The sequence below is a fragment of the Stutzerimonas stutzeri genome (assembly GCF_002890915.1).
GTDB lineage: Bacteria > Pseudomonadota > Gammaproteobacteria > Pseudomonadales > Pseudomonadaceae > Stutzerimonas > Stutzerimonas stutzeri_AF.
The window spans coordinates 449,834-507,148 of sequence record NZ_POUT01000002.1 but is presented as its reverse complement, the minus strand read 5'-3'; the positions used below and the strand labels follow the sequence as shown (position 1 = coordinate 507,148).

Here is a 57,315-nt window from a genome sequence, read left to right as displayed (position 1 = left end):
GAAACGCGGATCATCGATCCGCTGACGGGCGAAGACTGCCCACCAGGCGTACCGGGCGAGCTGGTGCACCGCTCGCCGCAGTTGATGACCGGCTACTGGGGCAAGCCGGACGAGACCGCCGAGGCCTTCGCCGGCGGCTGGTTCCACTCCGGCGACCTGGGCTATCGCGACGAACAGGGCTACATCTGGATCGTCGATCGCATCAAGGACATCGTCAATACCGGCGGCGTGCTGGTCGCCAGCCGCGACGTGGAAGAAGCGCTCTACAGTCATCCGCACGTCGCCGAAGTGGCGGTGATCGGCGTCCCCGACGAGAGATGGATCGAGGCGATCGCCGCGGTGGTGGTCCTGAAACAGGACGCCGCCGCGGACGCGGAGGCACTGCTTCGCCACGCCCGCGCCAGCCTGGCCCCCTTCAAGGTGCCGAAACAGGTGCACTTCGTGCAGCAGCTGCCAAAGAACTCCTCGGGCAAACTGCTCAAGCGAACCCTGCGCCAGCAGTTCGCCACGCCCATCTGAGCGGCAAACAGGAGGCGGCATGCAGCCGGACGCCAGCATTCGCATCGAGGATGAAGGACGGGTACGGATCCTGAGCCTGGATAATCCGGGGCGAAAGAATTCGTTGAACTGCAGGCTATACGAGGCCCTGGCAGCGGCGCTGGACGCGGCCGCGGCGGAGGATTCCGTGCGGGTGCTGGTCATCACCGGCGGCGCGCGGATGTTCTGCAGCGGCAACGACCTGGAGGACTTCGTCGAGCACCCGATCCGCGATGCCGGGCACCCGGCCTACCGCTTCATGCACCGCTTGAGCGCCTACGACAAACCCGTGGTGGCAGCAGTGGAAGGGCATGCGATAGGCATCGGCTGTACCCTGCTGCTGCACTGCGACCTGGTGTATACCGGACAGGGCGCGTTCTTCCAGTTGCCCTTCGTGGCGCTGGGAATCTGCCCGGAGTTCGGCTCGACCTTCGTGCTGCCAGCCCTGCTGGGACGCCAGCGCGCCGCTGAACTGCTGCTTCTGGGGGAGCGCTTCGACGCCGCGACGGCGGAATCCCTGGGCCTGCTCAACGAGCGAGTCGCCGATGGCAAGGCCTTGGAGCGGGCCCTGCAGGCCGCACGGAAACTGGCCGCGGCGCCACCGCAAGCGCTGCAGGCCACCAGGCGATTGCTGGGCAACGGCCGGTTCGCCGGCATGGAAATCGCCATGAAAGAGGAGCTCGAGGCGCTGATCGCCGCCCTGCGGGGCGACGAGCCTGCCCGCGCGCTCACTGCGTTCAAGCGGCAGCGGGCTGGTAGACCCTAGGGTTTGTTGCCGTTTCGTTCGCGGCCGTGCCGAGCCCATTTTTGCGCGGAGCAAGGCATGAGGAGAGAAGTTTGGTCATTCCAAATGAACGACGAATAACGCAGCGTCGCGCAAAAACGGGCCCGGCCCTTCGGGTTGCGCGGCAAATGGCGCCATGCGGCGTTGCGGGACTTGGCAAGGGAGCGACCATTGCCTGCGTCCCGCGCCTTGCCTGGCGCCATTTGACGCAGCAACGCGGCTCGCGACGAAACGGCAACAGACTCTAGACAGCCTCGTCTTCGGGCGAGGGGATATCGCCGTGGGCGATGCAGGAAGCCGCCGTGAACAGCACATCGGTGGACGAGTTCAGCGCCGTTTCCGCGGAATCCTGCACCACGCCGATGATGAAGCCCACCGCCACCACCTGCATCGCCAGGTCATTGGAGATACCGAACAGGCTGCACGCCAGCGGAATCAGCAGCAGCGACCCGCCGGCCACACCCGAGGCGCCACAGGCGCAGAGCGCGGCCAGCAGGCTGAGCAGGATCGCGGTCGGAACATCCACCTGGATGCCGAGCGTATGCACCGCCGCCAGCGTCAGCACGGTGATGGTGATCGCAGCGCCGCCCATGTTGATCGTCGCGCCCAGCGGGATCGAGACCGAGTAGGTGTCCTTGTGCAAACCCAGGCGCTGGCACAACTGCATGTTCACCGGAATGTTGGCCGCCGAACTGCGCGTGAAGAAGGCGGTGATACCGCTTTCGCGCAGGCAGGTGAACACCAGCGGGTACGGATTGCGCCGGATCTGCCAGTAGACGATCAACGGGTTCATCACCAGCGCCATGAACAGCATGCTGCCGACCAGCACCAGCAGCAGTTGCAGATAGCCCAGCAACACCTCGAACCCGGACTCGGCAAGCGTGCCCGCCACCAGGCCGAACACACCCAGCGGGGCGAAGCGGATCACCACCTTGACGATCAGCGTCACGCCCTCGGACAGATCGGCGATCAGGTGGCGGGTGGTCTCGTTGGCGTGACGAAACGCGAAGCCGAGGCCGATCGCCCAGGCCAGGATGCCGATGAAATTACCGTTGATCAGGGCGCGGACCGGATTGTCCACGATGCTGAAGAGCAGCGTCTGCAATACTGCCCCCACTCCCGAAGGCGGGGTGATATCGGCCGCCTCGCTGGCCAGCGTAAGACTGGTGGGAAACAGGAAACTGGCCACCACCGCCACCGCTGCGGCACTCAGCGTACCCAGCGCGTACAGCAGGATGATCGGCCGAATATGGGTCGGCTGGCCGCGCTTGTGATTGGCCAGCGAAGCGGTAACCAGCACGAAGACCAGTACCGGCGCGACGGCCTTCAGCGCCTGGACGAACAGATCGCCGAGCAGGCTCAGCGATTTCGCCGCCGGCGGGAAGGCCAGCGCGACGAGGCAGCCGGCAATGAGGCCGACGACAATCTGGAGGACCAGGCTGGTGCGGTTGAGAAATCGGAAAAGTCGGGTTGGCAGATCAGACATGGGCGCATCTCGGTGCGTTGAATAGGCCGGACGGCATCTTTCAGGCATGGCTATCCATTGCTGCCGCCCGTCCGCTAAAAAACGCCGGATGGTACGCCCCTCGGCGAAAGATGCCCAGCATTGCCGCCACCCTGCGACAGCGCAACGCGTCTCGAAGGCGCCGAGAACCCGGATCGGGCCCGGCAGATGGCGATACGCTGCCGGGCCCGTCGCGTCAGACGCGGAAGCGTGCCACCAGCGCGTTCAGGTCGACGGCCAGGCGGGCCAGTTCCTGACTCGCCGCGCTGGTCTGATTCGCCCCGGCGGAGGATTGCAGCGAAAGATCGCGGATATTGACCAGGTTGCGATCGACTTCGCGGGCAACCTGGGCCTGCTCCTCGGATGCGCTGGCAATGACCAGGTTGCGTTCGCTGATCCGGTTGATGGCGACGGCGATACCGTCCAGCGCCTCTCCGGCAGCGCGGGCGAGCTCCAGGGTGGTACGCGCGCGCTCATTGCTGACCTGCATGGCTTGCACCGCCTTGTCCGTCCCCAGATGGACACCGTCGATCATCTGTTCGATTTCCCGGGTGGACTGTTGGGTACGGTGCGCCAGCGCCCGCACCTCGTCGGCCACCACGGCGAAGCCGCGGCCGGCGTCCCCTGCCCTGGCCGCCTCGATGGCCGCATTGAGCGCCAGCAGGTTGGTCTGTTCGGCAATCGAGCGAATCACATCGAGCACTTTACTGATGTCGCGCACCTGTACGGCCAGTTGTTCGACCTCTGCTGCGGTGCTCGTCACGTCATCGGCCAGCGTACCGATCGAATCAACGGTGCGAATCACTTGCTGGCGACCGTGCTGGGCGGTGGCATCGGATTCACGCGAGGCCTCGGAAGTCGCCACGGCATTGCGCGCCACCTCGTCCACCGCCGCGGTCATCTCGTTGACTGCCGTTGCAGCCTGCTCGATCTCGTGGTTCTGCTGGTGCAGCCCACGGGTGGAGTCCTCGGTCACCGCGTTCAGTTCTTCGGCGGCGGAGGCCAGCTGGTTGGACGAGTCGGAAATCCCCTGGATGGTGCTGCGCAGGCTTTCCTGCATGGACTTGAGCGCCGCCAGCAGGCGCGTCGGCTCGTCCTTGCCGTCAACGACGAAATCGCCGGTCAGGTCGCCGCCGGCGATGCGCTCGGCCACGGTGACTGCCGTCCCCAGCGGGCCGACGATGCTGCGGGTGAACACCCAGGCAAGAATGACGGTAATGCCAGCCACCAGCGCCAGCGTCGCCACGACACCTTCAAATGCGGTGTCGTACTGCGCCGACGCGCGATCGGCAGCCCGGCCGGCCTCGTCATTGTTGATGCCCTGAAGTTCGCTCAGCGAGGCGGTCACGTTATCGGCATGCTGGTTGATCGCGCCGTTGATGATTGCCACGGCCTGTTCATGCTCACCGCGAAGCATGTGATCGGTGGTGCGCTGCTGCAGCGGCAGGTATTGCTCGAAGGCCTGCTTGAAGCGCTGATATGCCGCCTTCTCCTCCACAGTCGTCAGCAGCCTGGCGTACTGGGCATCGTGCTCGACCACCTCGGTTCGCAACTGCGTCAGGCGCTGTGCCATGCCCTGCAGCACTTGCGGGTCTCTGGCATGCGTCATGCGCAAGGTGAGCACGCGTATGCGCAGCACCGTGAGATTGAGGTCGCTGAGCGCCATGATGCTGGGCAACCAGTTCTCGTCGACCTCCCTGCTCTCCTTGCGCATGTTGCTCATCTGGTTCAGCGCGAACAGGCTGAGGAGCAGGACGAGCAGGCCGATCAGGCCGAAGCCCAGCGCGGAACGCTTACCGATGGTGAATGTGCGAATGAACATGGGACTACCTTCTCCATGAAAATGAAACAGCGTCACCGACCGTGACTTGCTTCGTTTATCGGGAGCTAGACCCGCCTGCTTGAATCCCGCTGTCAATTTACTGCGCTACTTGCCGCACTCTCCGACCAACGGTCGGCTGATCATCGCCCGGCGAAATGCCATTACGGGGCGTGCACCTGAAAGGTCTGCTCGAGCAGCTTGCGGTCCCCCTGGAAAACCATGAAATGCCACTCGCCGGGTACCATCTCGTGACGCTCGGTGAACTCGAACGCCATGACATCCTGCGGCGCGCCCGGTACCAGCTTCTGCAGCACCTCGAACTTGTCGTGGCGCTGACCATCCGGCGTCACCACGCCCGGCGTCAGGTAAAGCAGGGTCAGCGGCGTATCGCCTTCGCGCTTGCCGCTCAGGCTGTAACGCATGCCGAATTTGGTGCCGAGCCGGGCCGGAATGCGGCTGGTGGGCTCGATGCGCTGGTTGCTGCGGCTGAGAATCCGCTCGCCGGGTTGCAGCTCCTGCTGGGGGCTGACGAACAGGCCATGCTCCACGGGCCCTTCGACCGTCACATCCGCCGTCGCCATGCCAGCCAGCGCCATCAGGCCAGCCAGGGAAATCACACGAAACCGCTGCATGTCACGCTCCTGCATTGTGGGAACCGAAAGCCTATGACGCGGCGGTGACCGTCTGATGACAGCTCAGCGAACCTCGGCCTGGCGCTTGCGCGGCAGGATGGCGAGAAAGTTGTCCCGGGCCACCTGCCGGGCGACCTCTTCCGGCAGTGCGTCGAGGAACGGGGCGAAGGCCTGCATGCCTTCGGCCAGGCTGCCGAATCGCCCGACCACATCCGAGCCGAGCACGAAGCGCGTGGGGTGGCGCTCGACCAGCTTCAGCCAGTCGGCATCGGGCTCACCCTCCTTGTTCAGCAGATACGGCCGCAACATGGTCCAGGAGAGATCGATATACAGGTTCGGATAGTCATCCAGCAGGCGGCTCACCGTCGGCAGCAGGAAATCCAGCTTCTGCTGATGCCGATGCAGCTCCATGCTGGTCCCGGCATGCGCCCAGATGAAGCGGGTATGTGGGTGATTGCGCAGCGGCTCTTCGAGCTCGACCAGATACAGCGGATTGCGCTCGCGCTTGGAGGTGATGTTGGAGTGCAGCATGACCGGCAGGTCGAATTCCGCGGCCAGGTGATAGACGCGGGCCAACGCCTCGTTATTGGCTCGCGGCGTGTCGCCTTCGGTCAGCGCGGTGACGTCGTCATGCCGGGTGAAGATCTCGCCCAGCCCCTGCCAGAGGCCGGGATGCAGCTCCAGCATGCGCCGGATATGGGCATCGGCATTCTTGTCGTTGGGGTTGAAACCGGAGAGAAACGGATGGAAGCGCGTGCGCTGCTGCTCGTCGAGCTCCTCCAGGGCCGCCGCGACCAGCACGTCGGTGGCGCTGTACCAGTACACCGGCGCATCGTCACCCGCGTAGTAGCGTGGACGCTTGGGTTCGTTCTCGTGCCATTTTTTCGCCACGGGGATTCCGCTGATCATCACGTGCTCGATATTCCCGGCGTCCATCGCTTCGAGCAGCTCGTGCATGCCGTCGGTTTCCTGGAAAAAATCCACGTAGTGCAGATGCGCATCGCTGTAGCGGTAATCGCGGGCCTCGGCTACCGCGAGGGGGGCCAGCAGAACAAACGCGGTGACCCAGAATCGAGAAATGAACAACTGACGGTCCTCCTGACAAGCCAAGCGAGTAGACCCCCGCCGGAACCGACCGTTCAGCTTCGTTGGCCGGACAGGCACGCACGCTGGTCTTCGCTACGCGCACCCATATACCCCATACCGTATTTGACAAAGGTCAAGGCTCGTCCGGCGGCATGACACTAGTATCGCCACAACGCTGCCGCGCATCGGCGGCCCTTCAGCATCGGAAAGGACGAAACGCATGGCAATGAAAACCATCAGCGCGCGTGGCCAGATGAATGCGGGCATGGCCATCGAGGTGGAGTGTGGCAGCCATCGCCTGATCATGGATCAGCCGAAGAATGCAGCCGGCCAGGACCTTGGCCCGACCCCGTTGGAAGCCATCATGGCCGCCGTGGCCGGCTGCTTCGGCACCATCGGCCGCATCATCGCCCACCAGCAGAAGATCGAACTGCGCGGCATGCACTTCGAGATCGAAGCCGACTACGATCCGGCCGGCCTGCTCGGCCGCGACCCCGAGGCACGTCCCGGCTTCCACGAGCTGCGGGTGAAGGTGGAGATCGACGCCGACCTGGACCAGGCCGGCAAGCAGGCCCTGCTCAAGCAGATCGAACAGCGCTGCCCGGTGGCCGACAACCTCACCCACGGCACCCGCTTCGTCAGCCAACTGCTTTGAGGGGAATCCGAAAGCTTGAAGCCTTAAAGCATCGCCCCGGGGGCGGGCCTCCCACGAAAGCAGGCGGTGCACCCCGGAGCTTGTAGGCGCGCCCTCGCGGCGAGGCAGGCCGCAGGCCTGCCAGAAAGCCAAAGGCCCGTCCGGGTCGTCATTCACTCACATGAACGACTTTCCGGGACGGGCCTTCTCGTTTACCGCTATCGAATCAGGCGGAGAGCTCGACCAGCAGTTTGTTCAGCCGCTGCACATAGGCGGCCGGGTCCTTGAGGCTGTCGCCGGCGGCCAGGGCCGCCTGGTCGAAGAGGATGTGCGACAGATCGGCGAAACGGTCCTCGTCCGGCTCGGCATCCAGCTTCTCGATCAACGGGTGCTGCGGGTTGATCTCGAAGATAGGCTTGGACTCCGGCACCTTCTGCCCGCTGGCCTCGAGGATCTGGCGCATCTGCAGGCCAAGGTCCTGCTCGCCGATGGCGAGGATCGCCGGCGAGTCGGTCAGACGGTGGGAAACCCGAACCTCGGCGACTTCCTCGCCCAGCGCACCCTTGAGGCGCTCGATCAGCCCTTCCTTGGCCTTGGCGATTTCCTCCTGGGCCTTCTTGTCCTCTTCCGAGTCCAGCTTGCCCAGGTCCAGGTCGCCGCGAGCGACGTCGACGAACTGCTTGCCGTCGAACTCGGTGAGATAGCTCATCAGCCACTCGTCGATGCGATCGGTGAGCAGCAGCACCTCGATGCCCTTCTTGCGGAACACCTCCAGGTGCGGACTGTTCTTGACCTGCGCATGGCTTTCGCCGGTGAGGTAGTAGATCTTGTCCTGCCCTTCCTTCACCCGGCCCAGGTAATCGGCCAGGGACACCGACTGCTCGCCCGAAGCGTCGCTGGTGGAGGCGAAGCGCAGCAGGCCGGCGATCTTCTCCTTGTTGGCAAAATCTTCCGCCGGGCCTTCCTTGAGCACCTGACCGAACTGCGCCCAGAAGTTCTTGTAGTCTTCCGGCTTGTCCTTGGCCAGCTTCTCCAGCATGTCCAGCACACGCTTGGTCAGCGCCGACTTCATCGAGTCGATGACCGGGTCTTTCTGCAGGATCTCGCGGGAAACGTTGAGCGACAGGTCGTTGGAGTCCACCACGCCCTTGATGAAGCGCAGGTACAACGGCAGGAACTCGTCGGCCTGGTCCATGATGAACACGCGCTGCACGTAGAGCTTCAGGCCCTTGGGCGCCTCGCGGTGGTAGAGATCGAACGGCGCGCGGCCGGGCACGTAGAGCAGCGAGGTGTACTCCAGCTTGCCCTCGACCTTGTTGTGGCTCCAGGACAGCGGATTCTCGAAGTCATGCGCGACGTGCTTGTAGAACTCCTGGTATTCCTCGTCCTTGATCTCGCTGCGCGGACGGGTCCATAGCGCGCTGGCGCGGTTGACGGTTTCCCACTCCGGCTCGGCGGGCTTGTCCTTCTCCTCACCATGGAATTCCTTCGGCAGTTCAATCGGCAGCGCGATGTGGTCGGAGTACTTCTTGACGATGTTGCGCAAGCGCCAACCATCGGCGAATTCCTCTTCGCCCTTCTTCAGGTGCAGGACGATGCGCGTGCCGCGCTCGGGCTTGTCGGCGGTGGCGACTTCGAACTCGCCCTCGCCCTTCGACGACCAGTGCACGCCTTCGCTGGCCGGCGTACCGGCACGGCGGCTGTACACGTCGACCTTGTCGGCGACGATGAAGGCGGAGTAGAAGCCGACACCGAACTGGCCGATCAGGTGCGAATCCTTCTTCTGGTCGCCGGAGAGGTTCTTCAGGAAGTCGGCGGTGCCGGACTTGGCGATGGTGCCCAGATGCGCGATCACGTCGTCGCGGTTCATGCCGATGCCGTTATCTTCGAGGGTGACGGTCTTGGCGTCCTTGTCGAAGCTGAGGCGAATCTTCAGCTCGGCGCCGCCCTCGAGCAGCTCCGGCTTGGCCAGGGCTTCGAAGCGCAGCTTGTCGGCGGCATCGGAGGCGTTGGAAATCAGCTCGCGAAGAAAGATTTCCTTGTTCGAGTACAGCGAATGGATCATCAGGTGAAGCAGCTGCTTCACTTCGGTCTGGAAGCCCAGGGTTTCTTTTTGAGTCTCCACACTCATCGTCTACGAACTCCACATCATCTCAATGGCAAGGACCGCGGCTGCGGCGATGTCTGGCAGATGGGGGCTCGAGGGGGGATTTCAAGGGGGCCGACGCGAAACGGCGCCGGCCGGAACGGTCAGGGCTCCATCAGCTCGAGCAGGACGATCTCCGCCGGCGTCAGGTTGTAGGTCGCCTCCCCCGGGCCCTGGATGACCCGCCTGATGATCAGGTGGCCCTCACTGTCGATACCGGCGAAACGCCCTTCGGCGACGCCGCCGCGCTCGGTATGCGCGCGTACCCGCAGGTGTTCGTAGCGCGCGGGATTGCGCAACAGCCGCGCCATGGAAAAGCGCAGCCGGCGGTCGACGCCGCTCGCTGGAGCCGCGGCGACCTGCGGAGGCTCGGCGACGCTATCGGTCTTTCTCGGCTCGCTCTGCGCTGCCGGCAATGCAGGATAGTCGTCACCCCTGACGTACCAGCCCTGCTCGTTCTTGCCCAGCTGCAGCGCAAAGGCCTGCGCCTGGCCCTTGACCGTCGCCTGCACCTCGAGCGCGAGCTCGTTGGCCGGCAGAACCACGGCCGGCAGCGACTGCAACTCCACATCGGGGCTGGCATGGCGGCGCTGCAGATAGTTCGTGACCACGTAGGCGATGGTGTCGCGCGAGTCATGCCGGCGGTCGACCTGGCCGTTCCGGTAGCGCAGCCGGTCGCTGAACAGCTCGACATCACCGTTGAGGCTGGTCCGGTACTGGGGAGGCAGCACCAGATGAAAATCCCCCTTCAGCCTGTTCGGCGGCTCTGGCAGCAAGTCGAGATGAAGGGTGTAGCCGCGATCCAGCCGGCGCGTTTCGGGCAGTTCCTGTTCGGGCCCCAACCAGGCGATCTCGACCTCGGGCAGCGCCCCGACATCATCGGGCAGCACATCCAGGCGCAAGGCGCCTTCGACCGGCTCGGGCAAGCGGATGGTGACCTCCTGGCGGGCGAAGAAGCCCTGGCCCTCACGCAGCGTCAGCACGCCGTTGATGAACTCGCCCTGTTGCGGCTTGAAGGTGCGACCGTTGAGCTGTCCGCGCAGGCCGATGCTCAGCTCCGGCTGCACCTGGGCAGGCAGCCAGCGCAGGCTGAATATCGCCGCCAGGCGATCCGCATCGCGGTTGGCCAGTAGCGACAACCCGACCACCAGGGGAATGAAGCCCAGGCCGGAAAGAACCATCGCCTTGCGCGCCACGCGCCAGTGGCGGAACACGAAAGCCAGGGTGATCGGCGGTAGCAGGCTGCCCAGCCCCCACAGCAGGCTCGTGGCAAACGCCTGGCTGATCAACCAGATGACGCCGGCGAGAAGCAGCAGCAAGCCGCCGAGTATCAACAGTGCTTCCATTCGGGTTCCTTGACGCGATTCGCACGAGGGTGACCGCCGTGCCGCGGCGCACCTTTCGGGACGAATGCCTCAGGGCTCGTCGATCTTGAAGTGGCAGCGGGCGGTGGCGATGGGTTCTGCCTGACGGGTCTGCCAGGCGGTGATCGCCACATTGGCGACACGACGACCCTGGCGCCAGACCTGGCAGGCAGCGAAGGTGTCACGATAGTGACCGGCACGCAGATAATCTATCGAGAAGTCGATGATTTTGGGCAAATGTGGCGCGCCCATGAACATCAGCAGATGCAGCATCGCCGCATGCTCCATGAAGCCGGCGATGACGCCGCCATGAATGGCCGGCAGCGGGTTGCCGATGTTGTCCTCGTTCTGCGGCAGGCGGAACACCATCTCGTCGCCGAGACGCAGGCACTCGATGCCGATCAGCCGGGCGTACGGCACCAGCCTGATCAGCGGATCGTAGTCGTTGCTGGCATGCGCCTGCTGCACCAGGGCGCTGAGGTCGAGGCCGTTCATACCGCGCCCTCCTTGCCCAGCCCGCCCTGGGCGGCCTTGCCCATGCGCATGAAGGTGCCGACCACATGGGCGATGGGCTCGTTGATGTCGTGCTGGTAGGCCACGCCACGGGTGAAGATCACGGTAGGCGTAACCCGGTAGCACTCGGCAAAACCGAAGATGTCATGGCCAGGCTCGGCCGGGTGCATGTAGTCGATGCGCAGATCCAGCGTCGGGCACACTTCCAGCTCCGGCAGGGCGCACGCGGTGGAGATGCCGCACGTGGTGTCCATCAGCGTGGTGATCGCGCCACCATGAATGCCTCCGGTCTCGGGGTTGCCGACGATCTTCTCGCCGTAGGGCAGACGCAGGGTGAGCCCACGGCTATCGGCGTGTTCGACGCGCAGCCCGAGCACCTGGCAATGCCGCAGGAAGGATAGGAAGCGCTGGGTGCGCTCGAGTATCTGGCTATCGCTCATTCGAGCCCTCGGAAGTTGGATCGAGCCGGGCATGATACCGCCTTGCCATGCCCCGCCCTATTCCTTGGGCGCCTCGGCAGGTGAAGTTGGCGTGAATACCATCACCTCGAGCACGTCCGAATGGAATTCGCGGCGGTAGAGGATCAAAACCACGCCGGCGGTGACGACCATGAAGAACCACGGATGGATGAACCAGGCCAGTGTCGCCATGCCGAAATAATAAGCACGCAGGCCGAAGTTGAACTGGTTGGCTGCCATGGAAACCACCCGTGCCGCGCGCTCGCCGAAAGCCTTGCGCTCCTGATCGCTGACATTTCGCTCCCCCACCATCGGCGCCGAGGCCACCAGTACGGCGGCGAAGTTGTACTGGCGCATGCACCAGCTGAAAGTGAAGAAGGCATAGACGAAGACGACGGCCAGGCAGAGCAGCTTGATCTCCGACAGCCCACGGCTGGCCGGCTGTACGAAGGGCAGATCGGCCAGCAGGGAAACCGCACGGTCGGACGCCCCCAGCACGGTCAGGATGCCGGCAAGGATGATCAACGTGCTGGAGGCGAAGAACGAGGCGTTGCGCTCCAGGTTGCCGATCACATTGGCGTCGGCGATACGGTTGTCGCGCAGCAGCAGGCGTTGCATCCAGTCCTGCCGGTACAGGTGCAGCACGCTGGCCAGGCAGGCGGTATCGCGCCCGCGCCAGCTCGCATAGCGTGTATAGCCCGCCCAGCAGGCAATGAACCAGACGACGGCGATCAGATGCGGCAGGGTTTGACTGGAAAACGTCATGGGGCGTCCTCGAAAACTGCACGGAATTATAGCCAGCACCGCTCTCGCACAGTGAAACATACTGCCTGGCAGTACCACCGCCTCGAAAAGCGGAGGGCTCCGCGCACGCTCCATAGGGTGCAAGCGCATGGGCAAGAGCCGCATAGCGCTTTGCGTAGGAGCCAGCTTGCTGGCGATCGGCGCCATGCGCCGCCGCTGTTCGCCCGCAGCAGGCTCCTACAACGGTGCGAACAGGGTAAGCCGCGTCATGCCCAGCAGACGCGTGGGGAAGCCCACCCCATGAAAGGCTGCTCTGCTTCTAGCGCTCCAGGGCGGGGCGACCGAGCATGCGATCAGCGGCGATAGCCAGCAGCAACATCACCAGCACCGGCAGCAGCCAACCCATGCTTTGATCCGCGAACGGCAGTTGGGTGAACAGTTCCGGCACCCAGCCGCTGAGTCCCGCGGCGGCCAGCCCATCGGCGACGCCGAAGATCAAGGTGATCGCCATGACCGGCACGAACACGCGCGACGACGACAGCCAGAAGCGGTCGAGCAGGCTCAGCGCCACCAGCACGATCGCCAGCGGATACAAGCCCACCAGTACCGGCACCGATACGCTGATCAGCTGCGTCAGCCCCTGGTTCGCCACCAGCAGGCTGAACAAGGCGAAAACGATCACCACCGTGCGATAGGAAACCGGCAGCAACCCGCTGAAGAACTCCCCGCACGCCGTGGTCAGACCCACGGCGGTGGTCAGGCAGGCCAGCGTGATCACCACGGCCAGCAACAGACTGCCGGGCGTGCCGAAGGTGTGTTGCACATACGTCGTCAGGATCTGGACGCCATTCTCGGCGCCAGCCGCAATGCCCTGGCTGGTGGCACCGAGATAGAACAAGGCCAGGTAGACCAGCGACAGGCCAATCGCCGCGATCACTCCAGCGACCATCGAATAGCGGGTCACCAGCGCCGGCTCGTCCACGCCCCGATCACGGATGGCGGTCGCGATGACGATCCCGAAAACCAGCGCACCAAGGGTATCCATGGTCAGGTAGCCTTCGAGAAACCCCTTGATCAGGGGCGCATTGCGATACCCGTCGGCGGTGGCACCTACCTCGCCAGCCGGCGCGAAGATCGCGGCACCACCGAGCACCAGTAGCGCGGCCAGCAGCACCGGGGTGATGAACTTGCCGATGCGGTTGACCAGTTGCCCGGGATTCAGGACCAGGAACAGCATGGCCGCGAAGAACACCAGCGTGTAGACGAACAGCGGCATATCGGCATTGCCGCTGAAGGGCGCGATGCCCATCTCGAAGGAGACGACGGCGGTTCGCGGCGTGGCGAACAGGGGCCCGATGGCCAGGTAGACCGCAACCGCGAGCAAGGTGCCGGCAATCTTGCCGAGCGGCGCCGTGAGCCGGTCCATGCCGCCGCCGACCCGGGCCAGTGCCACCACCGTCAGCAAGGGCAGGCCGACGCCGGTGAGCAGGAAGCCGAATGCCGCGCGCCAGATGAACTCGCCCGCGGCCATGCCGGCGCTAGGCGGGAAGATGATATTGCCGGCGCCGAGAAACAGCGCAAACGTCATGAAGCCAAGGGCCAGCAGGTCAAAACCTTTCAAACGATTCATGCAGAAAAAACTACCAGAGCAAATGACGGCGTCGCCAACGCGATGCGCACCGCAACCGCGGTGCGTCAGCATTTCATGACGGCCTGAGGATGGAGATACGGGTTTCCTTCGGGATAAGGGGAAACGTCATTCAGCCGGTTGGGCCGAATCCTCTTGCACGCCGCCGCTCTTGTGGAGCGAACAAACGTATGAATGAAGCATGGCAATGATGCCATGGTGCGGTCATCGATGCCGCTCAGATCGTCGGCATCGCCCGCGAAAAGCATCGTTCCGCAGAATGATTGCAGACTGAAGCCTGAAGCCTGAAGCCCAAAAGCATCGCCCCGAGGTCGGGCCTCCCACAAAAGCAGCAGGCGCCGTGCAGAACCTCTATGGGAGGCGCGCCCTCGCGGCGATGCAGGCCGAAGGCCTGCCTGAAGCCTGAAGCCCAAAAGCATCGCCCCGAGGTCGGGCCTCCCACAAAATCAGCAGGCGCCGTGAAGAACCTCAGTGGGAGGCGCGCCCTCGCGGCGATGCAGGCCGAAGGCCTGCCTGAAGCCTGAAGCCCAAAAGCATCGCCCCGAGGTCGGGCCTCCCACAAAATCAGCAGGCGCCGTGCAGAACCTCAGTGGGAGGCGCGCCCTCGCGGCGATGCAGGCCGAAGGCCTGCCTGAAGCCTGAAGCCTGAAGCCCAAAAGCATCGCCCCGAGGTCGGGCCTCCCACAAAAGCAGCAGGCGCCGTGAAGAACCTCTGTGGGAGGCGCGCCCTCGCGGCGATGCAGGCCGAAGGCCTGCTCGAAAAGCCCGGGAACATCCCCGGGCCTTTGCCGAAAGCCGATCAGGCCTTCTTCATGTCCCAGCCCGTCAGTTCCGCAAGCGCCTTGCCGATATCGGCAAGCGAGCGCACGGTCTTCACCCCGGCATCCTGCAGGGCGGCGAACTTCTCTTCGGCCGTGCCCTTGCCGCCGGAAATGATGGCGCCAGCATGGCCCATCCGCTTGCCCGCCGGCGCGGTGACGCCGGCGATGTAGGAAACCACCGGCTTGGTGACGTTGGCCTTGATGAAGGCAGCGGCCTCCTCTTCGGCCGAGCCGCCGATCTCGCCGATCATGACGATCGCCTCGGTCTGCGGATCATCCTGGAACAGCTGGAGGATATCGATGAAGGTCGAGCCGGGAATCGGATCGCCACCGATACCGACACAGGTCGACTGGCCGAAACCGGCATCGGTGGTCTGCTTCACGGCCTCGTAGGTCAGCGTGCCGGAACGCGAGACGATACCGACCTTGCCCGGCTGGTGGATGTGCCCGGGCTGGATGCCGATCTTGCATTCGCCGGGCGTGATCACGCCCGGGCAGTTCGGCCCGATCAGGCGCACGCCCAGCTCGTCGCACTTGATCTTCACCTCCAGCATGTCCAGCGTCGGGATACCTTCGGTAATGCAGACGATCAGCTTGATGCCGCCGAAGGCCGCTTCGAGGATGGAGTCCTTGCAGAACGGCGCCGGCACGTAGATGACCGAGGCGTCGGCTCCGGTGGCTTCCACGGCTTCCTTGACGGTGTTGAACACCGGCAGGCCGAGGTGCAGGGTACCGCCCTTGCCCGGCGTCACGCCGCCGACCATCTGGGTGCCGTAGGCGATCGCCTGTTCGGAGTGGAAAGTGCCCTGCGAGCCAGTGAAGCCCTGGCAGATGACCTTGGTGTCCTTGTTGATCAATACGCTCATTACTTGCCCTCCGCGGCTTTGACAACCTGAATGGCCGCATCGGTCAGGCTGTTCGCACCGATGATGTTCAGACCGCTCTCACTCAGCATCTTGGCGCCCAGGTCGGCATTGTTGCCTTCCAGCCGCACCACCACCGGCACCTTGACGCCTACTTCGCGCACGGCGCCGATGATGCCCTCGGCGATCATGTCGCAACGCACGATGCCACCGAAGATATTCACCAGCACCGCCGCGACGTTGCTGTCCGAGAGGATGATCTTGAAGGCTTCGGTGACCCGCTCCTCGGTCGCGCCACCGCCGACGTCGAGGAAGTTGGCCGGCTTGCCGCCGTGCAGGTTGACGATGTCCATGGTGCCCATGGCCAGGCCGGCGCCATTGACCATGCAGCCGATGTTGCCGTCGAGCGCCACGTAGTTGAGCTCCCACTTGGCCGCATGGGCCTCGCGCGGGTCGTCCTGGGACGGGTCGGCCATGTCGCGCAGCTTGGGCTGGCGGTAGATGGCGTTGCTGTCGATGTTGATCTTGGCATCCAGGCAATGCAGGTTGCCGTCCTTCTTGATCACCAGCGGGTTCACCTCGAGCAGCGCCAGGTCGTAGTCCTGGAACAGCTGGGCCAGGCCGACGAAGATGTGCACGAACTGCTTGATCTGATCGCCCTTGAGGCCGAGCTGGAATGCCAGCTCACGCGCCTGGAACGGCTGTGCGCCGACCAGCGGGTCGATAGTGGCCTTGAGGATCTTTTCCGGGGTGTCGTGGGCGACCTTCTCGATGTCCACGCCACCTTCGGTGGAGGCCATGAACACGATACGGCGGCTGGCGCGATCGACCACGGCGCCCAGATAGAACTCCTTGTCGATATCCGTGCAGGCCTCGACGAGAATCTTGCTGACCGGCTGACCGTTGGCATCGGTCTGATAGGTCACCAGACGCTTGTCCAGCCACTGCTGGGCGAATGCCCGCGCCTCATCCTTGCTGCGAACCAGCTTGACACCGCCGGCCTTGCCGCGCCCGCCGGCATGCACCTGGGCCTTGACCACCCATTCGGTGCCGCCAATCTTGTCGCAGGCTTCCGCCGCCTCCTTCGGACTGTCCACGGCGTAGCCCTTGGAGACGGGCAGGCCGTATTCAGCGAACAGTTGTTTACCTTGGTACTCGTGAAGATTCATGCTTTCTACCGTCTGGTTTGGTATTGGCGCATTACGGTACGACGAGGCGTCGTACCTCCCTCACAAGTCGCTGAAAACTATCCACGATAATCACGATACCTCTCAGCGACCTGCAATCCTTTTCGAATCTGCAGTTTGCAAAAGGCCCGGCGTATCCGCGGATACGTCGGGCCTGGGTGCAGCATGAAAAACCGTCAGCGCTTCTTGCGGTTGGCGATGTGGATGGCGTGGCCATTCACCGCCAGAGCGGCTTCATGCAGCGCTTCGGACATGGTCGGATGCGAGAACACCATCATGCCCAGGTCCTCGGCACTGGTGCCGAATTCCATGCCGATGGCGCCCTGCTGAACCAGCTCGGCTGCGCTCGGGCCCATTACATGCACACCCAGCACGCGATCGGTCTTGGCATCGGCGATGACCTTGACCAGACCGGCGGTGTCGTTGGCTGCCATGGCCCGGCCGCTGGCGGCGAACGGGAAGGTACCGACATTGACTTCGACACCTTCGGCCTTCAACGCCTGCTCGGACTTGCCGACCCATGCGATTTCCGGGTGAGTGTAGATGACCGACGGAATCAGGTCATAGTTCATTTGGGTCTTGTGGCCGGCGATACGCTCGGCAACCATCACGCCCTCTTCCGAGGCCTTGTGAGCCAGCATCGCACCACGCACCACGTCGCCGATGGCGTAGACGCCCGGAACGCTGGTGGCACAGTAGTCGTCGACGAAGATGAAGCCACGCTCGTCCATGTCGACGCCGGCGTCGGCTGCCAGCAGATCGGTGGTCACCGGGCGGCGGCCAACGGCCACGATCAGCTTGTCGAAAGTCATCTGCTGCTCGCCGTCGGCACTGGTGAAGCTGACGGTGACCTGGTCACCCTTCACTTCCGAACCGGTCAGGCGGGCACCCAGGAGGATCTTCAGGCCCTGCTTGGAGAGAACCTTGAAGGCTTCCTTGGCGATCTGCTCGTCAGCGGCCGGCAGGAACTTGTCCATGGCCTCGATGACGGTGACTTCGGCACCCAGGCGTGCCCAGACCGAGCCCAGCTCGAGACCGATGACGCCAGCGCCGATGACGCCGAGCTTGCCCGGAACGCTCTGGAAGTCCAGTGCGCCGGTGGAATCGACGATGACCTTCTGATCCACCGGAGCCGGCGGAATGTTCACCGGGGTGGAACCGGAAGCCAGGATGACGTTCTCGGTAGCCAGGGTCTGGACATTGCCGTCCAGGCCGGTGACTTCGACCTGCTTGCCGGCCAGCAGCTTGCCGTGACCTTCGAAGACGGTCACGCCATTGGCCTTCATCAGCGCGGCGACGCCGCCGGTGAGGTTCCTGACGATCTGGTCCTTGCGAGCGACCATGGTCGGAACGTCCATGGCGACTTCGCCAGTGCTGATGCCGTGGACCTTGAAGCTCTCGTGGGCTTCGTGGAACTTGTAGGAGCTGTCCAGCAGCGCCTTGGACGGAATGCAACCGACGTTCAGGCAGGTACCGCCCAGTGCGGTCTTGCCGTCCTTGCCCTGATACTTCTCGATGCAGGCGGTTTTCAGACCCAGCTGGGCAGCACGGATGGCGGCCACATAGCCGCCAGGGCCGGCACCGATGACGATGACGTCGAATTTCTGGCTCATTACGAATCCTCTTTAAGCAAAGCCACAAGCTACAAGCCGCAAGCTACAAGCCTTGGAGCTGCGATCACTTGCAGCTCGAGACTTGCAGCGTGCAGCTGCTTTCTTAGATGTCCAGCAGCAGACGAGCCGGGTCTTCCAGCAGGTCCTTCATGGTAACCAGGAAGGTCACAGCTTCCTTGCCGTCGATCAAGCGATGGTCATAGGACAGCGCCAGGTACATCATCGGCAGGATGACCACTTGACCATTAACGGCCATCGGGCGTTCCTGAATCTTGTGCATGCCGAGAATGGCGGTCTGCGGCGGGTTGACGATCGGAGTCGACAGCAGCGAACCGAACACGCCACCGTTGGAGATGGTGAAGGTACCGCCGGTCATTTCTTCGATGGTCAGCTTGCCGGCCTTGGCCTTCTTGCCGAACTCGTTGATGCCACCCTCGATTTCAGCCAGGGTCATGTGCTCGGCGTTGCGCAGCACCGGAACCACCAGGCCACGGTCGCTGGATACGGCGACACCGATATCCTGGTAGCCGTGGTAGACGATGTCGTTGCCATCGATCGAAGCGTTCACGCCCGGCTGGCGCTTGAGCGCTTCGACCGCGGCCTTGACGAAGAAGGACATGAAGCCCAGGCGCACGCCATTGTGGGTCTTCTCGAACAGCTCCTTGTACTTCGCACGCAGCTCCATGATCGGCTTCATGTTGACTTCGTTGAAGGTAGTCAGCATGGCCATGGAGGACTGGGCTTCGACCAGGCGTTCGGCAACCTTGGCACGCAGGCGGGTCATCGGCACGCGCTTCTCGACACGGTCGCCCTCGGCGAAGATCGGGGCGGCGGCAGCCGGAGCGGCAGGCTTGGCAGCGGCGGCGGGAGCGGACTTCTTGGCTTCGATGGCGGCGACCACGTCTTCCTTGGTCACGCGGCCATCCTTGCCGGTGCCGGCGATGCTGTTCGGGTCGATGCCGTTCTCTTCGGCCAGCTTGCGGGCAGCCGGGGCCAGGATCGGCTCTTCACCGGCGGCAGCCGGAGCGGCAGCGGCAGGAGCAGCGGCCTGCGCCGGAGCAGCTGCGGCCTGGGCAGGAGCTGCAGCGGCAGTGGCGCCGGCTTCCAGCTTGCCGAGCAGCTCGCCGCTCAGCACGGTATCGCCTTCGTTCTTGACGATCTCGGTGAGCACGCCGTCTGCTTCGGCGAGCACTTCCATGACCACCTTGTCGGTTTCGATGTCGACGATCAGCTCATCACGCTTGACCGCGTCGCCCGGCTGCTTGTGCCAGGTGGCGACGGTGCCGTCGGCGACCGATTCCGGGAAGGTAGGGGCTTTGATCTCGATAGCCATTATTCAGGGGTCCTATTTGATTCGGTTTCTACGTCGAGGCCGCGAATGTCGCGGCCTCTTGCACGAGCGGATTAAACGGTGAAGGCGTCCTGCAGCAGTTTTTCCTGCTGCTCGGCATGCATGGAGGCATAACCGACAGCCGGGGCTGCGGAAGCATCGCGGCCCGCGTACTGAAGGAAGAGCTCCTTCTTGTGCGCGGTGGCGACACGACGCATGTGGTGCTGGCTGCAGTACCAGGCGCCCTGGTTCATCGGCTCTTCCTGACACCAGACGATGTGCTTGAGGTTCTGGTAAGGCGCGAGCGCCTCGGCCAGGTCCTCTTCCGGGAACGGATAGAGCTGTTCGATGCGCACGATGGCGATATCTTCACGCCCCTCGTTGCGACGCTTGTCCAGCAGGTCATAGTAGACCTTGCCGCTGCACATGATGACGCGCTCGACCTTCGCCGGATCGATCGGATCGATTTCCGGGATGACGGTCTGGAAGGAACCTTGGGTCAGTTCTTCCAGGGTCGAGATAGCCAGCTTGTGACGCAGCAGCGACTTCGGCGTCAGCGCGACCAGCGGCTTGCGCAGCGGGCGAATCGCCTGGCGACGCAGCATGTGGTAGACCTGCGCCGGGGTGGTCGGCACGCAAACCTGGATGTTGTGCTCGGCGCACAGTTGCAGGTAGCGCTCCAGACGCGCGGACGAGTGCTCCGGCCCCTGCCCTTCATAACCATGCGGCAGCAGCATGGTCAGGCCGCACAGGCGACCCCACTTGTGCTCACCGCTGGTGATGAACTGGTCGATCACCACCTGGGCGCCGTTGGCGAAGTCGCCGAACTGCGCTTCCCACACCACGAGGGCGTTCGGGGTGGTGGTGGCATAGCCGTATTCGAATGCCAGAACCGCTTCCTCGGAGAGGAAGGAGTCGTACAGGTCGAAGCGCGGCTGACCTTCGTACAGGTGCTGCAGCGGAATGTAGGTGCTGCCGTCCTTCTGGTTGTGCAGCGCGGCATGGCGATGCGAGAAGGTGCCGCGACCGACGTCCTGACCGGAAATGCGTACCGGATGGCCTTCGAACAGCAGGGTCGCGTAGGCCATGGTTTCCGCGTAGCCCCAGTTGATGGCCAGCGCACCCGCGCCCATCTTCTGGCGGTCTTCGAGGATCTTGGAAACCTGGCGCTGGACCACGAAGCCTTCCGGGGTCTGCAGCAGCTTGCTGGACAGGTCCTGCAGGGTCTTCAGATCGAAGCTGGTGTCGTGACGCGCGGTCCAGGCATGGCCCAGGTACGGACGCCAGTCGACGAAGAGCTCCTTGTTCGGCTCCTTGACCAGGCTCTTGACCACGTGCAGGCCGTTGTCGAGCGCGGTACGGTACTCGTCGACCTTCGCCTGCACGCGCTCGTTGTCCAGCACACTGGTCTGGATCAGCGAGTCGGCATACAGCTCACGGGTGGTGCGCTGCTTGGCGATCTTCTGGTACATCAGCGGCTGGGTGCCGCTCGGCTCGTCCGCTTCGTTGTGGCCACGACGGCGGTAGCAGATCAGGTCGAGGACGATGTCGCGCTTGAACTGCATGCGATAGTCGACGGCGAGCTGGGTGACGAACAGCACGGCCTCGGGATCGTCTGCGTTCACGTGGAAGATCGGCGCCTGGATCATCTTCGCCACGTCGGTCGCGTACTCGGTGGAGCGCGCATCTTCCTGCTTGTTGGTGGTGAAGCCGACCTGGTTGTTGACCACGATGCGGATGGTGCCGCCGGTCCGATAGGCACGGGTCTGCGACATCTGGAAGGTTTCCATGACCACGCCCTGGCCAGCGACAGCGGCGTCGCCGTGGATGGTCACCGGCAGGACCTTGTCGCCAATCGCATCGCAACGGCGATCCTGGCGGGCGCGCACCGACCCCTCGACCACCGGGGAAACGATTTCCAGGTGTGACGGGTTGAACGCCATGGCCAGGTGGATTTCGCCGCCAGGGGTCATCACGTTGGAGGAGAAGCCCTGGTGGTACTTGACGTCACCGGAGCTCAGGCCTTCGACCTTCTTGCCTTCGAACTCGTCGAACAGGTCGCGCGGGTTCTTGCCGAACGTATTGACCAGCACGTTCAGACGGCCACGGTGGGCCATGCCGATGACGATTTCCTTGGTGCCGTAGGAGCCGGAACGCTGGATGATCTCGTCGAGCATAGGAATCAGGCTTTCGCCGCCTTCCAGACCGAAGCGCTTGGTGCCCGGGTACTTGGTGCCCAGGTACTTTTCCAGGCCCTCGGCTGCGGTGAGGCGCTCGAGCAGGTGACTCTTGATTTCCGGCGAGAACTCGGGGCGACCGCGAACGCTTTCCAAGCGCTGGATGAACCAGCTGCGCTGCTCGGAATCGACGATGTGCATGTACTCGGCGCCGATGGTGCGGCAATACGTTTCTTGCAGTGCCTGCACGATTTCGCGCAGAGTGGCCTGACCGTTGACCATGGCCAGGTCGCCGGTGCGGAACACGGTGTCGAGATCAGCGTCGGTCAGACCGTAGTTGTTGATCGCCAGATCGGCGGGGACGGGGCGTTGCTGCAGGCCGAGCGGATCGAGCTGTGCGGCCTGATGGCCACGCACGCGGTAGGCCTGGATCAGACGCAGGACTTCGATCTGTTTCTTTTCATGCTCGCTGCTGACGCTTCCTGCGGACACAGGTTGCGCGCGACGCTGGTTCTTGGCCAGCAGGACGAAGTGGTCGCGAATCGTCGAGTGCGACACATCGGCTGAAGCGCTGCCACCGGAAGGCAACTTCTGGAAATAAGTGCGCCACTCTTCGGGCACAGCGTTGGGATCGTGCAGGTAGAGCTCATAAAGCTCTTCCACATAGGCAGCGTTACCACCGGATAGGTGGGCACTGTCCCACATGCGCTGCATTACGCTTTCTTGCATGTCTGGTCACCTTCGATAAGGAGACACCACCAGCGTGGAAACCGCAGCATGACTTCCCAAGTTCTGAAGCAGCGACTCAGGTAAAGCCACTACGGACCGCGCAGATAGTTTCCGGGCACAACCCGGATGCCCCTGCTGGTCATCAAATTTTCAGAGTGAAATCCCGGCTTTGTGGGCTGGGATTCCTACTAAAACTACGGCGCCGAGCTTCAACTTCGGCGCCGCAGGTGTCACGGGTACAGCAATCCGGCCGTTCCAGGCTAGCGCATAACCTTTCGCGGCCGGGGTGTCATCAGGTACCGCTCTGCAGCAGCATGTTGCGTATGTGACCAATTGCCTTGGTCGGGTTCAGTCCTTTCGGACAAACGTCAACGCAGTTCATGATGCCACGGCAGCGGAACACACTGAACGGATCGTCCAGCCCGGCCAGACGGTTCTCGGTTTCGGTGTCGCGGCTGTCGGCCAGGAAGCGATAGGCCTGCAGCGACGCAGCCGGACCGAGGAACTTGTCCGGGTTCCACCAGAAGGACGGGCAGCTGGTCGAACAGCACGCGCACAGAATGCACTCGTACAGGCCATCCAGCTTCTCGCGGTCTTCCGGGCTCTGCAGGCGTTCGATAGCCGGCGGCGGCGTATCGTTCATCAGATACGGGCGAACCTTCTCATACTGCTTGTAGAAGATGCTCATATCGACCACCAGGTCACGAATGACCGGCAGACCAGGCAGGGGACGGATGACCAGCTTGTTGCCCTTGACCACGGAGGACAGCGGGGTGATGCAGGCCAGACCGTTCTTGCCATTGATGTTCATGCCATCGGAGCCACATACCCCTTCACGGCAGGAGCGACGATAGGAGAAACCCTCGTCCTGTTCCTTGATCAAAGCCAGGACATCGAGAACCATCAGGTCCTTTCCGTCGGTATTGACCTGGAAATCCTGCATGAACGGCTTTTCGTCATGGTCCGGGTTATAACGATAAACACTCACTTGCAACATATCGGCAGCCTCAATAAGTCCGAACCTTGGGTTCGAATGCCGGAACGGTCTTCGGAGCGAAGTTCACGGCACGCTTGGCAACGCGCTTCTCACCCGGGAAATAGAGGGTGTGGCACAGCCAGTTCTCGTCGTCACGCTCTTCGAAGTCCTCGCGGGCATGCGCGCCACGGGACTCCTTGCGGTGCTCCGCGGCAATTGCAGTAGCCTCGGCGACTTCCAGCAGGTTCTGCAGCTCGAGCGCCTCGATGCGTGCGGTGTTGAACGCCTGGCTCTTGTCGGAGATCTTGACGTTGGCGATACGCTGACGCAGATCCACCAGCTGGGCGATACCCTTCTGCATGTATTCGCCGGTACGGAACACACCGAAGTAGTTCTGCATGCAGTTCTGCAGCTCTTTGCGCAGCGGGGCAACATCTTCGCCAGTGCTGCGCTCGTTGATACCGGCCAGGCGGCCCAGCGCGACATCCAGATCGGTTTCGCTGGCACCACGGTGCTCGATGCCGTCCTTGAGCGCTTTTTCCAGGTGCAGGCCAGCGGCGCGACCGAATACGACCAGGTCGAGCAGCGAATTGCCGCCCAGGCGGTTGGCGCCATGGACCGACACGCAAGCCACTTCGCCGACGGCGAACAGACCATCGATGATCTTATCGTTGCCATTGGCATCCTGGGTGATGGCCTGGCCATGAATGTTGGTGGCGATACCACCCATCATGTAGTGGCAAGTCGGAACGACCGGTACTGGAGCGGTAACCGGATCGACGTGGGCAAAGGTCTTCGACAGTTCGCAGATACCCGGCAGGCGGCTGTGCAGCACTTCCTCGCCCAGGTGATCCAGCTTCAGCATCACGTGATCGCCATCCGGGCCACAACCGTTGCCAGCCAGGATTTCCTTGACCATGGAACGCGCCACCACGTCGCGGCCAGCCAGGTCCTTCGCGTTCGGAGCATAACGCTCCATGAAACGCTCGCCATGCTTGTTGATCAGGTAGCCACCCTCGCCGCGGCAACCCTCGGTCACCAGCACGCCGGCGCCGGCGATGCCGGTCGGGTGGAACTGCCACATCTCGATGTCCTGCACCGGCACGCCGGCACGCAGCGCCATGCCGACGCCGTCACCGGTATTGATCAGGGCATTGGTGGTCGATGCGTAGATGCGACCGGCACCGCCAGTGGCGAGCACGGTGGCCTTGGAACGGATGTAGACGGTTTCGCCGGTCTCGATGCAGATGGCGATGACACCGACCACGGCACCATCCTGGTTCTTCACCAGGTCGACCGCGTACCACTCGTTGAGGAAAACGGTGTCGTTCTTCAGGTTGCCCTGGTAGAGGGTGTGCAGCAGCGCGTGGCCGGTACGGTCGGCAGCGGCGCAGGTACGGGCAGCCTGGCCACCCTTGCCGAAGTCCTTGGACTGACCGCCGAACGGACGCTGGTAGATGCGGCCCTGCTCGGTACGGGAGAACGGCAGCCCCATGTGTTCGAGCTCGAACACGGCTTCGGGGCCTACGGAACACATGTACTCGATGGCGTCCTGGTCACCGATGTAGTCGGAGCCCTTGACGGTATCGTACATGTGCCAGCGCCAATCGTCGTTCGGGTCGGCCGAAGCGATGGCGCAGGTGATGCCGCCCTGAGCGGAAACGGTGTGCGAGCGAGTCGGGAAAACCTTGGTGACCACAGCGGTCTTGTGGCCCGACTGGGACAGTTGCAGCGCCGCGCGCATGCCGGCACCACCGCCACCAACGATGATGGCGTCGAAGGAAAGCGTACGAATATTAGCCATGAATCAGATACCCCAAAGAATCTGCACACCCCAGACGAAGAAGGTGAACATGGCAATGCCACACACCGCCTGGAACAGGAAACGCACACCGGTAGCCCACTTACCGATCGCCATATTGGTCAGGTAGTCAGTGGAGATGGTCCACATCCCTACCCACGCGTGCACACTCAGGGCAACCAGGGCCAGCAGACTGAAAATACGCATCCAGTTGGCCGAAAACAGCGCATGCCACTGGGCATACTCCAGGCCCGGATGCGTGAGCAGGTACCCAAGCAGGAACAGAAAATAAGCCGCAAGAACCACTGCAGAAACACGCTGCGCCATCCAGTCGTAAAGACCCGATCGCGAGAAATTGGTGACGTTGGTTACCATATCCACACTCCCGCCAGAACGATCAGCACCACCGAAACGGCGATTACGATTTTCGAGCCCAGCTTGCCGCCTTCCAGCGTCTCGCCATGGCCAGTGTCCATGATCAGGTGGCGCACACCCGCCACCAGGTGATACAGCAGTGCGGACAGCAACGCCCAGGTCACCAGCTTGGCCAGCGGACCGCCCAGGTACGCGCGAACCTCCTCGAAGCCTTCGGGCGAAGACAGCGAGGTATCGAGCGCGAGCAGCAGCAGGGCGATACCGACGAACAGGATGACACCGGATACACGGTGGAGAATCGACGTGTAAGCAGTGATGGGAAGTTTTATTGTCCTAAGATCTAGGTTTACAGGTCGTTGGCTTTTCACGGCTTTTTTTCACACTTGAGAGCCCCGAAGCGCAGGGCAAAGTTGTTGGGAAGAGTACGCAGCAGTACCCGCTACCCACGAGTGACAACCTACAGAATACTGCCTGTAAGGCCCCTGCCGGTCGGTTTCCGAGTATAAACAGTTAGGTCACTAATGACAATGTGGTGAAGTGCCACTAAAGGCGGATAGCAGCCCCTATATAAATGCCGTAAACAGTGCACCCAAGCTGTACGCATCCCCCTGCAAAGCCCTCTACGGCATGGGTTCGCGCAAATTGACTTTGCGATTTATCACACTATAGTGATGCGGGCCCTGCGTGGGGGGCCATGATGATTCCAAGCACAAAACAGGAGGCCATACATGGCTGACAAGAAAGCGCAGTTGATCATCGAGGGCGCTGCCCCCGTCGAACTGCCCGTTTTAACCGGTACCGTAGGGCCTGATGTAATTGACGTACGGAGCCTGACCTCCACGGGTCACTTCACCTTCGATCCCGGCTTCATGTCGACCGCCTCTTGCGAGTCCAAGATCACCTACATCGATGGCGACAAAGGCATCCTGCTGCATCGCGGCTACCCGATCGAACAGCTGGCGGAAAAATCCGACTACCTCGAGACCTGCTACCTGCTGCTGAACGGCGAGCTGCCGACCGCCGAGCAGAAAGCACAGTTCGTCAGCACCGTGAAAAACCACACCATGGTTCACGAGCAGCTGAAGTCCTTCCTGAACGGTTTCCGTCGCGACGCGCACCCGATGGCCATCATGTGCGGCGTAGTCGGCGCCCTCTCGGCCTTCTACCACGACTCCCTGGACATCAACGACCCGCATCACCGCGAAATCTCGGCCGTGCGCCTGGTCGCCAAGATGCCGACCATCGCCGCGATGGTCTACAAGTACTCGATCGGCCAGCCGCTGATGTACCCGCGCAACGATCTGAGCTTCTCTGAAAACTTCCTGCACATGATGTTCAACACCCCGTGCGAGATCAAACCGATCAGCCCGGTGCTGGCCAAGGCAATGGATCGCATCTTCATCCTGCATGCCGATCATGAGCAGAACGCTTCCACCTCCACCGTTCGTCTGGCCGGCTCCACCGGCGCCAACCCGTTCGCCTGTATCGCAGCCGGCATCGCCGCACTGTGGGGACCGGCGCACGGCGGTGCGAACGAAGCCGTTCTCACCATGCTGGACGAAATCGGCGATGTCTCGAACGTCGAGAAATTCCTCGCCAAGGCCAAGGACAAGAACGACCCGTTCAAGCTGATGGGCTTCGGCCACCGCGTCTACAAGAACTTCGATCCGCGCGCCAAGGTCATGAAGCAGACCTGCGACGAGGTTCTGGGCGAGCTGGGCATCAACGATCCGCAGCTGGACCTGGCGATGAAACTGGAAGAAATCGCCCTCAACGATCCGTACTTCGCCGAGCGCAACCTGTACCCGAACGTGGACTTCTACTCGGGCATCATCCTCAAGGCCATCGGCATTCCGACCAGCATGTTCACCGTCATCTTCGCCCTCGCGCGTACTGTCGGCTGGATTTCCCACTGGAAGGAAATGATCGCTTCCGGCCAGAAGATCGGCCGTCCGCGTCAGCTGTACACCGGCCATGCCAAGCGTGACCTGCCGCGCTAAGCTGTAGCTGCAACAAAAAAGAGGCTGCCCTAGGGCAGCCTCTTTTTTGTTGCCATCGGAAAAGAATACCGCCGCTGGACTTCCAAAAGCCTGAAGCCTGAAAAGCATCGCCCCGAGGGCGGGCCTCCCACAAAAGCTGCAGGCCCCACGCCGAACCCTGTGGGAGGCGCGCCTCGCGGCGACGGGACTGTCTGAAGCCTGAAAAGCATCGCCCCGAGGGCGACCCCCACAAAAGCAACCGGCACCACCGAACCTTCTCTGTGGGAGGCGCGCCCTCGCGGCGACTGCAGGCCGCAGGCCTGCCCGCCACAGCTATTGAGCGCGCTCCCGTAAAGCCCTCAGCGTATTGTAGGGCGCCTCCACCACGAACTTGTTGGCCAACCAGGACGGCACACTCCCCCCGGGCTCAGTGTGTACCTGATAGGTTACCTCGACCTTCCCCTCCCGAGGCACAAGTTCCCAGAAACCGTCCACCCGCGTCACGCGCACGTAGCCGTCCTCCTCCGGCAAATAGTCAGGCACGGCCTCCAGTTCCCGGCGGATAACCCCGTCGCGCTTTTCATATTCGGTTATGTGCACGACGGAATCTCGCGGCGTCACCGGCCATGGCGTGTTGAAGCGGGTGTAGGTCCATGCCTGCCGCTCCTCATGCCTGAGCAGCTTCTGCTCCTTGCATTCATGAATCCAGGAACAGGCTTCAGCCGCGTTCTCCATCAGGCGACGCAGCGTTTGCATATCGGTATCGATCACCGTGACGCCCCGGTATGCCTTGTATGGCGAACCGGGAACTGCCCGTAGATAGACCTTGATTCCGTTTTCGTCCTTCGCCAGTTGCCAGTCATCGGCAGCCTGAGCCCAGCAAGACGCCAGGCACAGCATGCCGGCAACCAGATACCGCATCTTGAACCCCATCGCACACCTCTTTGTTCTTGGCTATGTCTGAGCTGGCTGTTGCGGATAGACGTACCGCTCTGCAGGAGCGGACCATGCCCACGAATATTCCAGCGCGCAAAGCTTCGCGGGCACGGCCGCCCCTACAGTTCAGAACATCTCGACACTTCGAGCAGCACGCAATTGGGACAGAGCCTTGTTCTTATCCCAGCGTGAAGACCACTCAAGCGGTGGCCTGTTCCAACCAGCCCAACAAACGAATGGCCTCATCCCGGCTTGCGCCACAAACGACCGGATCAGCGGCAAATGCCGAACAGACCGCAGGCCGCTGCAGGTCACCGAAAAGCAGGCAGAGAAACTGCGACGATAAATGAATACAACGCTCACCTGCAGCCTTGCCATGCGGCATACCAGGCATCGGTGAACTGATGGAAGGAGCGATGCAACAGGCACCACAACCAGGGCGGCAATCCATGAACTACCATCCAGCACAAACGGGGGGCGCGATAATAATCCGGCCCACCTGCAGGACGCCAGATTCGACGGTTGCAGGCCGGGCGAGCCGGGAATAGGCTTGCGCGTCTTCCTCGTGAGTGCACCTTCATGCCCGTCTGGCTGCAAACCGCCGCCCTGCTCTGTTGCTCCAACCTGTTCATGACATTCGCCTGGTATGGCCACCTGAAGAGCCTGAGCGGCAAGCCCTGGCTCATGGCAGCCCTGATCAGCTGGGGGATTGCATTCTTCGAATACATGCTGATGGTGCCGGCAAACCGTATCGGCTACACCGAACTGTCGATCAGCCAATTGAAGATCATGCAGGAAGTGGTCACGTTGGCCATTTTCGTCCCCTTCAGCGTTCTCTACATGCAACAGCCACTGAAGCTGGATTACTTGTGGGCAGGCCTATGTCTGGTCGGGGCGGTGTATTTCATCTTTCGAAGCTAGCGACTGTAGGCAGTCTGTGTAGCCATAACGCGTAGGTTGGGTTGAGTTGCGCAGCAACGAAGCCCAACGAGAGAGAAAGTGAACGGCAGAGCCGGCATTCACGCTCCTACCAGTCGCAAAACGAACCCTCACATTTTCAGGGAGTCAATCGGACAAGCCCATTCCTTGGCGCGCACGCCTATAATCGCGCCCTCACGAATCGACACAGGTGCACCATGGCCAATCCCTACCACGATCACAACCTGGCCCTGCTGGCCCATCTACGCGGCATCCTGCTCGCCATGGGCGAAGCCGAACAAGTCTCGGAGGAGAGCCACGCGCTGTTTCTCGAACGCTTCGATGAACTGATCATGAATCTGCAGAACGTGCCGGAAGAACGGCACATGGGCCAGGACCTGATCTGCCAGGTCTTCCATCGCTACCCGCAAATCGCCCATCTGGTACCGCGTGACCTGCTCTGGTTCTTCGGCGGCGATTGCCTGCACTACATGCCCGACGAAGAAATCGCCATCTTCCAGGCCCTCGAGGAACGCCGCTACGAAGCCGAGCAGAACAACGAGCCCTTCGACTGGAACCACGAAAAACAGCTGCTGAGCATGCCGGAACAAGACGCCCGGCACTGAAAAGCGCATAAGGGCCACCCCCGGAGAAACCGAATAGCCCAGCCAGAAAAGCAAAAAGCATCGCCCCGAGGTCAGGCCTCCCACAAAAGCAGCAAGCCCCGCACAGCCCCCTGTGGGAGGCGCGCCCTCGCGGCGATTGCAGGCCGCAAGGCCTGCCACAAACCCAAAGCTCACCCCAAGGGCCCGGTCCCCACCGAAGCAACACCCCCCAGGTGGAGGCGCGCCCTCGCGGTGATCGCAGGCCGAAGGCCTGCCAAGATCAGGTTCAGCGTCCAGCATTCCGAGCCCTTGGAGCGGACACCAACAAATAGGCCTGCCGGCTGGCAAGCTGTAGGATATGCATGAAACCAGCATGGATAGGCAATCAATGAACAACATCGATGTGCGCTGGCAGCAACGCCTGAATAACTTCAGCAAAGCGCTCAGGCAACTTGACGAAGCCATGGCGCTCATGCAGCAGCGCGACTTATCGAAACTGGAAAAGCAAGGCGTTATCCAAGGCTTCGAATATTGCTACGAGCTTGGCTGGAATACGCTGAAGGACTTTCTTGTCTGGCAAGGTATCGACGGCATCGTTGGTTCACGCGACGCCATTCGCGAAGCGTTCGGCAGAGGCCTGATCAGCGATGGCCACGGCTGGATGCATATGCTCACGGATCGCAATCGAACCTCGCATACCTACAATGAGGAAACGGCAGAAGCGATCCTTGCCAATATCCAGATGCAGCATCATCCATTGCTCAAGGCTTTGGAGAAAACGCTAGCAGAACGTGCCGAATCAGCCATATGAGCATCGATAATACCGGGCTCCCGGAAACAGATATCCAGTCGATCAGGAATACCTTCGGGAAGTTTCCCAAAATTTCCGAAGCCATCCTGTATGGCTCTCGGGCCAAGGGTACTTTCCGGCCTGGTTCGGACATCGACCTGACGCTCAAGGGCGATGAGCTTTCGCACCATGACCTGCTCGACATCGAACTGGCGCTGGATGATCTGCTTCTACCCTACAAGATCGATCTCTCGCTGCATCACCAGATCGACAACCCACAGCTACTCGATCACATCGCACGAGTCGGCAAGTCGCTCTACAAAGTGCCAAGGACCTGAAGCATCGCCCCGAGGTCGGGCCTCCCACAAAAAAGCAGCAAGTGCACACCGAGCCCCGTGGGAGGCGCGCCCTCGCGGCGATTGCAGGCCCAAGGCCTAAAAAGCAGCTGAAAGCATTCGCATGGCAATGGCGTGAAGGCCAGGGGCCGTTCAGGCAGCGCCTGCCAGCAAACTCTCGTAAGGGATGTTCAACCCGTTGTGTAGGCGCTTGATCATAGCCAGGCTCAAACGCCGTTTGCCATTGAGAACCTCTGATACTCGGCCACTGGGCCCGATGAACGGCTCCAGGTCTCGCGGCGTCAGCCCCTGCTGATCCATACGAAACTTGATGGCTTCAATCGGGTCGGAGGCCAGCATAGGGAAACGCTCATCCTCGTACTTACCGATCAATAGCATCAGCACCTCCAGCTCATCGCCTTCCGGCGTGCCGATCTCAGAGCCCCATAATTCGTCCACGCGTGCCATTGCCGCCGCGTAGTCAGCTTCGGTACGGATGAGCTTGATGTTCATCATATGGTCTCCGCGTTGATCTGGTCGTACTGGGCATGGGTACCCACGAAGCGCACCCTTGCAAACTGCCGTTGGTAATCGATGGCTAGCACGACCCGGTACTTGTTGCCAGCAATATTGAATACTACTCGGCCACCTTTCAGGATACTGGCAGTGCGAAGCTCAGCCTTCAGTTCCTGGGGCGTGGCATAGCAAGACCTCTCCATATGCCTATACCACTCCACAAGCGGCACCTCGGCATCCGCATAGCCTGGGCTACTCTCCCAAAATGCCCTGAGCGTCCCTCGCGCAATCACATGCACCAGCACTCCTCCCATTTCGGGAGATTCTATACACCGAAGTAGTGCCACTGCAAACGGCAAATTGTTGCACCCAGATGCTGCAAGCGCCCAGGCAGTCAAAAACCCAATTGCGTGTTGCTCGAAGTGTCGAGATGTTCTGAACGTCCGTAGGAGCGGGCTATGCCCGCGAAGCTTTGCCCGCTGGAATATTCGCGGGCATGGCCCGCTCCTGCAGGGAGTACGTCTATCCGCAACAGCCAACCCCACAAAAAAGCGGCAGGTGCACACCGAGCCCCGTGGGCGCGCCCTCGCGGCGATTGCAGGCCGCAAGGCCTGCCACACTCCCGAAGCTCGCCCCAAGGCCTGGCCTCCCGCAAAAGCCCAAGCCCCCAAGCACCACACCGAAACAGCCGGAAAGCCCCTCCCTCTACTCTCCCGGCTCGACCCGCCGCTGCTGATAGATCCAGTCGACGATCTCGCCTTCCGGCACGTACCCCGTCACGACTTCACGTAGCAGCAGACGAATCTGCGGGTAGTCATCCTCCTCCACCGCCTTGAGCAGCTTCGCCAGCGCGCCCTTGAGCGTATCCCAGGTGAAGTACTCCTCATTGGCACGCATGATCATCGGATGCTCGGTGGGGCTGACGTTATCGCCGATCAGCAACTCTTCGTAGAGCTTCTCTCCAGGGCGTAGGCCGGTGTACTCGATGGCGATATCACCGTGCGGGCACTTCTCCGAGCGCACACTCAACCCGGACAGGTGAATCAGCTTCTCGGCCAACTCGGCAATACGCACCGGCTGCCCCATATCCAACACGAACACATCTCCGCCCTGCCCCATGGAGCCCGCCTGGATCACCAACTGCGCGGCCTCGGGAATGGTCATGAAGTAGCGCGTGATCTTCGGATGGGTGACCGTCACCGGACCACCGCTGCGGATCTGCTGATAGAAGCGCGGAATCACCGAGCCGGACGAGCCGAGCACATTGCCGAAGCGCACCATGGTAAAACGCGTCTTGTTGACGTGATGGACATCGTCCGCGCGCCCGAAAAGCACCGGCGCCTGCTCACGGCTCAGTGCCTGGAGAATCATCTCCGCCACGCGCTTGGTACTACCCATGACATTCGTCGGACGCACGGCCTTGTCAGTGGAGATCAGCACGAAGTTCGCAACCCCCGCCTGCACCGCCGCCTGGGCGGCATTCATGGTACCGAGAATGTTGTTGAGCACTCCCTCGGCGACGTTGTGCTCCACCATCGGCACGTGCTTGTACGCCGCGGCGTGATAGATCGTCTCGACCTTCCAGGTCTGCAGCACGTCCAGCAAGCGGTCGCCATTGCGGATCGAGCCGAGGATCGGCACCAGCCGGGTCGAAAGCGCCTCCCGCTCGATCCGCCGCTCCAGCTCCATATGGATGCTGTACAGGTTGAATTCGCTGTGCTCGAACAGCAGCAGCGTCTGCGGCTTGTTCGCCAGGATCTGGCGGCACAGCTCGGAGCCGATCGAACCACCCGCCCCCGTCACCATCACCACCTGCCCGCGTATGCATTGTTCGAACAGGGCCTGCTGCGGCGGCACGGCATCGCGGCCCAACAGATCGGCGATATCCACCTCCTGAATGTCCTCGACCTGCACCTTGCCGCTCGCCAGATCCATGAAGCCCGGCACGCTGCGCACGTGCAGCGGAAAGCGTTCGAGCATCTCCAGGATCTCGCGCCGGCGCCCGCGCGAGGCGGAAGGAATGGCCAGCAGAATCTCCCCGGCGCCCGTCTCCTCCACCATCTGCGCGATGTGCTTGGCCGAATAGACGCGCAATCCGGCGATGGTACGGTTATACAGGTTCGAATCGTCGTCGATGAAGGCCACCGGCCGCATCGCCCGGCCCATGCGCAAGGCAGCCACCAGTTGATTACCCGCCGCACCGGCGCCATACACCGCCACCTTCGGTAATCCGGAATCCTTGCCCTTGAACTTGATGGGCGAGTCGGGGGAGAACCAGTCGCCCATGAAGTACTGGCGCATCACCAGGCGCAGACCACCGATCAGTAGCAGGCTCAACCACCAGTAGTTGAACACCATCGAGCGCGGAATGAGCTTGGGTGCATCCGTTCGCCAATAAACGGCCAGGGAGAGCAGCAATGCCGAAAGCGTGACCGCCTTGGCAATCGCCATCAGCGCATCGTTGCCAAAATAGCGCATCACCGCGCGGTACATGCCGAAGCGGATAAAGAAAGGAATCGCGATCAGTGGTGCTACTCCGAACAACCACGCATGGCCGCCGAGCGGCTCGACGAAATCGGCCTCACCGACTCGAACGAAAAACGCCAGCCAAAGCGCGGCCCAGACCAGGAATACGTCCGCCGAAACCTGAACCAAGCGCTTTTGCCGCCGTGGCAAGCGCACCAGCCGCGCACGTATCTTTTCAGCCAACCTCAACACAAAACGATCCTTCCTTAGCTTGGAGCCGGGCAAGCCCGACCGTTTCGACAACTGGGGCGTACCCCCTAACCCTGTAGGAGCCAGCTTGCTGGCGATCAGCAGCTAACAGCATCATCAAGCTAGGCTCCCACGCTACTCCAACAAAAGCGCCCTCTACCGTAACCACAGAGAAGACAAAAAAGCCCTATCTGGTGGGCCCTAGCCTTGAACCTGCTCCGAAGGTCGGATACTAACGAGCATCGCTCTTTCCCGTTAGCGGAAGACGGGATCGTTGCCTAACGAATCAAGTCTTCCTGACCACCCGGTCTCCCGCGCCTTTGCCTGCCACCGTCATGAATATGTACTTGAAATAATTCACCAGCGTGAGGCTCTGGATCATCTTCTGGTCGGTTTCAGCCAACAACGCCGGCGTGGACATATCGATCTCACTTACCTGCGCCAGCCCGGTAATCCCTGGACGAACCTCGAACACCCCACGCCTGGCACGCTCCTCGGTCAACTCCTCCTGGTTGAACAGCCCTGGCCGCGGCCCCACCAGGCTCATTTCGCCCTTGAGCACATTCCACAACTGAGGCAACTCATCCAGCTTGGTCTTGCGCAAAAAATGACCGAAACGGGTGATAGACGCGCTACTGGCCAGATGAGTGGCAACCGACGCGGTATCCACCTGCATGGTACGAAACTTGACCAATGTGAAGGGCTTCTGATGACGACCGACACGCACCTGGCGAAAGATCGGCGACCCCGTATCGAACAAGCCAATGAGCGTCAGTACCAGCAGTACCGGTAAGCCAAACATCAAGCCCAGTAGAGAAAAAACGAAATCGAAAATCCGAATCACGCGTTCACCTGGTAATCGATTGATGGGAAGGCTCGAAGCAGCGCCGCAATCCTTCCTCCACTGTATAAGGCGGTTTCCAGTCCAGCAGCTCGCAGGTCTTGCTGATATCCACCTGCAACGAACCAAGCAGCCGCTGAGCCATGGCCGTCTTGCCTAACAAGGTAGCACCAAACTGCAACACACCCGCCGGCACTGGAATCAACCGCGCGGGTTTGCCCATGGCATTGGCCACGCCACGCAGCAACTCGGTAGTGGAAAGATCCTCACCGTCACCCGCGAGGAATACCTGATTAGCAGCTGCGGGATGATCGATACAACGGATGATCAAATCGACCAGATTGTCGATACCAACCAAAGAACGCTTATTATGGATCGCACCGAGAGGCAACGGTATACCCTTTCCAATCCAGCGCACCAACTCGCCAAAATTACCTGGCGCATTCGGGCCATAAACTAAAGGGGGGCGGATAATAACAAGCTCCATACTCGTCTGAGCGGCTAGCTCAGCTAATTCCTGCTCAGCCTCCCATTTGGACTGAGCATAAAACTCCGCCGGAGCTGGTATATCTTTAGTGTTGAAAGGGCGACTATTAGCGTTGCCATTTACACCAATCGAACTAATGAAGATAAAGCGATTAACACCAGCAGCTGCTGCTTGGCGAGCGATCTCCAAAGTCCATGCGACATTCACCTTTCTATATTCATGCAGGGCATTCACCGTCGCTCGTTTGGAAAGATGAGCCCGCGCAGCGAGATGAACGACAGCCTGCCCTCGCCGAAATGGAAGCTTTGCCGCAGAAATCTCCTCACTGCAAGCATAAACCTGATCAAGATTAGTAGGCATATCGCCTTTTCTATCACGCACCAAAGCAACCACTTTGAAATCTGAACGAGAACTAAGCTCTCTTATCAAGTGCGTGCCCACAAACCCCGTACCACCCGTGACAAAAATCTCGTAACGATAGCTCAAGGGTTCTCCCCCAAATCTTCGTATACAGAAAGATGTGCTTTTACCACACTTTCGATTGTAAATTCTTGCTCCGCAAGCTTCCGTCCCTGGGCGCCCAGGGACTGCCGCAAGGCTGAGTCGCTTATCAAGTTATTTATTGTTTCGGCCAACGCAACATGATCTCTCACTGGAACAAGAAAACCTGTAACCCCTGGCTCTATTGCGTCACGACAACCAGGAACATCTGTTGTGACGACAGGTCTTCCGCATGCTGCAGCCTCAATTAGAACTTTAGGTAGTCCTTCGCGATATGAAGGTAACACCACAATATTGGAGGCAGTAAAAACCCCAGCTATATCGTCCACATAGCCTTTGACCTGAACAATTCCCTTGTTTTGTAATCGCACAAGATCAGCACTACAAAGAGTCGTTGGGTTACCAGGATCCACATCACCAACCAACTGAAAAATAGCGTTCACTCCCTTCTCGCGTAAAACGCGTGCAGCCTCAATGAATTCGATGACACCCTTATCACGTAATAGACGTCCAGCAAAGGTTACAACGATAGGTCCTGCCGGCTCTGGGCACACGGCATAACTTGAAACGGACACCCCGGACCCTCTAATTAAAATCGTCTTGTTTAAGGATATGCCAGTTAACGCAACCACCTCATCCCGATCAACGGAGTTCTGAAATATAGCACGTAGACGTTTCTTGCCCAACGCGAAGCGGAACAGGAAACGCACGGCGAGCTTGATAGTCTGGTGCTTTATACTATCGGAAACAAAAATCGAACCCATACCAGCGATAGCAGCGACAACTCCACCGACAGGCGCGAACCGTGCAGCTATTCCGCCATATAACACGGGTTTCAAAGTGACCAAATGCAAGATATCAGGCTTCAATTTTAGCAGAAGAAACCAAATAGCCACTATCGAATATAACTCAAAGAAAGGGTTTGTCTCACCTCGACTCAAGGGCAGCCGATGGCAAACAAAACCCAGTGTTTTAACTTCATCCAAAGCAGGCGTCGCAGCACTTGCAACATGAACACTATAGCCTTTTTTCAACGCAGCCTTGGCTATAGGGAGCCTATGCGAAATGAAATACTTAGCATCGTTAACGATTATCAACAGGCATTTCATGCACAAGCCCTCTCACTATTTTTTCGCAGAGGAAACCTCTTCAAAAGAGAGAAATAACTTGCGATACCCATATAAATAATTAAAAAAACCACAAACTCAAAAGCACTATACTTTATAGTGAAATCAAAAGAAGATAATACGAGTTTCGAGATCGCCAAGGCGCATAAAAAACCACCGAACCAACCCTGATAAAAACTTCTAACCAGCCAGAACTCCAATTTTCGCGCAAGAAAAGCAAGCACAGCTGCCACAAAAACACCCAACAACCAAAAATAATAGTAATAAAACTGCAAAAAGCTTGGCGTTATGCCAAACTTTTTATATGCATAATTATCATAATTAAACCTAAGCATAGTTTTATCTGTCACAGATAAATATTCAGACTTTATTCGACTGGAGTGATCATGAGTTAACGCCCCCCAAACAGCGAAAGGCAAGTCAAAAAAGTTGATTTTATCCTCCCCCACCTCTAGAACTGCCGGCCAAAACAAGTCGAACTCCTGCATTCCCTGTCGCACGACATAACAAGCATAACCGTCGGAAGGGGGCTCAAAATTAAATCCTTCCTCAGACTTAAAAGCCTTACCAAAAAGCGCTATAAATATTAAAAACAGAATCAAAGGCAGCATAACAACGAACAGCCTTAATATGTTACCACCCAAAAAATACACATAATAATAAGAATATATAAAAAACGAATAAATCAATGGATTGATTATTGAATTTCGCTTCGCAAAAATCAAAAGTATCGATATTGAAAAAACGGCAAAAACGAAACTTTTCGAGGACTTAAAGACAAATAAAGAAACAACCGAAAAAATAATAAGAACTAGAGTTAAAGCCCTTAATGTATGATAGAAAATTTCTAAACCAGGCATGGAAACAGACAGAGCCCCTTCTCCACGATTAGAAGGGAATACCTGATATCCAAACATCAAAAACATCACAAATACTACAATAATACAACACAAAAATATAGTTAACGACGCACCCGCAATCCGATCTCTAAAAAGATATTGATCAAAACGAAAATTTGGCTGAAGCGACTTTCTTGAAACCAAGAGGCTTGACAATTGGCAAACCAATGTCATGGCGATAGATATAAAAACACCCCTTACATAAAGCGACTCATCCCAAAAATAAAGATCAATATTAATATCACAACTAAAAATATTTAATGGCCTAAAAAAAACAAAAAACCAAGACATGACAATGCCAGCATCAAAGAATGTAAAGATCCTATACCTAATGTAAGAAAAAAACAGCAAAAAAGCCGAAGCCAGCCAACCAACGGCCACTACAGAGAAGAAAAATTCATCAACACGAAATTCATTCATACAATGTCAAAATAGTTTTACAAGCCAACCCAAAAAGAAAAAGACTACGAAAGCAGATTTTCATTCATAGAACCACCCAAGCGACTCCAGCAGTCCGTATACCTCATCGCAACTTTTGTAGGAGAATGAAAACTTTCTACAAAAGCTCTTCCCTGTTCAGACAACTTAAGCAAATTGCTTTTCCCATCTAAAACCTGCTCCAAGACTTGAACTATTTCCTTGGCATCAGGAACTAAATTGATTGCCGGAGGAAGGACACCTCCATACAGGATCGATGATTCTGGCTCAGCGCCACCACAAACAAGCTTGCCTTGAGCCATAGAATAAAGCGCATTCATTGCCAGACTATAAGAAAAAACCTGATCGACCGATACGTTTACCCGAGCCAACAGCTGCATATAGTCATTAAACGACATTTTTCCACTTATGACGCACTCAACGTCGCGCGGATATTTTTTTGAAAGTTCAGTAAAGCATTTTTCGATCAGAAATGTGCCTTTGAAACCTGGACGATTAAGACCATGAAAAAAAACAAGTTTTCCGTTTGGAATAGAATTTTCGGTGAACCTAATACTGTTACAGTCGATAGGGATCGGGACCGGTTTATAAGTCTTATCGGCATAACCGGCAGCGCAGAAAGTGGAATAATATTCATACATGATGGGAATCACACCGTCCACATACTGCATATACTGATGCATAGCCTGGAGATGCTTGGACGACCGCATATAATATGGCCTTCCGCCGCGATCGTAGGTTTCATGAGGAGGGATGGGGCTATACCTCATTGTAGATTCCGAATAGCGCACAAAGAATGGATCACTTCCGGCACCGGCCAAGGTGACTATTCCATTATTTTGTTTTAAAAACCTTATTAGAAATAAATTCAAAGAATGTATTCGCGGCAGAATGTAGAAATTGACTATATGCACCACATCATATCCAGCCAATTTCTTTAGATTCAACAGTGGCAGTAAAAACTGTCTAAATTTATAAGAATAAATATTAGAGCCATGTCCAAGACTGATATCTGTCGGGTATGCCTTGAAAAAATCATTTGCGGCCGCCAAAGTCACATCGTGCCCAGAAGCAATGAGTGCTCGCTTGAGCTCATTGTTTAGACCACTATACTCGCCCAGCAATAATATTTTCACTTTTAAAGACCATTATTAAACTGTTTAACAAATTCGTCCAATCATCAGATAACAGCCCAAAACATCAATTACTATTAAATAACAATGTTTTTATTTTTCTAGCGGGAACTCCAGCATAGACACTATCACTCTCAACATCAGTCACAACGACAGATCCGCTTCCAATCACTGAACCACGACCTACCGTTACTCCTTTCATAATCTTAACCCCTTCACCTATAAAGACGTCACTTTCAATTACAACCGGTGTGCATTTGCCACTGCTGCCTCTTTCAGCTAGGGATAAGCCATGAAAGTCGGAGTCACATACGAAAAAATTAGGGCCTATCAAGCAGCGCTCTTTTATCGTCACTCCTGTTCTATCTGCAATAATTACAAAGTTGTTATTAATAACCGTTTCGTCTCCGATGAGAACCTTTGCAGATTTATGCCTAGACTCAATATATCCAGAACAGGTCAGCAGGCCAGGGGAACGTAGCACACCTAATTGACATGCACCAGCATTGATATTACCTCGACCAACGAACTGCGTTGGCTGTAAGATCTTTGTTTTTGCCAACTTCGGTGAATTATCGGAGAACAATATCAAGTAGAGAAAAGCTCTTAACTTACAGAGAAAGACGATACTGCAATAAAAAAATAACCGCCTTATCTTCAATCGAGATAATACTGATGAGCTCATATAACCTTCATATGCCTTAGGGACAAGAACATACCCAAAAAGTGAAAAGCATAACTTATTGCGTAAGAAATAACCGTCGACTCAATACCGTAGATATCACTAAGGAAATAAATTGCCGCATAGAAAAATAGAGAAAACAATATCTCAGAGGCAATATAGATTTTAAAGAATGCTTTTGCGATTAATACGCATCCTAGCAGCCAACTCCCAATCTTCAGAGTATCTCCTACCATTTGCCAGCCAAAGAGAACATTCATTTCTGAAAACTGCTCACTGAATAGCAGACGGATTATTAAATCCCTCATCAAATAGATTAAAATTCCACATAGCGCAGCGACCGGTAGAATTATCTTATAGCCTTGCAGAATTTCTTTTTTTATCGCCCCCGGCTCTTTTAGCTCAGATAACTTCGGCAAATAATAGACACTCAGCGTAGTAGTGACAACCATAAGGTACGCAGAGCTTAAGCGCCACATCGCCTCCCAATAACCAGCCTCATTCCAACCAATTGTTTCCCCAATATGGTTCCTTATGAGAATATGGCTAAGAGGAACACAGAGCGCGGTTGTCAGAGCCATTATCGTATATTTCGCTAAGCCTTTTAATGCGGAAAAATCGACCGCCCCAAATAAATATTTAACTCGAAACCACTTGGTTTTACTCGCAAGAAAAGCAGTGACGAAAAAAGTCAGTGATTGGTAGATGGCCAATGCAACCAGAGCTCCGTAGAGTTTTAAGTAGATTACCATCACGGTTGTGACAATGAACGCGAACAGGCTTCCTGCGATATTCGCAATGACGTATCTCTTAATTTCTTTCTTGCCATTGAGGATTGCAAGCAGCAATGTATTGAAAACGAAGAGGACTAATGTCGCCGAGAACCAGACAAATACATCAGCATAATCCTTATTTTTCAAGAACCATTCTGCCAGCCAGTCTCGAAATACAACGACAATAGTTGCGATTATCAACGTTCCAACCAAAGAAATGCTACTGGCGGTCCGCCATATAGCATGTTGCTTTTCTACATCTTCATGATATTCAGCTGTGTATTTCACTACTCCTGTAGTGATAGCACCGCTCGCTAGCGTTGTTATCATTTGTATGGTGCTTTGAAATTGACCAAGTGCTGCGTAGCCCGCCGGGCCGACATAGATCGCCAAGATCTTATTCAGCCCAAGCAGGGTGAGCATCTTGATAACCACCGCAATGCCATTAAGCAGACTGGTTTTGATCAGCGTCACGCGTCAGCTCACTTTGAAAGTGTTGCAGGCTTCGATTACTGCGGAAACCTGTTCATCAGCCATTACAGGACTGATCGGAAGGCTTAATACTTGATGATGAATCGCCTCAGTGAGTGGAAGGCTCTGATTGTTCCAGGATTTATAAGCCTGTTGTTGATGCGGCGGTATCGGATAGTGAATCAACGTCTGTACACCTGCCGCGTTCAGGTGCTCCTGCAAGGTTGTGCGTTGTTCGGTACGGATCACATAAAGGTGGAATACATGCGGCTCCAATGAAGTTAACGTACTTTTCGCAGAAATAGGCTGCTGAATAGCAAGACTCTCAATACCTTGCGCATAGGCCAGAGCAATCGCCTTGCGGCGCGCCGTATCCTCATCGAGATGCCTGACTTTGACTCTCAGCATGGCTGCCTGAATCTCATCCAGACGGCTGTTCACACCTTGGTATAGATTCTCGTATTTCTTGTGGCTGCCGTAGTTACCAAGAGCACGAATGGTTTGTGCCAACTCGTGATCGTCGGTAGTCACCGCTCCCGCATCTCCTAGGGCACCGAGATTCTTGCCGGGGTAGAAACTGAAGCCTGCGGCATGACCCCAGCTTCCAGCCTTACGCCCCGCGATGCTGGCGCCATGCGCTTGTGCAGCATCCTCCAGGACCAGTAGATCGTTCTGCTTAGCCAAGGCCATGATTTCAGGCATCGGTGACAGTTGGCCATATAGATGCACTGCAACAATCGCTTTGGTGTTTGCCGTAATGGCAGCGGCTGTCTTACGTGGACATAGGTTGTACGTTGCTTCGTCAGGCTCTACCAAGACAGGCTTCAAGCGATTTTCGGTAATTGCAAGAATACTGGCGATATAGGTATTGGCCGGAACAATGACTTCATCCCCCTCTTTCAGCCTGCCCAACTCTTTCCAAGCGCGCAGCGTCAGAGTGAGTGCGTCCAAGCCATTTGCCACACCGATGCAATATTTGCTACCGCAGTACCCGGCAAACTCGCTTTCAAAGTGCGAAAGCTCATTTCCGGAGATGTACCAACCCGAATCAATCACTCGTGTACAGGCTTCGATTAGTTCTTGGCGGTAAGCAGCGTTGACTTCACGCAGGTTCAAAAAGGGAATCACGCTTTGCCTCCAACTACGGACAGGAATTCGGCATAGTCACGAATATAATCCGCACCATCATAAAAATGGGAAGCGAATACCATTAGCACCGCGTCTGCAGAATATTTGTACTGGATGCCCCACACCATCGGTGGAAGATAAACACCGAGCTCAGGGCGATCGAGCATAAATTCTTGACGATTAGCGCCATCGTCAGCCACCACTGCGCAACTTCCTCGAACGCAAACTAGAAATTGGTGGCACTCCCGGTGAGCGTGTTCGCCACGAGTTTCGACGCTAGGTACATCGAAAACCGTAAAATAGCGCTTCACCGCGAAAGGCACCGTTCTCTCGAACTCACCAACTGTAAGGCTGCCACGTATATCGGCTATACGGGGGAAGCGATGCACCGTGACACCACGTACATTGGTTTCCGTCACCCCTACGTCAAATTGGCCAGCTGATGTGGTGGCAGGCACGTTACGCCCTGCATCCACGTAACCCGTAATCCTTGCGGGATTACCCACAACGATTGCATTGGCTGGAACCGAGCGCGTCACTACCGCACCAGCGGCCACCATCGCTTTGCTGCCAATTGTAATTCCGGGAAGAATCACCGCCCCCGCACCTATTGAAGCACCGTTCTGGATCTTGGTTTCCAGGAATTTATCAGGGTGCTGGCGACTGCGAGGAAAGCGGTCATTGGTAAAAGAGACATTAGGGCCGATGAAGACATCGTCACCAATACGAAGGCCATCCCATAATTGCACACCGCTCTTGACCGTTACCCGGTCACCGATAATGACATCGTTTTCGACTAGGCAATGCGAACAAATATTGGCATCGACGCCAATTCTAGCTTCCGGTAGTACAACCACGAACTGCCAGATTCGAGCATTGTCACCTATATTTTTTGCTTGAACGTCGGCAAGGGGATGAATGAAAAAACTCATTATATTCTCCGGAATTTATATATTCAGAGATTCTGAATGACTGTTGTAGCAATAGGATTCTTTCCTTTGAGAAAGAGATTCCTAGCTCCGTTTCGTTACTCTACATCTCTAAGCAAACCGAATAGATATTGGCCATATCCGGTTTTCTGCAACTGTCCAGCCTGCTCACGGATCTGCGCTGTCGAGAGCCAGCCTTGATGGAAAGCAATTTCCTCCAGGCACGCGATCTTGAGGCCTTGGCGCTGCTCAATGGTATGAACAAAATGGCCCGCTTCCAATAGCGACTCATGGGTACCCGTATCCAGCCAAGCGAAACCACGACCAAGCAATTCAACATTGAGATCGCCGCGCTCAAGATAAGCTTGATTGATACTCGTGATCTCCAACTCACCACGTGCTGAAGGTCTCACTCGCTTGGCCATTTCCACCACATCATTGTCATAGAAATAAAGACCGGTGACGGCGTAGTTGGATTTAGGTTTGAGAGGTTTTTCCTCAATGGAGATGGCTCGCCGCTCCGCATCGAACTGGACTACGCCAAAACGCTCCGGGTCCTTGACCTGATAGCCGAATACGGTAGCCCCCCTTTCACGCTGAGCCGTTTTGCGCAGCAAAGGGCTAAACCCTTGACCGTAGAAGATATTGTCACCCAACACCAGGCAGACAGAATCGGTGCCGATGAACTCCTCACCAATAATGAAGGCTTGCGCCAAGCCATCCGGGTTGGGCTGTACGGCATAGCTCAAACGGATGCCGAAATCAGTACCATCGCCGAGAAGGCTCTGAAACGAACCGATATCGTCCGGCGTACTTATCAGTAGAATTTCGCGGATGCCGGCAAGCATCAGAACCGAGAGTGGATAATAAACCATGGGTTTGTCGTAGACAGGCAGGAGTTGCTTGGATACGCCCTTGGTAATGGGATACAAACGGGTACCGGAGCCGCCGGCAAGGATGATGCCTTTCATGAAATGCCTTTCTTATGCAATGGAGCCGAGGCGCTCGCGTTGGTAGCTGCCATCCTGTACACGACGGCACCACTCCAAATTGTTCAGATACCACTCAACGGTTTTACGGATACCGGATTCGAAGGTTTCCTCAGGCGTCCAACACAATTCACGCTGGATCTTGCTGGCGTCAATGGCGTAGCGTAGGTCATGACCTGGGCGGTCCTGAACATGTGTAATAAGTTCGCGGTACGACTGACCTGACAGGCCTTTGGCCTGCATCGCAGCGAGAACGTCGCTGCCAAAGATCGAGAGCGGCCGCAGTTCATCGAGCAAGTCACAGATAACACGCACGACTTCAATGTTCTGCTTCTCGTTGTGACCACCGATATTGTAGGTCTCACCGACATCGCCTTCAGTGACAACCCTGTATAGGGCGCAGGCGTGATCTTCGACATAGAGCCAGTCGCGCACCTGATTGCCCTTGCCGTATACAGGTAGGGCCCTACCTTCCAGTGCATTTAGGATCATCAGCGGGATGAGTTTTTCCGGGAAATGATAGGGGCCATAGTTATTGGAGCAATTGGTGATCAGGGTGGGCAGCCCGTAGGTGCGCTGCCACGCCCGCACCAGATGGTCGGAACTGGCTTTGCTCGCCGAGTACGGCGAGCTTGGCGCATAAGGAGTGGTTTCGGTGAACAGGTCTAGCGGGCCTTCCAGATCACCGTATACCTCGTCGGTCGAGATGTGATGGAAGCGGAACGCTGTCTTTCGCACATCATCCAGCCCGTGCCAGTAGCTGCGGGTGGCCTCCAGTAAGGTGTAGGTGCCTACGATATTGGTAGCGATGAACACGGCCGGACCGTCGATCGAGCGATCGACATGGGACTCAGCGGCCAGGTGCATCACGACGTCGGGCTCATGTTCACGAAATACTCGGTCCAGCTCGGTGCGATCACAGATATCGACTTGCTCGAAGGCATAACGCGAGCTTTCACTGATTTCGGCCAGTGACTCGAGATTACCAGCGTAGGTCAACTTATCGAGGTTGACCACGCTGTCATCGGTTCGTCGGATGATATGGCGTATGACCGCTGAGCCGATGAAGCCGGCACCGCCAGTGACGAGTATTTTCACGCTTGTTCGGCCTTTATTTCAGGAAATGGATATACCAGGGCATGGCTTGGGCTAACCCGTCCTGGATATCGAACTGCGGCGCATAGCCGAGCAGGCGTTGAGCCTTGTCGATATCTGCCTGAGAGTGGCGTACGTCACCGGCGCGGAAGTCGCGATAGACCGGATCTTTTTCATAGGCCACACCATTTTCGGCGAGGGTACTCTTGATTGCAGCGAATAATTTATTCAGATCGGTGCGACCACTGACTGCAACGTTATAAATCTGGTTTCGCACAGCTTCGTCGATCGCTGTTGCAGCCAGCAGGTTGGCCTGTACAGCATTTTCGATGAAGCAAAAGTCACGACTGGTTTCGCCGTCGCCGTTGATGAACACGTCCTCGCCCTTGATCATCGCGGCAGTCCATTTCGGAATTACCGCCGCATAGGCGCCGTCCGGGTCCTGGCGCTTTCCGAACACGTTGAAGTAGCGCAGGCCGATAGTAGTGAAGCCGTAGGTACGAGCGAATACATCGGCGTACAGCTCGTTAACATACTTGGTAACGGCGTAGGGAGACAACGGCTTGCCGATTACATCCTCGACCTTGGGAAGGCCGGGATGGTCACCATAGGTCGAACTGCTGGCCGCGTAGGTAAAGCTCTTCACCTCGGCATCACGGGCGGCAACGAGCATATTGAGAAAGCCGTCGATATTGGCGCCATTGGTGGTAATCGGATCGTTGATGGAGCGCGGCACCGAGCCGAGTGCGGCTTGGTGGAGAACGTAATCGACGCCCTCACAGGCCTGACGGCAGTCATCCAGACTACGAATATCTCCCTGAAGGAACCTGAAGCGTGCCCATTGCTCGCAGGGGACGAGGCTTTGCACTTCATCCAGATTGCGCTGATGCCCGGTGGCAAAGTTGTCCAAGCCGACCACGCGCTGGTCGAGCTTGAGCAGGGTCTCGAGCAGGTTGGAACCAATAAAGCCTGCCACTCCCGTGATGAGCCAGGTCTTGGGGGCCTGTGGGAGTTCTTGCAGCAGTGATTCGTAACGGGTCATAGGGTACTCATCAATATTCCGGGTAGGCTCGCCCAAATGAAATAGCTTGCAACTGAGCAAGGGATAACTTTTCAGCAATTACAGACGTAGATCTGCCTCTGCCGCGCTAAGCAGATATTTCAGATCGTAGAGGATGTGCTTGGCCTTGCCGTATTGCCGAATATTCTCGGCACCTAGTGCGCGAAACTCATTGTGGGCTACAGCGAGGACAATACCATCATAGGCATTGATGGCAGGTTCGGTAATCGGCGTGATTCCGTATTCGTGCAGGGCTTCCTCAACGGCAACCCAGGGGTCGTAAACATCGACCTGAATATTGTATTCCGCCAGTTCGCTGACGATGTCCACCACCCGGGTATTTCGCAGATCCGGGCAGTTTTCCTTGAAGGTCAACCCCATCACCAGCACGCGGGCGCCGTCCACATGGATACGCCGTTTGAGCATGGCCTTGACCAGTTGCGAGACCACGTAGGCGCCCATGCCATCGTTGAGGCGGCGGCCGGCAAGGATGATCTCCGGGTGGTAGCCGATGCTCTGCGCTTTATGGGTCAGATAATAGGGATCGACCCCTATGCAATGGCCGCCAACCAACCCCGGCCGGAAAGGCAGGAAATTCCATTTGGTTCCGGCTGCCTGCAACACCGCTTCGGTATCGATACCCATCCGGTTGAAGATGATTGCCAGTTCGTTGATCAGGGCGATGTTGAGGTCGCGCTGGGTGTTCTCGATGACTTTTGCCGCCTCGGCAACCTTGATACAGCTGGCCTTGTGAGTACCAGCGGTAATGATCTCCCTGTACAAGGCGTCCACCAGATCGGCCGCTGCCGGAGTCGAGCCCGAGGTGACCTTCTTGATCGTGGTGACACGGTGTTCCTTGTCTCCCGGATTGATGCGCTCAGGGCTATAGCCTGCAAAAAAGTCCACGTTGAACCTCAAGCCAGAAATCTTTTCCAGCACAGGGACGCAATCTTCCTCGGTGGCGCCTGGATAGACGGTGGATTCGTAGATGACGATATCGCCCTTCTTCAAAGCCGAACCGATGGTTTCGGAAGCCTTGATCAAAGGGGTGAGATCGGGCTGTTTGTGTTCGTCGATGGGCGTAGGGACGGTAACGATGAATACGTTGCAGATTTTCAGATCGTCGAGGCTGGCACTGTAGACAAGCTGTGAGGCCTCTTTCAGCTCGTCATCATTGACCTCCAGAGTGGCATCATGGCCAGCCTTCAATGCATCGATGCGCTGTTGGTTGATATCGAAGCCCACCACCGAGCGGCGCTTGCCGAATTCGACAGCAAGCGGCAGGCCGACATAGCCGAGCCCGATAATGGCGAGTTTTACTTCTTGCAAGCTGAGCATGTGAAACATCCATCTAAACGAAATTTCTGAAATAAGCCTGGCAACGCTGAGTCTTAGGGTTCGTTCACCCGAGCACGTCGAGCAGACAATTCGATCGTTCGCATTGCTTGTGCAACTGAGCAGCCAAGACCTGCTTGGCCTGTGGCTCCCCATGCACCACCCGTATCTCCCTCGGCCACTCCTGCATCCCCGTCACGAACTCCACCAGCCCCTGCTGATCCGCATGCGCCGAGTAGCCGCCGATGCTGGTTACCTTCGCCCGGATATCGAAGCGCTCGCCATCCAGATCGACATAGCCGCCCCTGGGGCCGTATTGCTGGATGGCATGGCCGGGGGTGCCTTGGGCCTGGTAGCCGACGAACAGGACGTCGTGCCTGGGGTCGTGCAGCATGGCCTTCAGGTAGTTGACGATACGCCCGCCCGAGCACATGCCGTTGCCGGCAATGATGAGGGCGGGCCGTGCGGTCTGGGTGAGGTGGTTGACCACGGCGATAGGGTCGGCGTGGCTGTCGACGGTGTTCACGAGTACGTTGTTCCAATGCGCTGCACGGCTATGCCCTCACGCCGTAATTACGCAGGGCAACCTGTTCATCCTCACTCAGCTCCACGCCAGAGGCGTTGTGTAGTTGGTACGCGACCAGTTGCCGGCTGACCTGGTGCGTGCGTGCCAGGGTTTCCACGGCCTCGCGCAGGCTGGGTGCGTTTCGCAGCACCTCGATGGCATGTGCCTGGGGCAACAGGGCTTCGGCGGCAAAGGCATTGGCGCGTTTTTCACTTTCGCTGTCCACTTCGCCGCCGAGTACTTCGGCAACCGGCAGCGCGCGGGTTCGGTCGACCAGCAGGTGGCAAAGTTCGTGGGCCAGGGTGCTACGACGACCATGCTTGCTGGCCGCCCTGGCCTGTTCATTACGGTTGAGCAGAATCAGTGGGTCAATGCTGCCCCAGCAGGCGATCGCGTCGACAGCACCGCTCTCCAGCTTCAACTCCTCGATCGACACGCCCTCCTGTTCGAGCACTGTTTCGGGTTCGAACGGCGCGCTTGGCACCATGTGCAATTGCTCGCGTAGCCAGCGCGCCAATTGATAGCCCTGCTCGAACGGCGGGCTGCCAGTCAGTTGTTCGATCTTGGCGTTGGCCTCAGCGGCGAGGCGGGCGAAAGGCTGCTTGCCGAGCGCAGGGGCTTGCTGCAGACGCTGCATGATCTCGGCGATCTGAACGGTGCTCAGGTGATGGCGAGCCATTCTCGCAGCCGCGAGGTAGACCGGCTCTTGAGCGAATGCCAGGTCGTTGGCCGCGGGCTCGAGAGGAACGAGTCGGGAGAGTTCATCCAGACGCTGAGGGCTCATCCCTGTGCTGTAATTCAGGTAATCCCTGCTTAATTGTTGCTGGCGCCCGTGCCAATGGGTGACAGCCGCTCGCACATGAGGCTGGGTGCTCTTGGCGAAGAGGTTAGCGAGAGCATCACCGATTTCTTCCAGTTGCCGGCCCAGCCGCTGGAAGTCCAGGCGCCGCGCCTGTTCATCCTCATCCACCAGCCAGAGCGTGTTGCCGCTGCGCAACCAAAGCAGCATCGGCAGGTTGGCACCGTTCATGGCCACGGAAAGATTATGGCGATCGAGGTATCGATAAAGCTGGTTTTCCTCGGCGTGGATCTGCGGCTCGGGCATGTCCTCCCAGCGCGCCTCGGCCTTTTCCAGCAGCTTGCCGGGATGAGGCACGTCGTCCAGCGGCAGTGGCAAGCCCTGCTCCAGCATCAACGCCGACCAGTTCTGGCCCAGGTAATGGAGCAAGTCGATCCAGGTCCAGTCGAGGCTGCCTTGCTCGTCATCGCCGTACCAGTAAGGCTGACCATCGAGGTACAGAGAGGCTTTCACCCAGCCATGCTCCAGGCTGCCTTGCGAAGGCGCGGAATCGACGATGAGCTTCAGTTCAGCGGCCATGTTCTTTCATCCAGTGCCGATAGCCGGGCAAGCAGCCTTGCTGCTCCGCACGATTTTCCAGTTCCTGCCTGATCTGGCGCGGCAAGGATCTGCGCCCAGGGCGGTAGCGCCATGGGTAGCCATGCCAGCTGTCGCCGGAGTATACAGCCTCATACACCACTCCATCATGGACGTTGTAGATGCGCTCGGGGTGCGCCTGCCCAACGGGGTAAGCGATGCCGTCATTGAGCAACTGTTCCGCCAGACGCTTGCTCAGGGTCGACGGGCATTTGCCAATCTGGGCGCTGCCTTCGCTCACGAACGCAGCCCTGGGTTCGTTCCAGCAATGCTTGAAGCGGTGCTCGCCCGGATCGTAGCGCCGTCGCTTGCAGTTAGTTGCTTCATCCATGGAGAACATCCTGTTCGGTCGTATCCCCTGCCCCATCGGTCGTGATTGCGGCAGGCGAGCTGTCGTGTTGCTTGTGCTTTTCAAGGTGCCGGGTAACTAAAATGCAGTTCGGGTTCCTGCCGGCCATGCAGGACACGCACGATCTGGAGCTGATCCAGCTTGAGTCGATAAAAAACAACGTGCTGTTTCACCACAAGACTGCGCAAATGCTGGCCAAGCTCGGGGCGTGAAACGCCGATATCGGGATGTATGGTGAGGTGCCAGAAGCAATCCCGGACATGCTCAAGGTAATCGCCGGCCTGCTGCTCGCCCCAGGTACGCATGCCGTACAGATAAATGTTACGCAGATCCTCTTGCGCAACCGGCGCAATCACCAGCCTCAGTCCGATCATGTGTCAGCCTTGATGGCTGCGAACAGGCGATCCAGGCTCTCTTTGGATTCAATTACCGTGCCCTGTCCCTCATCGAGCTGCACCAAGCCCTGGTTGATCTGCTCGCGCAAACGGGCCAGCTTGAGTTCGCCAATCCATGCCTCATGCGTCTCCAGAAAACGCAAGGCTTCACGAATGACTTCGCTGGCGTTGTTGTACAGACCGCTTTCGACCTTGGCCTTGACGCGCGATTCCAGCTCCGGAGTCAGTGAAATGTGCATGGGACTTTCCTACAGAGTTCGATGTGGAGTGAGCTTAGACAAGCATCCAAACTTTGACAATCTTTGAGATTCTGTCTGCTCATATCTCGATGCATGCGGGCTTTGCTGCTTTGGCCCGACCCCGGGGCGAGTTTTTGGCTTTTCGGGCAGGCCTGCGGCCTGCAATCGCCGCGAGGCGCGCCTCCCACGGAATGCCGCCGCTTGCAGGTAGTTGCGTCATGCATGGAAAACATCCTGATCGGCCATATCCTCCGCCCCGCCGGTCGTGATCGCGGCAGGCAGCCCGTTGTGTTGCTTGTACTGTTCGTGGAGCTGGGCAGCCAGGATCCGCTTGGCTTCTCGTTCGCCATGCACGATCCGTATCTCCCTCGGCCACTCCTGCATCCCCGTCACGAACTCCACCAACCCCTTCTGGTCCGCATGCGCCGAGTAGCCGCCGATGCTGGTTACCTTCGCCCGGATATCGAAGCGCTCGCCATCCAGATCGACATAGCCGCCCCTGGGGCCGTATTGCTGGATGGCATGGCCGGGGGTGCCTTGGGCCTGGTAGCCGACGAACAGGACGTCATGTCTGGAGTCGTGCAGCATGGCTTTCAGGTAATTGACGATGCGCCCACCCGAGCACATGCCGTTCCCCGCGATAACGATGGCGGGACGCGCGGTCTGGGTGAGGTGGTTCATCACGGCGATATGGTCGGTGTGGCTGTCGATCTTGATCAGGTTGTCGAAGGCCAGCGGGTTGCGGCCGGCTTCGACGCGCTCGCGGGCTTCCTGGTTCCAGTACGGTTGCAGGCTGCGGTAGGCCTCGGTGAAGCGGCTGGCCAGGGGGGAGTCGAGGATGATGGGGAGTTCTGGCCAATTGGTGATGGCCTGTCCGGGCGAGTGGTTTTCGGCCGGGGGCATTTCCGTTGGGCCGGTGTTCTGGGCGGGGTTTGTCCCCCTCTCCCCAGCCCTCTCCCGCGGGGGGAGAAGGGGTTGTGCGGTGTGGGGGCTGTTCGCGAGCGAGCTCGCTCCTACAGGGGTGAGTGCGGGGCTGGTGAGTTTGGTGTGGATGATTTCTTCCAGCTCGTAGAGCAGTTCCTGGGTGCGGCCGATGCTGAAGGCCGGGATCAGGACGGAGCCTTGATCCTGCAGGGCGCGCTCGATAACGGCTTCGAGGCGTTGTCGGCGGCTGGCGCGGTCTTCGTGCAGGCGGTCGCCATAGGTGCTTTCCAGCACCAGGATATCGGCGCGCTCGGGCGGTTCGGGCGGCATCAGTAGCGGCGCGTGGGGTGCGCCCAGGTCGCCGGAAAAAACGACGCGCTTGTTATCGCCAGTGGCGGGATAGGTCAGGTCGATTTCCACATAGGCCGAGCCGAGGATGTGGCCGGCACGCTGCAGGCGGATGCGCGCTACCAGCGTGTCGGTTTCGACAAGGGTGAACCACTGCTTGTATGGCAAGGGAAGTAGGCGCTGTTCGACCAGCTTGATGTAGCGCTCCACATCCTTCTGGTCACGACTGAAGCCCAGCTTGAAGGCGTCTTCGAGGACGATGGGCAACAGCCTGGCCGAAGGTTCGCTGCAGAGGATCGGCCCTTTGAAGCCGGCAGCGAGCAGGTAGGGAATCCGCCCTACATGGTCGATATGCACGTGGGTGACGACCAATGCCTTGACGGTAGCCAGCGAGAATTCGATGGCCGGATGGCCAGCCCCGGAGCGACCATCCGCCGAAGTCTCGTTGCCCTGGAACAGCCCGCAATCGACCAGCAAGCTACTAGCCGCATCCATGTGCAATTGGTGGCAGGAACCCGTAACGCCATCTCGGGCGCCATGGTGTTCGATATGCGGGAAGTGCATGGTCAGTCCTTTACCGAGGCACACCAGTAATGGGCAAGCTACCGCAGCACGCTATACATGCCTCTCCCGATGGGCTGTAATTCGCGAACGAGGCGATCGCCTGATTTAGCAGGCCATACTAGGCCTTTGATTGCTGGCCTTGGGCCATATGACGCACAAGTGCGATGAACACACCCAGCATACCGCCGAGTACCAATGCCAGAGCCAGGATCAAGGCTGCTCTAGGCTTGATGGGCCGACGCGGCTCTACTGCACGCTGATCGATGGAGACCAGCTTGAGCGCTTCCGTATCGAAGTGCAGCGCGCGCAGGCGTGCAGCCTCTTCCCGCCAACCAGCAAGATTTTTCAGGAACAGGTCTTCGTTTTCGCGGCTGTTGAGTACTTCGATCTGGCGGTTGTGCTCCAGTAATTTCAGCTCACGGGCGATCTGTGCGATGCGCGGCTCGGTGAAGTCATCAGAGCGGCGTGCCAATAGCGCCTTGCGTTCGGCCTCCAGCGCATCGGTGCCCATGAAGTAGAGCGGTATTTGCTGGTTGTTGACCTCGGTGCGGATCACACTGCCTTGGCTCGTGATCTCGGCAGCGCCAAGCGCCGAAGGCGTGGTGGGCTTGCTGATGCCCAATGATGTTGCGATCCGAATCGCTTCATTGAGCTGGTTGATGCGATTTTCACGGCGAGTCTTCAACTGCTGTCGCAGTGCTGCCAGCTCGTCGTTCAATTGAGCGCGCTGAAGCGCATCCGCCTCGCTCAGCTTGGCGATCTTGATCTCTTTGGTGGCCTCGTAACTCGCGCGGGCCGCTGCGATGTTCTTGTCCAGTTGGTTGAGGCGGTTGCCGATGAGCGTATCGAGGTCGGCCGAGATTTCCTTGCGTACCTTGTCCAGGGAATACTCTACGAAGTCGTTGACCACCTTCACGCCGTTGAGGTCTTGCGGATAGGTCAGTTGAATACCGACAAAAGGCGTCATCCCCTCGGGCTTCTTGGGGTCGGGCTGCAGCAGCTTGAAGGCTTCGTCATTGAATGCCTCGAATGTTTGCTCGAGGCTACGGCCCGGGTGAGCCAGTTCAGCAAAGAGCTGCTGGTTATCGCGAAAGAAGCCGAGCCGGTTGTCATAGGAATCAAGCGCCGCCCCGACTTGAGCCAGTGCCTGCTTCGGCGACAACTTGTAGATGCCCAGATGATTCAGCTCATCCAGATCCTTGATCGCGGCAGGGCGAAGTACGGTCTGGACGCTGTAGTAGCGAGGTGCGAGCACGGCATAAACAAGGCCGATCGCAGCAACCAGGGCCGTAACAGCAGCGATGAGTGTTTTTTGCTTCCACAGCGCACCGACGAGTTGGATCAGATCAATCTCATCGTTTGCCACTGGACTTAGATGTTGCGGGGAGGTTACAGCGTTCACGTCGAATTCCGTCTCGTCAGTGCCCGGCGCAGCAAAAACGCAACGCCCGGGGTCGCGACCAAAAAAAGGAAATGTTCCGTCATTTTCGCGGGCCAGCATTTTGCCACCTAGATCACAAAAAGCAAGTGACGTGCATCACTCTTGATCGAGCGTGCAGTGCTTGGCTTTGGGAGATTGGAGTGGGCTGGCAGGCCGTATGGCCTGCATCGCCGCGAGGGCGCACACCCCACCGAATGCGGCGGAGGTGTGCTGCTTGCGTGGGCCCACCCCGGGGCGATGCATTTCAAGCTTCGGGTAGGTCCGCTACCCGAACCGACGACTATTGCTCGGCGCTACGTGCCATCAGGCTACGCACCAGCGCGATGAACACGCCAAGCATGCCGCCGAGAACAAGGCCTAACGCGAGGATCATCGCTTTTTTCGGCTTAACCGGCTTTAGCGATTCCAATGCGGGCTGATCCAACCGCACCAGCCTTAGCCGTTCGGTATCGAGCTTGATTCCTTTCAGGCGGGCTGCTTCCTCACGCAACTGTGCAAGGTTGGCCAGATAAAGATCTTCGCCTTCTCGTTCCTTCAGGATTTCAACTTCACGGTTGTTCTTGAGCATTGCCAATTCGGATTGGATTTCGGCAATACGAGGCTCGACAAAATCATCGGACTTTCGATTGGCAAGCGCATCACGCTCGGCAATCAGCGCTTCGGTCCCCATGAAATATAGAGGCGTTTCTTGATTGGTTACTTCGGTGCGAATGACCTGCGTGCCTCCATGAGTCGCCGCCGTCATGGTTGATGGACTTGTCGGCGTGCGAATGCCCAGTGAATCGGCAATAGAAATGGCTTCGCTGAGCTGCTGGATGCGGTTGGTCCGGCGAGTTTTCAACTCCTCGCGCAGCGCTGAGAGTTCGTCCTGTAGCTGAGCGCGCTTGAGCGCATCCTTCTCAAGCAAAGTGGCTATCTTCGCTTCCTTGGAGGCGTTGTAGTTCGCTCGCTGTGCCTCCATGTTCATATCCAGGCTAGCCAGGCGATTATTGATCAGGCTCTCCAGGTCCTCCGCAATCTCCCGCCGCTCTTGAGCCAATACATAGGCAACAAAGTCATTCACGATCGACGCACCATTCATCCCCTTCGGATAGGTGAGCCGGAGACCGACGAATGCGCTGCGGTTATCCGTCCGCTTTGGGTCGGGAAAGAGCATCTCAAAGGCCTGCTCGTTGAATTCGGCAAAGGCCTGCTCAAGCGAGTCGTCCTCGGCGATAGGCTGGAAAAACTCCTGGTTATTCAGGAAGAAGTCCAGGCGATTGTCGTAGGATGAAAGTCCGCTCGCCACTCGATTGATGGCTTCTTCCGGCGTGAGCTTGTAGATGCCGGTCTCGTTAAGCTGATCGAGGCTGCTCTGCGGGACGGGCCGAAGGTAGGTTCTGGTTTGATAGTAGGGCGTCGCCAGAAAGGCGTAAGCAGCGGCTATCAGAGCGACGACGAACGTCACACCAATGATCAATATTTTCTGTCGCCAAAGCGCGCGAAACAGCTCGACCAGATCGATCTCGTCAGCTGTTGAGATTGAGGGCTGCGCAGTCATCCGGATTCCTTGTTACTGATGCATTCAATGCAAATCAAGCGAATCGGGATTTGTACACGCTCGAAACGTAAAGTTCCGTTGAGTTGATGATTTTTAACAACTTTTTATGAGCAACAGGGCGGCCATCCCCAGGCTGTACCAGTGCGGCCGCCACCAGTTGTCATTCGTCGTCATTGACCCTATCGCGCAGTTCCTTCCCCGGCTTGAAGTGCGGAACGAACTTGCCGTCAAGGCTGACGGACTGGCCGGTCTTGGGGTTACGGCCTACGCGGGGCGCGCGGTAATGCAGGGAGAAACTGCCGAAGCCGCGAATTTCGATCCTCTCGCCAGTGGCCAAGGCCTGGGCCATTTGCTCAAGCATGGTCTTGATGGCCAGCTCGACATCCTTCGACGAAAGCAGCCCCTGCTGGGTGACGATACGTTCGATCAATTCCGACTTGGTCATGGTTTTCCCTTCGTTTTCAAGCGGCTAGATCATTCGGGTTGCGGTCGTTTGTAGCATGTTGTTCAGAGTTTGAACAGCCCGAGCGGGATTGTCGGCTGGAGATCGTTCTCTTATTGAGAGGTCTTCGGAGTGTGCTGGCTGCTTTTATGGAAGGCCCGACCTCGGGTGAGCTTGGCAGGCCTGCGGCCTGCTATCGCCGCGAGGGCGCGCCTCCCACCGGATGCGGCGTGGGCTCGCTGCTTTTGTGGGAGGCCCGACCTCGGGGCGAGGCTTTTGGCTTTTGAGGCAGGCCTCGCGGCCTGCTATCGCCGCGAGGGCGCGCCTCCCACCGGGGACTGTGCGGGCTGGCTGCTTTTGTGGGAGGCCCGACCTCGGGGCGAGGCTTTTGGCTTTTGAGGCAGGCCTACGGCCTGCTATCGCCGCGAGGGCGCACCTCCCACAAGGGACTGTGCGGGCTGGCTGCTTTTGTGGGAGGCCCGACCTCGGGGCGAGGCTTTTGCTCTTCTGGCAGGCCTCACGGCCTGCTATCGCCGCGAGGGCGCGCCTCCCACCGGGGACTGTGCAGGCTGGCTGCTTTTGTGGGAGGCCCGACCTCGGGCGAGGCTTTTGGCTTTTAAGGCAGGCCTCACGGCCTGCTATCGCCG

General features: G+C 58.6%; 53 protein-coding genes and 1 pseudogene (1 of these 54 running past the window's edge). 8 read left to right on the top strand and 46 right to left on the bottom strand.

All coding sequences use genetic code 11. The features are described 5' to 3' along the window. Both CXK94_RS06165 and CXK94_RS06160 read left to right on the top strand, forming a co-directional pair. A protein-coding gene (locus tag CXK94_RS06165; RefSeq protein ID WP_102893644.1) for a fatty acyl-CoA synthetase crosses the window boundary here: on the top strand, positions 1-519 show its 3' end. It extends 1,062 nt beyond the left edge of the window; only the last 519 of its 1,581 coding nucleotides appear in the window; the start codon falls outside the window, past its left edge; it ends in the stop codon at positions 517-519. A 19-nt stretch (positions 520-538) separates the two neighbouring features. Continuing rightward, positions 539-1,303 (top strand): enoyl-CoA hydratase-related protein, encoded by a 765-nt coding sequence (locus CXK94_RS06160; RefSeq protein WP_102893643.1) that lies wholly within the window; start codon positions 539-541, stop codon positions 1,301-1,303. Positions 1,304-1,565: 262 nt separating this feature from the next. Here the strand turns inward: CXK94_RS06160 and sstT are convergent, their stop codons facing one another. From sstT to CXK94_RS06140, 4 genes are all read right to left on the bottom strand, one after another. After that, a complete protein-coding gene (sstT, locus tag CXK94_RS06155) occupies positions 1,566-2,807 on the bottom strand; it encodes a serine/threonine transporter SstT (RefSeq protein WP_102893642.1) in 1,242 nt (413 codons plus the stop codon). A gap of 214 nt (positions 2,808-3,021) precedes the next feature. Next, positions 3,022-4,647, bottom strand: a complete 1,626-nt coding sequence (locus CXK94_RS06150; RefSeq protein WP_102893641.1) for a methyl-accepting chemotaxis protein — start codon at positions 4,645-4,647, stop codon at positions 3,022-3,024. A 161-nt stretch (positions 4,648-4,808) separates the two neighbouring features. Then, on the bottom strand, positions 4,809-5,279 hold the full coding sequence (locus tag CXK94_RS06145; protein WP_102893640.1) for a DUF3859 domain-containing protein: 471 nt from the start codon (positions 5,277-5,279) through the stop codon (positions 4,809-4,811). 63 nt (positions 5,280-5,342) lie between these two features. Beyond that, the gene (locus CXK94_RS06140) at positions 5,343-6,236 is read right to left on the bottom strand and encodes an amidohydrolase family protein (RefSeq protein ID WP_258005942.1); all 894 of its coding nucleotides are present in this window, start codon (positions 6,234-6,236) and stop codon (positions 5,343-5,345) included. Between the two features lie 349 nt (positions 6,237-6,585). Here CXK94_RS06140 and CXK94_RS06135 point away from each other — a divergent pair, with 349 nt between their 5' ends. Then, positions 6,586-7,020, top strand: coding sequence for an OsmC family protein (locus CXK94_RS06135; RefSeq protein ID WP_102893638.1), 435 nt, complete (start codon positions 6,586-6,588; stop codon positions 7,018-7,020). 205 nt (positions 7,021-7,225) lie between these two features. On the opposite strand, the gene htpG is transcribed toward CXK94_RS06135, so the two are convergent. From htpG to sdhC, 15 genes are all read right to left on the bottom strand, one after another. Continuing rightward, positions 7,226-9,130 (bottom strand): molecular chaperone HtpG, encoded by a 1,905-nt coding sequence (gene htpG, locus CXK94_RS06130; protein WP_102893637.1) that lies wholly within the window; start codon positions 9,128-9,130, stop codon positions 7,226-7,228. 119 nt (positions 9,131-9,249) lie between these two features. Then, positions 9,250-10,491: an MFS transporter gene (locus tag CXK94_RS06125; protein WP_102893636.1), complete on the bottom strand. Its 1,242-nt coding sequence runs from the start codon at positions 10,489-10,491 to the stop codon at positions 9,250-9,252. A gap of 69 nt (positions 10,492-10,560) precedes the next feature. Beyond that, positions 10,561-11,004 carry a PaaI family thioesterase gene (locus tag CXK94_RS06120; RefSeq protein ID WP_102893635.1) on the bottom strand — a complete coding sequence of 148 codons (444 nt, stop codon included), beginning with the start codon at positions 11,002-11,004 and terminating at the stop codon, positions 10,561-10,563. Continuing rightward, positions 11,001-11,462, bottom strand: coding sequence for a PaaI family thioesterase (locus CXK94_RS06115; protein WP_102893634.1), 462 nt, complete (start codon positions 11,460-11,462; stop codon positions 11,001-11,003). Before CXK94_RS06115 ends, CXK94_RS06120 begins: the two co-directional genes overlap by 4 nt. A gap of 57 nt (positions 11,463-11,519) precedes the next feature. Further along, positions 11,520-12,245: a DUF599 domain-containing protein gene (locus tag CXK94_RS06110; protein ID WP_102893633.1), complete on the bottom strand. Its 726-nt coding sequence runs from the start codon at positions 12,243-12,245 to the stop codon at positions 11,520-11,522. A 298-nt stretch (positions 12,246-12,543) separates the two neighbouring features. Beyond that, positions 12,544-13,854, bottom strand: a complete 1,311-nt coding sequence (gene brnQ, locus CXK94_RS06105) for a branched-chain amino acid transport system II carrier protein (RefSeq protein ID WP_102893801.1) — start codon at positions 13,852-13,854, stop codon at positions 12,544-12,546. 817 nt (positions 13,855-14,671) lie between these two features. After that, a complete protein-coding gene (sucD, locus tag CXK94_RS06100; protein ID WP_037043951.1) occupies positions 14,672-15,559 on the bottom strand; it encodes a succinate--CoA ligase subunit alpha in 888 nt (295 codons plus the stop codon). Then, positions 15,559-16,725: an ADP-forming succinate--CoA ligase subunit beta gene (sucC, locus tag CXK94_RS06095; RefSeq protein WP_102893632.1), complete on the bottom strand. Its 1,167-nt coding sequence runs from the start codon at positions 16,723-16,725 to the stop codon at positions 15,559-15,561. The genes sucD and sucC overlap by 1 nt, the downstream gene beginning before the upstream one ends. Positions 16,726-16,919: 194 nt before the next feature. After that, positions 16,920-18,356 (bottom strand): dihydrolipoyl dehydrogenase, encoded by a 1,437-nt coding sequence (lpdA, locus tag CXK94_RS06090; protein WP_102893631.1) that lies wholly within the window; start codon positions 18,354-18,356, stop codon positions 16,920-16,922. Between the two features lie 103 nt (positions 18,357-18,459). Further along, the gene (gene odhB / locus CXK94_RS06085; protein ID WP_037043960.1) at positions 18,460-19,689 is read right to left on the bottom strand and encodes a 2-oxoglutarate dehydrogenase complex dihydrolipoyllysine-residue succinyltransferase; all 1,230 of its coding nucleotides are present in this window, start codon (positions 19,687-19,689) and stop codon (positions 18,460-18,462) included. Between the two features lie 71 nt (positions 19,690-19,760). Next, entirely contained in the window at positions 19,761-22,592 is a 2,832-nt protein-coding gene (locus CXK94_RS06080) for a 2-oxoglutarate dehydrogenase E1 component (protein WP_037043963.1), read from the bottom strand. A gap of 292 nt (positions 22,593-22,884) precedes the next feature. After that, complete coding sequence (locus CXK94_RS06075; protein ID WP_037043967.1) at positions 22,885-23,589, bottom strand: succinate dehydrogenase iron-sulfur subunit; 705 nt, start codon at positions 23,587-23,589, stop codon at positions 22,885-22,887. Positions 23,590-23,599: 10 nt separating this feature from the next. Beyond that, positions 23,600-25,372, bottom strand: a complete 1,773-nt coding sequence (gene sdhA / locus CXK94_RS06070) for a succinate dehydrogenase flavoprotein subunit (RefSeq protein ID WP_037043970.1) — start codon at positions 25,370-25,372, stop codon at positions 23,600-23,602. A gap of 3 nt (positions 25,373-25,375) precedes the next feature. Then, entirely contained in the window at positions 25,376-25,744 is a 369-nt protein-coding gene (gene sdhD / locus CXK94_RS06065; RefSeq protein WP_102893630.1) for a succinate dehydrogenase, hydrophobic membrane anchor protein, read from the bottom strand. After that, complete coding sequence (gene sdhC, locus CXK94_RS06060) at positions 25,738-26,112, bottom strand: succinate dehydrogenase, cytochrome b556 subunit (protein ID WP_037043973.1); 375 nt, start codon at positions 26,110-26,112, stop codon at positions 25,738-25,740. Before sdhC ends, sdhD begins: the two co-directional genes overlap by 7 nt. A gap of 360 nt (positions 26,113-26,472) precedes the next feature. On the opposite strand from sdhC, the gene gltA reads away from it, so the two are divergent. Continuing rightward, positions 26,473-27,744: a citrate synthase gene (gene gltA, locus CXK94_RS06055; protein WP_037043976.1), complete on the top strand. Its 1,272-nt coding sequence runs from the start codon at positions 26,473-26,475 to the stop codon at positions 27,742-27,744. Positions 27,745-28,056: 312 nt separating this feature from the next. Here gltA and CXK94_RS06050 read toward each other — a convergent pair whose 3' ends face one another. After that, entirely contained in the window at positions 28,057-28,656 is a 600-nt protein-coding gene (locus CXK94_RS06050; RefSeq protein WP_102893629.1) for an START domain-containing protein, read from the bottom strand. Between the two features lie 202 nt (positions 28,657-28,858). Next, a complete protein-coding gene (locus CXK94_RS22605) occupies positions 28,859-29,110 on the bottom strand; it encodes a YkgJ family cysteine cluster protein (protein WP_102893628.1) in 252 nt (83 codons plus the stop codon). 128 nt (positions 29,111-29,238) lie between these two features. On the opposite strand from CXK94_RS22605, the gene CXK94_RS06040 reads away from it, so the two are divergent. The 4 genes from CXK94_RS06040 (at position 29,239) to CXK94_RS06025 (ending at position 31,310) form a co-directional block, all read left to right on the top strand. Further along, entirely contained in the window at positions 29,239-29,580 is a 342-nt protein-coding gene (locus CXK94_RS06040; protein ID WP_102893627.1) for a DMT family protein, read from the top strand. Positions 29,581-29,795: 215 nt separating this feature from the next. After that, complete coding sequence (locus tag CXK94_RS06035; RefSeq protein ID WP_037043983.1) at positions 29,796-30,203, top strand: PA2817 family protein; 408 nt, start codon at positions 29,796-29,798, stop codon at positions 30,201-30,203. A 367-nt stretch (positions 30,204-30,570) separates the two neighbouring features. Continuing rightward, positions 30,571-30,993, top strand: coding sequence for a nucleotidyltransferase substrate binding protein (locus CXK94_RS06030; protein WP_102893800.1), 423 nt, complete (start codon positions 30,571-30,573; stop codon positions 30,991-30,993). Further along, complete coding sequence (locus tag CXK94_RS06025) at positions 30,990-31,310, top strand: nucleotidyltransferase domain-containing protein (RefSeq protein ID WP_102893626.1); 321 nt, start codon at positions 30,990-30,992, stop codon at positions 31,308-31,310. Before CXK94_RS06030 ends, CXK94_RS06025 begins: the two co-directional genes overlap by 4 nt. 150 nt (positions 31,311-31,460) lie before the next feature. Here CXK94_RS06025 and CXK94_RS06020 read toward each other — a convergent pair whose 3' ends face one another. From CXK94_RS06020 to ihfB, 25 genes and pseudogenes are all read right to left on the bottom strand, one after another. Then, positions 31,461-31,820 (bottom strand): helix-turn-helix domain-containing protein, encoded by a 360-nt coding sequence (locus CXK94_RS06020; protein ID WP_102893799.1) that lies wholly within the window; start codon positions 31,818-31,820, stop codon positions 31,461-31,463. Next, the gene (locus tag CXK94_RS06015) at positions 31,820-32,137 is read right to left on the bottom strand and encodes a type II toxin-antitoxin system HigB family toxin (RefSeq protein WP_272888824.1); all 318 of its coding nucleotides are present in this window, start codon (positions 32,135-32,137) and stop codon (positions 31,820-31,822) included. The genes CXK94_RS06020 and CXK94_RS06015 overlap by 1 nt, the downstream gene beginning before the upstream one ends. 391 nt (positions 32,138-32,528) lie before the next feature. Further along, positions 32,529-34,532: a polysaccharide biosynthesis protein gene (locus CXK94_RS06010; RefSeq protein ID WP_102893625.1), complete on the bottom strand. Its 2,004-nt coding sequence runs from the start codon at positions 34,530-34,532 to the stop codon at positions 32,529-32,531. A 292-nt stretch (positions 34,533-34,824) separates the two neighbouring features. Beyond that, positions 34,825-35,382 carry a sugar transferase gene (locus tag CXK94_RS06005; RefSeq protein WP_102893624.1) on the bottom strand — a complete coding sequence of 186 codons (558 nt, stop codon included), beginning with the start codon at positions 35,380-35,382 and terminating at the stop codon, positions 34,825-34,827. Between the two features lie 4 nt (positions 35,383-35,386). Then, complete coding sequence (locus CXK94_RS06000; protein WP_219726485.1) at positions 35,387-36,352, bottom strand: UDP-glucose 4-epimerase family protein; 966 nt, start codon at positions 36,350-36,352, stop codon at positions 35,387-35,389. Beyond that, entirely contained in the window at positions 36,349-37,476 is a 1,128-nt protein-coding gene (locus CXK94_RS05995; protein WP_102893623.1) for a glycosyltransferase family 4 protein, read from the bottom strand. The genes CXK94_RS06000 and CXK94_RS05995 overlap by 4 nt, the downstream gene beginning before the upstream one ends. After that, positions 37,473-38,813, bottom strand: coding sequence for a hypothetical protein (locus CXK94_RS22230; protein WP_146032301.1), 1,341 nt, complete (start codon positions 38,811-38,813; stop codon positions 37,473-37,475). The genes CXK94_RS05995 and CXK94_RS22230 overlap by 4 nt, the downstream gene beginning before the upstream one ends. A 44-nt stretch (positions 38,814-38,857) precedes the next feature. Continuing rightward, complete coding sequence (locus CXK94_RS22225) at positions 38,858-39,967, bottom strand: glycosyltransferase family 4 protein (protein WP_146032300.1); 1,110 nt, start codon at positions 39,965-39,967, stop codon at positions 38,858-38,860. 64 nt (positions 39,968-40,031) lie between these two features. Then, positions 40,032-40,649: an acyltransferase gene (locus CXK94_RS05990; RefSeq protein ID WP_102893622.1), complete on the bottom strand. Its 618-nt coding sequence runs from the start codon at positions 40,647-40,649 to the stop codon at positions 40,032-40,034. Continuing rightward, complete coding sequence (locus CXK94_RS05985) at positions 40,646-41,893, bottom strand: O-antigen translocase (RefSeq protein ID WP_102893621.1); 1,248 nt, start codon at positions 41,891-41,893, stop codon at positions 40,646-40,648. The genes CXK94_RS05990 and CXK94_RS05985 overlap by 4 nt, the downstream gene beginning before the upstream one ends. A gap of 3 nt (positions 41,894-41,896) precedes the next feature. After that, on the bottom strand, positions 41,897-43,018 hold the full coding sequence (locus tag CXK94_RS05980; RefSeq protein WP_102893620.1) for a DegT/DnrJ/EryC1/StrS family aminotransferase: 1,122 nt from the start codon (positions 43,016-43,018) through the stop codon (positions 41,897-41,899). Then, positions 43,015-43,950, bottom strand: a complete 936-nt coding sequence (locus CXK94_RS22790; RefSeq protein ID WP_102893619.1) for a WxcM-like domain-containing protein — start codon at positions 43,948-43,950, stop codon at positions 43,015-43,017. The genes CXK94_RS05980 and CXK94_RS22790 overlap by 4 nt, the downstream gene beginning before the upstream one ends. Before the next feature lie 95 nt (positions 43,951-44,045). Beyond that, the gene (gene rfbA / locus CXK94_RS05970; RefSeq protein ID WP_102893618.1) at positions 44,046-44,918 is read right to left on the bottom strand and encodes a glucose-1-phosphate thymidylyltransferase RfbA; all 873 of its coding nucleotides are present in this window, start codon (positions 44,916-44,918) and stop codon (positions 44,046-44,048) included. Positions 44,919-44,930: 12 nt separating this feature from the next. Beyond that, positions 44,931-46,034, bottom strand: coding sequence for a dTDP-glucose 4,6-dehydratase (rfbB, locus tag CXK94_RS05965; RefSeq protein ID WP_102893617.1), 1,104 nt, complete (start codon positions 46,032-46,034; stop codon positions 44,931-44,933). A 13-nt stretch (positions 46,035-46,047) separates the two neighbouring features. Next, complete coding sequence (locus CXK94_RS05960; RefSeq protein ID WP_102893616.1) at positions 46,048-47,073, bottom strand: NAD-dependent epimerase/dehydratase family protein; 1,026 nt, start codon at positions 47,071-47,073, stop codon at positions 46,048-46,050. Between the two features lie 78 nt (positions 47,074-47,151). Next, a complete protein-coding gene (gene tviB, locus CXK94_RS05955) occupies positions 47,152-48,429 on the bottom strand; it encodes a Vi polysaccharide biosynthesis UDP-N-acetylglucosamine C-6 dehydrogenase TviB (protein WP_102893615.1) in 1,278 nt (425 codons plus the stop codon). A gap of 64 nt (positions 48,430-48,493) precedes the next feature. Beyond that, a pseudogene (locus CXK94_RS05950) lies at positions 48,494-48,946 on the bottom strand (MBL fold metallo-hydrolase RNA specificity domain-containing protein); the annotation flags it as partial. Between the two features lie 34 nt (positions 48,947-48,980). Then, entirely contained in the window at positions 48,981-50,369 is a 1,389-nt protein-coding gene (locus CXK94_RS05945; protein ID WP_102893614.1) for an ImmA/IrrE family metallo-endopeptidase, read from the bottom strand. Further along, a complete protein-coding gene (locus CXK94_RS05940; protein WP_102893613.1) occupies positions 50,359-50,757 on the bottom strand; it encodes a hypothetical protein in 399 nt (132 codons plus the stop codon). The genes CXK94_RS05945 and CXK94_RS05940 overlap by 11 nt, the downstream gene beginning before the upstream one ends. Positions 50,758-50,837: 80 nt before the next feature. Beyond that, positions 50,838-51,149, bottom strand: coding sequence for a type II toxin-antitoxin system RelE/ParE family toxin (locus tag CXK94_RS05935; protein WP_102893612.1), 312 nt, complete (start codon positions 51,147-51,149; stop codon positions 50,838-50,840). Next, entirely contained in the window at positions 51,146-51,409 is a 264-nt protein-coding gene (locus tag CXK94_RS05930) for a type II toxin-antitoxin system ParD family antitoxin (protein WP_102893611.1), read from the bottom strand. Before CXK94_RS05930 ends, CXK94_RS05935 begins: the two co-directional genes overlap by 4 nt. A 216-nt stretch (positions 51,410-51,625) precedes the next feature. After that, positions 51,626-53,245 carry an MBL fold metallo-hydrolase RNA specificity domain-containing protein gene (locus tag CXK94_RS05925; RefSeq protein ID WP_102893610.1) on the bottom strand — a complete coding sequence of 540 codons (1,620 nt, stop codon included), beginning with the start codon at positions 53,243-53,245 and terminating at the stop codon, positions 51,626-51,628. 118 nt (positions 53,246-53,363) lie between these two features. After that, a complete protein-coding gene (locus tag CXK94_RS05920; RefSeq protein WP_102893609.1) occupies positions 53,364-54,647 on the bottom strand; it encodes a Wzz/FepE/Etk N-terminal domain-containing protein in 1,284 nt (427 codons plus the stop codon). 319 nt (positions 54,648-54,966) lie between these two features. Further along, positions 54,967-56,226, bottom strand: coding sequence for a Wzz/FepE/Etk N-terminal domain-containing protein (locus CXK94_RS05915; protein ID WP_102893608.1), 1,260 nt, complete (start codon positions 56,224-56,226; stop codon positions 54,967-54,969). A 160-nt stretch (positions 56,227-56,386) separates the two neighbouring features. Further along, entirely contained in the window at positions 56,387-56,671 is a 285-nt protein-coding gene (ihfB, locus tag CXK94_RS05910) for an integration host factor subunit beta (RefSeq protein WP_037042546.1), read from the bottom strand. Between the last annotated feature and the right edge of the window lie 644 nt (positions 56,672-57,315).

What these genes read in the sequence shown, in the direction of transcription:
- CXK94_RS06025 (WP_102893626.1), top strand. Translation starts at nt 30,990, where the DNA reads ATGAGCATCGATAATACCGGGCTCCCGGAAACAGATATCCAGTCGATC.
- CXK94_RS06140 (WP_258005942.1), bottom strand. Translation starts at nt 6,236, where the DNA reads ATGCACGAGCTGCTCGAAGCGATGGACGCCGGGAATATCGAGCACGTG.
- CXK94_RS06050 (WP_102893629.1), bottom strand. Translation starts at nt 28,656, where the DNA reads ATGGGGTTCAAGATGCGGTATCTGGTTGCCGGCATGCTGTGCCTGGCG.
- CXK94_RS05995 (WP_102893623.1), bottom strand. Translation starts at nt 37,476, where the DNA reads ATGAAATGCCTGTTGATAATCGTTAACGATGCTAAGTATTTCATTTCG.
- CXK94_RS05915 (WP_102893608.1), bottom strand. Translation starts at nt 56,226, where the DNA reads ATGACTGCGCAGCCCTCAATCTCAACAGCTGACGAGATCGATCTGGTC.
- CXK94_RS05925 (WP_102893610.1), bottom strand. Translation starts at nt 53,245, where the DNA reads ATGCACTTCCCGCATATCGAACACCATGGCGCCCGAGATGGCGTTACG.
- CXK94_RS05935 (WP_102893612.1), bottom strand. Translation starts at nt 51,149, where the DNA reads ATGATCGGACTGAGGCTGGTGATTGCGCCGGTTGCGCAAGAGGATCTG.
- CXK94_RS06020 (WP_102893799.1), bottom strand. Translation starts at nt 31,820, where the DNA reads ATGAACATCAAGCTCATCCGTACCGAAGCTGACTACGCGGCGGCAATG.
- CXK94_RS05945 (WP_102893614.1), bottom strand. Translation starts at nt 50,369, where the DNA reads ATGGCCGCTGAACTGAAGCTCATCGTCGATTCCGCGCCTTCGCAAGGC.
- CXK94_RS22230 (WP_146032301.1), bottom strand. Translation starts at nt 38,813, where the DNA reads ATGAATGAATTTCGTGTTGATGAATTTTTCTTCTCTGTAGTGGCCGTT.
- CXK94_RS06145 (WP_102893640.1), bottom strand. Translation starts at nt 5,279, where the DNA reads ATGCAGCGGTTTCGTGTGATTTCCCTGGCTGGCCTGATGGCGCTGGCT.
- CXK94_RS06030 (WP_102893800.1), top strand. Translation starts at nt 30,571, where the DNA reads ATGAACAACATCGATGTGCGCTGGCAGCAACGCCTGAATAACTTCAGC.
- CXK94_RS06125 (WP_102893636.1), bottom strand. Translation starts at nt 10,491, where the DNA reads ATGGAAGCACTGTTGATACTCGGCGGCTTGCTGCTGCTTCTCGCCGGC.
- CXK94_RS06115 (WP_102893634.1), bottom strand. Translation starts at nt 11,462, where the DNA reads ATGAGCGATAGCCAGATACTCGAGCGCACCCAGCGCTTCCTATCCTTC.
- sucC (WP_102893632.1), bottom strand. Translation starts at nt 16,725, where the DNA reads ATGAATCTTCACGAGTACCAAGGTAAACAACTGTTCGCTGAATACGGC.
- CXK94_RS06075 (WP_037043967.1), bottom strand. Translation starts at nt 23,589, where the DNA reads ATGTTGCAAGTGAGTGTTTATCGTTATAACCCGGACCATGACGAAAAG.
- gltA (WP_037043976.1), top strand. Translation starts at nt 26,473, where the DNA reads ATGGCTGACAAGAAAGCGCAGTTGATCATCGAGGGCGCTGCCCCCGTC.
- CXK94_RS06035 (WP_037043983.1), top strand. Translation starts at nt 29,796, where the DNA reads ATGGCCAATCCCTACCACGATCACAACCTGGCCCTGCTGGCCCATCTA.
- CXK94_RS06080 (WP_037043963.1), bottom strand. Translation starts at nt 22,592, where the DNA reads ATGCAAGAAAGCGTAATGCAGCGCATGTGGGACAGTGCCCACCTATCC.
- odhB (WP_037043960.1), bottom strand. Translation starts at nt 19,689, where the DNA reads ATGGCTATCGAGATCAAAGCCCCTACCTTCCCGGAATCGGTCGCCGAC.
- sucD (WP_037043951.1), bottom strand. Translation starts at nt 15,559, where the DNA reads ATGAGCGTATTGATCAACAAGGACACCAAGGTCATCTGCCAGGGCTTC.
- CXK94_RS06015 (WP_272888824.1), bottom strand. Translation starts at nt 32,137, where the DNA reads ATGGGAGGAGTGCTGGTGCATGTGATTGCGCGAGGGACGCTCAGGGCA.
- brnQ (WP_102893801.1), bottom strand. Translation starts at nt 13,854, where the DNA reads ATGAATCGTTTGAAAGGTTTTGACCTGCTGGCCCTTGGCTTCATGACG.
- CXK94_RS06120 (WP_102893635.1), bottom strand. Translation starts at nt 11,004, where the DNA reads ATGAACGGCCTCGACCTCAGCGCCCTGGTGCAGCAGGCGCATGCCAGC.
- ihfB (WP_037042546.1), bottom strand. Translation starts at nt 56,671, where the DNA reads ATGACCAAGTCGGAATTGATCGAACGTATCGTCACCCAGCAGGGGCTG.
- sdhD (WP_102893630.1), bottom strand. Translation starts at nt 25,744, where the DNA reads ATGGTAACCAACGTCACCAATTTCTCGCGATCGGGTCTTTACGACTGG.
- CXK94_RS06135 (WP_102893638.1), top strand. Translation starts at nt 6,586, where the DNA reads ATGGCAATGAAAACCATCAGCGCGCGTGGCCAGATGAATGCGGGCATG.
- sdhA (WP_037043970.1), bottom strand. Translation starts at nt 25,372, where the DNA reads ATGGCTAATATTCGTACGCTTTCCTTCGACGCCATCATCGTTGGTGGC.
- CXK94_RS06160 (WP_102893643.1), top strand. Translation starts at nt 539, where the DNA reads ATGCAGCCGGACGCCAGCATTCGCATCGAGGATGAAGGACGGGTACGG.
- sstT (WP_102893642.1), bottom strand. Translation starts at nt 2,807, where the DNA reads ATGTCTGATCTGCCAACCCGACTTTTCCGATTTCTCAACCGCACCAGC.
- lpdA (WP_102893631.1), bottom strand. Translation starts at nt 18,356, where the DNA reads ATGAGCCAGAAATTCGACGTCATCGTCATCGGTGCCGGCCCTGGCGGC.
- CXK94_RS05930 (WP_102893611.1), bottom strand. Translation starts at nt 51,409, where the DNA reads ATGCACATTTCACTGACTCCGGAGCTGGAATCGCGCGTCAAGGCCAAG.
- rfbA (WP_102893618.1), bottom strand. Translation starts at nt 44,918, where the DNA reads ATGAAAGGCATCATCCTTGCCGGCGGCTCCGGTACCCGTTTGTATCCC.
- htpG (WP_102893637.1), bottom strand. Translation starts at nt 9,130, where the DNA reads ATGAGTGTGGAGACTCAAAAAGAAACCCTGGGCTTCCAGACCGAAGTG.
- CXK94_RS05940 (WP_102893613.1), bottom strand. Translation starts at nt 50,757, where the DNA reads ATGGATGAAGCAACTAACTGCAAGCGACGGCGCTACGATCCGGGCGAG.
- CXK94_RS05990 (WP_102893622.1), bottom strand. Translation starts at nt 40,649, where the DNA reads ATGAGCTCATCAGTATTATCTCGATTGAAGATAAGGCGGTTATTTTTT.
- CXK94_RS06040 (WP_102893627.1), top strand. Translation starts at nt 29,239, where the DNA reads ATGCCCGTCTGGCTGCAAACCGCCGCCCTGCTCTGTTGCTCCAACCTG.
- CXK94_RS05960 (WP_102893616.1), bottom strand. Translation starts at nt 47,073, where the DNA reads ATGACCCGTTACGAATCACTGCTGCAAGAACTCCCACAGGCCCCCAAG.
- CXK94_RS06150 (WP_102893641.1), bottom strand. Translation starts at nt 4,647, where the DNA reads ATGTTCATTCGCACATTCACCATCGGTAAGCGTTCCGCGCTGGGCTTC.
- CXK94_RS22790 (WP_102893619.1), bottom strand. Translation starts at nt 43,950, where the DNA reads ATGAGTTTTTTCATTCATCCCCTTGCCGACGTTCAAGCAAAAAATATA.
- tviB (WP_102893615.1), bottom strand. Translation starts at nt 48,429, where the DNA reads ATGCTCAGCTTGCAAGAAGTAAAACTCGCCATTATCGGGCTCGGCTAT.
- CXK94_RS06110 (WP_102893633.1), bottom strand. Translation starts at nt 12,245, where the DNA reads ATGACGTTTTCCAGTCAAACCCTGCCGCATCTGATCGCCGTCGTCTGG.
- CXK94_RS22605 (WP_102893628.1), bottom strand. Translation starts at nt 29,110, where the DNA reads ATGGATTGCCGCCCTGGTTGTGGTGCCTGTTGCATCGCTCCTTCCATC.